The sequence below is a fragment of the Nocardia sp. NPDC058480 genome (assembly GCF_042720495.1).
In the GTDB taxonomy this organism is placed as follows: domain Bacteria; phylum Actinomycetota; class Actinomycetes; order Mycobacteriales; family Mycobacteriaceae; genus Nocardia.
The window spans coordinates 227,629-285,299 of record NZ_JBHXMN010000003.1 but is presented as its reverse complement, the minus strand read 5'-3'; the positions used below and the strand labels follow the sequence as shown (position 1 = coordinate 285,299).

45 protein-coding genes and 3 tRNA genes (1 of these 48 running past the window's edge) are annotated in these 57,671 nt (G+C 67.0%); 22 read left to right on the top strand and 26 right to left on the bottom strand.

Going from position 1 to position 57,671, the window contains the following annotated elements; genetic code table 11:
- The 5 genes in view from ACFWO8_RS10155 to rpmH are tightly spaced (at most 25 nt apart) and all read right to left on the bottom strand, a layout consistent with a single transcriptional unit that may run on beyond the window.
- A protein-coding gene (locus tag ACFWO8_RS10155; RefSeq protein WP_266294803.1) for a R3H domain-containing nucleic acid-binding protein crosses the window boundary here: on the bottom strand, nt 1-36 show its start. It extends 501 nt beyond the left edge of the window; only the first 36 of its 537 coding nucleotides appear in the window; it begins with the start codon at nt 34-36; the stop codon falls past the left edge of the window.
- Between the two features lie 25 nt (nt 37-61).
- Nucleotides 62-1,141: a membrane protein insertase YidC gene (gene yidC, locus ACFWO8_RS10150; protein WP_378947224.1), complete on the bottom strand. Its 1,080-nt coding sequence runs from the start codon at nt 1,139-1,141 to the stop codon at nt 62-64.
- A 4-nt stretch (nt 1,142-1,145) separates the two neighbouring features.
- The gene (gene yidD / locus ACFWO8_RS10145; protein WP_378947221.1) at nt 1,146-1,445 is read right to left on the bottom strand and encodes a membrane protein insertion efficiency factor YidD; all 300 of its coding nucleotides are present in this window, start codon (nt 1,443-1,445) and stop codon (nt 1,146-1,148) included.
- Entirely contained in the window at nt 1,442-1,861 is a 420-nt protein-coding gene (gene rnpA, locus ACFWO8_RS10140) for a ribonuclease P protein component (RefSeq protein ID WP_378947218.1), read from the bottom strand. The genes yidD and rnpA overlap by 4 nt, the downstream gene beginning before the upstream one ends.
- A gap of 22 nt (nt 1,862-1,883) precedes the next feature.
- Nucleotides 1,884-2,027, bottom strand: a complete 144-nt coding sequence (gene rpmH / locus ACFWO8_RS10135; protein ID WP_082843828.1) for a 50S ribosomal protein L34 — start codon at nt 2,025-2,027, stop codon at nt 1,884-1,886.
- Nucleotides 2,028-2,700: 673 nt separating this feature from the next.
- Here rpmH and dnaA point away from each other — a divergent pair.
- From dnaA to ACFWO8_RS10085, 10 genes are all read left to right on the top strand, one after another.
- Nucleotides 2,701-5,022 carry a chromosomal replication initiator protein DnaA gene (gene dnaA, locus ACFWO8_RS10130; protein WP_378947214.1) on the top strand — a complete coding sequence of 774 codons (2,322 nt, stop codon included), beginning with the start codon at nt 2,701-2,703 and terminating at the stop codon, nt 5,020-5,022.
- A gap of 786 nt (nt 5,023-5,808) precedes the next feature.
- Complete coding sequence (dnaN, locus tag ACFWO8_RS10125) at nt 5,809-6,984, top strand: DNA polymerase III subunit beta (RefSeq protein WP_056822597.1); 1,176 nt, start codon at nt 5,809-5,811, stop codon at nt 6,982-6,984.
- 27 nt (nt 6,985-7,011) lie between these two features.
- Nucleotides 7,012-8,214: a DNA replication/repair protein RecF gene (gene recF, locus ACFWO8_RS10120; RefSeq protein ID WP_378947209.1), complete on the top strand. Its 1,203-nt coding sequence runs from the start codon at nt 7,012-7,014 to the stop codon at nt 8,212-8,214.
- 132 nt (nt 8,215-8,346) lie between these two features.
- Nucleotides 8,347-8,883, top strand: a complete 537-nt coding sequence (locus ACFWO8_RS10115; RefSeq protein ID WP_378947204.1) for a DUF721 family protein — start codon at nt 8,347-8,349, stop codon at nt 8,881-8,883.
- A gap of 418 nt (nt 8,884-9,301) precedes the next feature.
- Nucleotides 9,302-11,335, top strand: a complete 2,034-nt coding sequence (gene gyrB / locus ACFWO8_RS10110; protein WP_378947201.1) for a DNA topoisomerase (ATP-hydrolyzing) subunit B — start codon at nt 9,302-9,304, stop codon at nt 11,333-11,335.
- A 57-nt stretch (nt 11,336-11,392) separates the two neighbouring features.
- Nucleotides 11,393-13,900, top strand: a complete 2,508-nt coding sequence (gene gyrA / locus ACFWO8_RS10105; RefSeq protein ID WP_378947198.1) for a DNA gyrase subunit A — start codon at nt 11,393-11,395, stop codon at nt 13,898-13,900.
- A gap of 42 nt (nt 13,901-13,942) precedes the next feature.
- Nucleotides 13,943-14,920, top strand: a complete 978-nt coding sequence (locus ACFWO8_RS10100) for a DUF3566 domain-containing protein (RefSeq protein WP_378947195.1) — start codon at nt 13,943-13,945, stop codon at nt 14,918-14,920.
- A 133-nt stretch (nt 14,921-15,053) separates the two neighbouring features.
- Nucleotides 15,054-15,127: transfer RNA gene (locus tag ACFWO8_RS10095), tRNA-Ile, on the top strand.
- 169 nt (nt 15,128-15,296) lie between these two features.
- Nucleotides 15,297-15,369, top strand: a tRNA-Ala gene (locus ACFWO8_RS10090).
- 5 nt (nt 15,370-15,374) lie between these two features.
- The gene (locus ACFWO8_RS10085) at nt 15,375-16,274 is read left to right on the top strand and encodes an acyl-CoA dehydrogenase (RefSeq protein ID WP_378947192.1); all 900 of its coding nucleotides are present in this window, start codon (nt 15,375-15,377) and stop codon (nt 16,272-16,274) included.
- Here the strand turns inward: ACFWO8_RS10085 and ACFWO8_RS10080 are convergent, their stop codons facing one another.
- Entirely contained in the window at nt 16,275-17,858 is a 1,584-nt protein-coding gene (locus ACFWO8_RS10080; protein ID WP_378947189.1) for a serine hydrolase, read from the bottom strand.
- Between the two features lie 608 nt (nt 17,859-18,466).
- On the opposite strand from ACFWO8_RS10080, the gene ACFWO8_RS10075 reads away from it, so the two are divergent.
- Nucleotides 18,467-19,468, top strand: a complete 1,002-nt coding sequence (locus ACFWO8_RS10075) for an ATP-binding cassette domain-containing protein (RefSeq protein WP_378947186.1) — start codon at nt 18,467-18,469, stop codon at nt 19,466-19,468.
- Nucleotides 19,469-19,524: 56 nt separating this feature from the next.
- Entirely contained in the window at nt 19,525-20,319 is a 795-nt protein-coding gene (locus ACFWO8_RS10070; protein ID WP_378948184.1) for an ABC transporter permease, read from the top strand.
- Between the two features lie 13 nt (nt 20,320-20,332).
- Here ACFWO8_RS10070 and ACFWO8_RS10065 read toward each other — a convergent pair whose 3' ends face one another.
- Nucleotides 20,333-20,482 carry a hypothetical protein gene (locus tag ACFWO8_RS10065; protein WP_378947180.1) on the bottom strand — a complete coding sequence of 50 codons (150 nt, stop codon included), beginning with the start codon at nt 20,480-20,482 and terminating at the stop codon, nt 20,333-20,335.
- Between the two features lie 52 nt (nt 20,483-20,534).
- Between ACFWO8_RS10065 and ACFWO8_RS10060 the strand changes: the two genes are divergently transcribed.
- Nucleotides 20,535-21,068 (top strand): peptidylprolyl isomerase, encoded by a 534-nt coding sequence (locus tag ACFWO8_RS10060; protein WP_378947177.1) that lies wholly within the window; start codon nt 20,535-20,537, stop codon nt 21,066-21,068.
- A 103-nt stretch (nt 21,069-21,171) separates the two neighbouring features.
- Here ACFWO8_RS10060 and ACFWO8_RS10055 read toward each other — a convergent pair whose 3' ends face one another.
- Together ACFWO8_RS10055 and crgA are read right to left on the bottom strand one after the other, a co-directional pair.
- Nucleotides 21,172-21,615 (bottom strand): PH domain-containing protein, encoded by a 444-nt coding sequence (locus tag ACFWO8_RS10055; protein ID WP_378947174.1) that lies wholly within the window; start codon nt 21,613-21,615, stop codon nt 21,172-21,174.
- Nucleotides 21,616-21,701: 86 nt separating this feature from the next.
- Nucleotides 21,702-21,965: a cell division protein CrgA gene (gene crgA / locus ACFWO8_RS10050; RefSeq protein ID WP_378947171.1), complete on the bottom strand. Its 264-nt coding sequence runs from the start codon at nt 21,963-21,965 to the stop codon at nt 21,702-21,704.
- A 149-nt stretch (nt 21,966-22,114) separates the two neighbouring features.
- On the opposite strand from crgA, the gene ACFWO8_RS10045 reads away from it, so the two are divergent.
- From ACFWO8_RS10045 to ACFWO8_RS10035, 3 genes are all read left to right on the top strand, one after another.
- Nucleotides 22,115-22,777: an aminodeoxychorismate/anthranilate synthase component II gene (locus ACFWO8_RS10045; RefSeq protein ID WP_378947168.1), complete on the top strand. Its 663-nt coding sequence runs from the start codon at nt 22,115-22,117 to the stop codon at nt 22,775-22,777.
- Nucleotides 22,774-23,454 (top strand): RibD family protein, encoded by a 681-nt coding sequence (locus tag ACFWO8_RS10040; protein WP_378947165.1) that lies wholly within the window; start codon nt 22,774-22,776, stop codon nt 23,452-23,454. The genes ACFWO8_RS10045 and ACFWO8_RS10040 overlap by 4 nt, the downstream gene beginning before the upstream one ends.
- A 144-nt stretch (nt 23,455-23,598) precedes the next feature.
- Complete coding sequence (locus tag ACFWO8_RS10035) at nt 23,599-24,057, top strand: deaminase (RefSeq protein ID WP_378947160.1); 459 nt, start codon at nt 23,599-23,601, stop codon at nt 24,055-24,057.
- A gap of 1 nt (nt 24,058) precedes the next feature.
- On the opposite strand, the gene ACFWO8_RS10030 is transcribed toward ACFWO8_RS10035, so the two are convergent.
- From ACFWO8_RS10030 to ACFWO8_RS09995, 8 genes are all read right to left on the bottom strand, one after another.
- Nucleotides 24,059-24,478, bottom strand: a complete 420-nt coding sequence (locus ACFWO8_RS10030; protein ID WP_378947157.1) for a CBS domain-containing protein — start codon at nt 24,476-24,478, stop codon at nt 24,059-24,061.
- Nucleotides 24,479-24,579: 101 nt separating this feature from the next.
- Nucleotides 24,580-26,475, bottom strand: coding sequence for a Stk1 family PASTA domain-containing Ser/Thr kinase (pknB, locus tag ACFWO8_RS10025; protein WP_378947154.1), 1,896 nt, complete (start codon nt 26,473-26,475; stop codon nt 24,580-24,582).
- A complete protein-coding gene (locus ACFWO8_RS10020; RefSeq protein ID WP_378947151.1) occupies nt 26,472-27,992 on the bottom strand; it encodes a protein kinase in 1,521 nt (506 codons plus the stop codon). Before ACFWO8_RS10020 ends, pknB begins: the two co-directional genes overlap by 4 nt.
- 37 nt (nt 27,993-28,029) lie before the next feature.
- Entirely contained in the window at nt 28,030-29,502 is a 1,473-nt protein-coding gene (locus tag ACFWO8_RS10015) for a peptidoglycan D,D-transpeptidase FtsI family protein (protein WP_378947148.1), read from the bottom strand.
- Entirely contained in the window at nt 29,499-30,971 is a 1,473-nt protein-coding gene (locus ACFWO8_RS10010; RefSeq protein WP_378947143.1) for an FtsW/RodA/SpoVE family cell cycle protein, read from the bottom strand. The genes ACFWO8_RS10015 and ACFWO8_RS10010 overlap by 4 nt, the downstream gene beginning before the upstream one ends.
- On the bottom strand, nt 30,971-32,422 hold the full coding sequence (locus tag ACFWO8_RS10005; RefSeq protein WP_378947140.1) for a PP2C family protein-serine/threonine phosphatase: 1,452 nt from the start codon (nt 32,420-32,422) through the stop codon (nt 30,971-30,973). Before ACFWO8_RS10005 ends, ACFWO8_RS10010 begins: the two co-directional genes overlap by 1 nt.
- Complete coding sequence (locus ACFWO8_RS10000) at nt 32,419-32,895, bottom strand: FHA domain-containing protein (RefSeq protein ID WP_062992366.1); 477 nt, start codon at nt 32,893-32,895, stop codon at nt 32,419-32,421. Before ACFWO8_RS10000 ends, ACFWO8_RS10005 begins: the two co-directional genes overlap by 4 nt.
- Nucleotides 32,896-33,063: 168 nt before the next feature.
- Nucleotides 33,064-34,482 (bottom strand): FhaA domain-containing protein, encoded by a 1,419-nt coding sequence (locus tag ACFWO8_RS09995; protein WP_378947136.1) that lies wholly within the window; start codon nt 34,480-34,482, stop codon nt 33,064-33,066.
- A gap of 218 nt (nt 34,483-34,700) precedes the next feature.
- Between ACFWO8_RS09995 and ACFWO8_RS09990 the strand changes: the two genes are divergently transcribed.
- Nucleotides 34,701-34,783: transfer RNA gene (locus ACFWO8_RS09990), tRNA-Leu, on the top strand.
- Between the two features lie 178 nt (nt 34,784-34,961).
- Here the strand turns inward: ACFWO8_RS09990 and ACFWO8_RS09985 are convergent.
- The gene (locus tag ACFWO8_RS09985; RefSeq protein WP_378947130.1) at nt 34,962-35,600 is read right to left on the bottom strand and encodes a class I SAM-dependent methyltransferase; all 639 of its coding nucleotides are present in this window, start codon (nt 35,598-35,600) and stop codon (nt 34,962-34,964) included.
- Nucleotides 35,601-35,692: 92 nt separating this feature from the next.
- Here ACFWO8_RS09985 and ACFWO8_RS09980 point away from each other — a divergent pair, with 92 nt between their 5' ends.
- Nucleotides 35,693-37,114 (top strand): hypothetical protein, encoded by a 1,422-nt coding sequence (locus ACFWO8_RS09980; protein WP_378947127.1) that lies wholly within the window; start codon nt 35,693-35,695, stop codon nt 37,112-37,114.
- Nucleotides 37,115-37,915: 801 nt separating this feature from the next.
- Here the strand turns inward: ACFWO8_RS09980 and ACFWO8_RS09975 are convergent.
- Complete coding sequence (locus tag ACFWO8_RS09975) at nt 37,916-38,950, bottom strand: stage II sporulation protein M (RefSeq protein WP_378947124.1); 1,035 nt, start codon at nt 38,948-38,950, stop codon at nt 37,916-37,918.
- Between the two features lie 18 nt (nt 38,951-38,968).
- Here ACFWO8_RS09975 and ACFWO8_RS09970 point away from each other — a divergent pair, with 18 nt between their 5' ends.
- Nucleotides 38,969-39,715, top strand: coding sequence for an RDD family protein (locus ACFWO8_RS09970; protein ID WP_378947121.1), 747 nt, complete (start codon nt 38,969-38,971; stop codon nt 39,713-39,715).
- Between the two features lie 179 nt (nt 39,716-39,894).
- Here ACFWO8_RS09970 and ACFWO8_RS09965 read toward each other — a convergent pair whose 3' ends face one another.
- The 6 genes from ACFWO8_RS09965 to ACFWO8_RS09940 all read right to left on the bottom strand — a co-directional run bounded on the left by ACFWO8_RS09965 (nt 39,895) and on the right by ACFWO8_RS09940 (nt 46,729).
- A complete protein-coding gene (locus tag ACFWO8_RS09965) occupies nt 39,895-41,181 on the bottom strand; it encodes a DUF58 domain-containing protein (RefSeq protein ID WP_378947118.1) in 1,287 nt (428 codons plus the stop codon).
- 4 nt (nt 41,182-41,185) lie between these two features.
- On the bottom strand, nt 41,186-42,181 hold the full coding sequence (locus ACFWO8_RS09960) for an AAA family ATPase (RefSeq protein ID WP_378947115.1): 996 nt from the start codon (nt 42,179-42,181) through the stop codon (nt 41,186-41,188).
- Nucleotides 42,178-43,203, bottom strand: a complete 1,026-nt coding sequence (locus ACFWO8_RS09955) for a DUF4129 domain-containing protein (protein ID WP_378947112.1) — start codon at nt 43,201-43,203, stop codon at nt 42,178-42,180. Before ACFWO8_RS09955 ends, ACFWO8_RS09960 begins: the two co-directional genes overlap by 4 nt.
- Complete coding sequence (locus tag ACFWO8_RS09950) at nt 43,200-44,102, bottom strand: hypothetical protein (protein WP_378947109.1); 903 nt, start codon at nt 44,100-44,102, stop codon at nt 43,200-43,202. Before ACFWO8_RS09950 ends, ACFWO8_RS09955 begins: the two co-directional genes overlap by 4 nt.
- A gap of 272 nt (nt 44,103-44,374) precedes the next feature.
- A complete protein-coding gene (locus ACFWO8_RS09945; RefSeq protein ID WP_378947106.1) occupies nt 44,375-45,952 on the bottom strand; it encodes an adenylate/guanylate cyclase domain-containing protein in 1,578 nt (525 codons plus the stop codon).
- A 231-nt stretch (nt 45,953-46,183) separates the two neighbouring features.
- Entirely contained in the window at nt 46,184-46,729 is a 546-nt protein-coding gene (locus ACFWO8_RS09940; RefSeq protein ID WP_378947103.1) for a TetR/AcrR family transcriptional regulator, read from the bottom strand.
- 81 nt (nt 46,730-46,810) lie between these two features.
- On the opposite strand from ACFWO8_RS09940, the gene ACFWO8_RS09935 reads away from it, so the two are divergent.
- Nucleotides 46,811-48,322: an MFS transporter gene (locus ACFWO8_RS09935; protein ID WP_378947100.1), complete on the top strand. Its 1,512-nt coding sequence runs from the start codon at nt 46,811-46,813 to the stop codon at nt 48,320-48,322.
- 226 nt (nt 48,323-48,548) lie between these two features.
- Here the strand turns inward: ACFWO8_RS09935 and ACFWO8_RS09930 are convergent, their stop codons facing one another.
- The gene (locus ACFWO8_RS09930) at nt 48,549-50,381 is read right to left on the bottom strand and encodes a DUF4407 domain-containing protein (protein ID WP_378947097.1); all 1,833 of its coding nucleotides are present in this window, start codon (nt 50,379-50,381) and stop codon (nt 48,549-48,551) included.
- A gap of 919 nt (nt 50,382-51,300) precedes the next feature.
- Between ACFWO8_RS09930 and gltB the strand changes: the two genes are divergently transcribed.
- Entirely contained in the window at nt 51,301-55,968 is a 4,668-nt protein-coding gene (gltB, locus tag ACFWO8_RS09925) for a glutamate synthase large subunit (protein WP_378947094.1), read from the top strand.
- Entirely contained in the window at nt 55,961-57,433 is a 1,473-nt protein-coding gene (locus ACFWO8_RS09920) for a glutamate synthase subunit beta (RefSeq protein WP_378947091.1), read from the top strand. The genes gltB and ACFWO8_RS09920 overlap by 8 nt, the downstream gene beginning before the upstream one ends.
- Nucleotides 57,434-57,671: the final 238 nt, after the last annotated feature.

The window sequence follows — 57,671 nt, the reverse complement described above, 5'->3', positions numbered from 1 at the left end:
GGCGTCCCCTCCGTCGGTCTCGGTCTCAACAGTCATTGGATTCCCTCTATCCGATCGCGTCTCAGCGCTTACGCTTCTGGTTCGCACGGCCACGGTTACCCGGCCGCTGCTGCCCGCCGGGCCTGCGCTTGCCGCCGCCCTGCTTGGCTGACTGTTTGGGGGTGGTGCCGTTGGTCGCCGCGGTACCGTTCGCCGACGGCTCGTCATCGGCCGGGGCGTCCTGCTTCTTGCGGACGTCGACCGGCTTGGCACCGGGCTTTGGTGCGTTCTGCGACCGCAGCTCCATCTTCTTCTGCTTGCGCTCTTCGTCTTCCTTTTCCATCCGGCCGAACACCAGGTGCTGCTGTCCGTAGGTCCAGATGTTGTTGGCCACCCAGTAGAGCAGGATGCCGATCATCAGGAAGGGGCCACCGACCATCACGCCGAGCGGGAAGACCCACAGCGACAGCTTGTTCATGATGGCGGCCTGCGGGTTGGCGGCAGCTTCGGGCGTCTGCCGCTGTACCGATGCGCGAGCGTTGAAGTGGGTCGCGAGACCGGCGATGATCATCAGCGGAACCGCGATCATCGCGATGTTCAGCTTGGTCGGCGTACCGCCCCAATCGGCGAACGCCTGCATCTCGCTGGCGGGCGCGGTGATGAAGGATGCGATCGGCGCACCGAAGATGCGAGCGCTCAGGAACGACTGGACGTCGGTCGCGCTGAAGATGTAGTTCGGGGTGTGCGCGTTGTCGTAGGCAGACATGCCCAGCTGACCGAAGCCGTGGCCGGTGCGGTTGAACGAGCGCAGCACATGGAACAGACCGAGGAAGACAGGCACCTGCACCAGGACCGGCAGGCAGCCCATGAGCGGGTTGAAGCCGTGTTCCTTCTGCAGCTTCTGCATCTCCCGCGCCATGGTCTCGCGGTCGTTCTTGTACTTCTTCTGCAGCTCCTTGATCTGGGGCTGCAGCTCTTGCATCTGTTTGGTGGTGCGGACCTGCTTCACGAACGGCTTGTACAGCACCAGCCGGAGGGTGAAGACCAGGAACACCACGGCAAGGCTCCACGTGAGCCCGCTGTCGGCACCGAACACAAAGCCGAAGGCCTTGTGCCAGAACCACAGAATTGCGGATACCGGCCAATAGATGATGTCGAGCACGGCTCTAGGTACTCCCGTCGTTCGTATCGCCGATCAGCGCGGGCGATGACTGTGTGCAGGCTTTCGACCCGCGCTCTGGCACGGGATCCCACCCTCCAGGGTGCCAGGGCGCGCATTTCGCGAGCCGCACGACCGTGAGCGCCGATCCGACGACGAACCCGCGGGTACGCAAGGCAGTCACCGCGTACTCACTGCAGGTGGGGGTGAACCGGCAGATCGGCATCCGAGTGGGGGAGACATAGGTCCGGTAGAGCTCGATCAGCGAGATCAAGGCTTTCGCGGGGAGGCGGGTGAGGGTCCTCATCGCCGTTCACCGGCCGGGGTGCGACCGAGCGCGAGCTCCGGTGTCGCGCGCAAGCCGAGCTTGCGCAGACCGGCGCGCAGCTGGCGCAGCAACTCGGCGGAATCGGCGGTAGCGGCACCGGGCAGTGCCCGGATCACGACGTCGGTGCCGACCGGTAGTTCGTCGACCACCTGGGCGCACATATGACGCAGGCGGCGGGCCACCCGGTGGCGAACCACCGCGTTACCCACCGCCTTGCTGACAATCAGTCCGAACCGAGGACCGCCTACGCGGACCAGGGAATCGCCGTCGGCGACATCGTCGTACCCGTGCGTGAGCGCGTGTACGACGAGATCTCGCCTCCCGATTCGCTGACCGCGGCGCACCGTGCGGGAGAATTCGGCACGGTGGTGCAACCGATACGGCTCAGGCAACACCCGAGCGTCCGACTACGCGCGATCAGGCAGTCAGTTCGGTACGGCCCTTACGGCGACGCGCCGCAACGATGGCGCGACCCGCACGGGTACGCATCCGGAGACGGAAGCCGTGGACGCGAGCCCGACGACGGTTGTTCGGCTGGAACGTCCGCTTGCCCTTGGCCACGGTCAACACTCCTGTAGTAGGTGGGCACCATTCGGCGCCCGAAGTCTGTACAAATGATTTGTCTGCGCTGCGGACCGCGGTCTACGCACAGATTGCCTTGGCGATCGATGTGCAGCAGACAGCCGCCAACCGCGCCAAGGGGTGACTGTACGAGGGTACTTATCCCGAAGGGACGGGTCAAACTCGGCCCCCACGTACCTGTCACCGGCACAGCGTCAAGGCTACCGGACGCCCGAACGGACCAAGGGATCGGTGCTTGTTCGACGTGGGGGGAGCCCGACCAGGCACGACACGCCCGGGCCACAGTGACGCATGCGGCCACTTTTCGTGAGTTCTTCCACACCCCTGGCGTTGCGTGGCCCGGCCAGCTAACCTCTGTAGCCGGGGGATTGCTGAAGAACCGCAGGTCCAGCCCCATTCGCTGCCACACGCTGGCAGAATTCCTTTATCCCCAGGTTTGTCCACATCTGTGGATAATTATGTGGACAGACGGCCGCAGTGGCATATTCGTGGGGCCGTCGGTGCCCGCGCCGTAGTCCGCCGATCACCGGGCCACAGCGTTCGAACCGGCTTCGGTTGTACGCAGGATCACTGGATTACACCTGTTCACGGGTGCTTTCCGGCGTGCGCGAAGGCCGTGGGCCCCAACAAACCGGTCCGGGGAGGACGCTGTATGGACGACGAGCAAAACGTGCTGGCCACAGTGTGGCCGGAGGTGGTCGCCGAGCTCACCACCGGCTCTGCCGACGGCGCCATCCCCGCGGTGAGTCGTGCGCAGCAGGCCTGGTTGAAGCTGGTGAAGCCACTCACCGTCGCGCAGGGTTTCGCGTTGCTGTCGGTTCCGTCGTCGCTGGCACAGGAGGCGATCGAGCGCGATCTGCGCGAGCCGATCCTGCGATCGCTCGGCCGCAGGCTCGGCCCCCAAGTGGAAGGACTCGGCGTACGCATCGCCGCGCCGAGCCCGGCCGCGGGGGAGCGGGCAGGTAGTTCGCCTCGGCACGCCAGGATGACGAGCAGGCCGGAGCGTCCGCGCGAGCAGGTGCGCCCGCCCGCCGGTTATCCCGGCCCCGATTTCAGTGTTCCCGACTACGCCGCTCGCGGCGAGTACGGCAGGCCGCGTTACGGCGCGGGCGAGTACCCCGCCCAGGGCGGCGAGTACGGCAACGATTATCAGTCGTCCCCCGACTATCCGGCCAACGGTGAGTACCCGAACAGCTACGGCGGCCGGGAGTACCCCGGGCAGGCCGGCGAGTACGGCGAGCGCAACGACTACGCGGGGCACCGTGAGTACCCGGCCGAACCGGAGTACCAGCAGCAACAGCCCGAGTACCAGCAGCAGCCGGAGTACAAGCAGACACCGTCGGACTTCAGCCAGTCCGCGGAATACAACCAAGCTCCCTCGGAGTACGGCCAGCCCGAGTACCAGCAGGCACCCGCCGACTACGGCCAGCAGTCCGAATACCAGCAGGCACCCTCGGAGTACGGCCAGCAGCCGGAGTACAAGCAGACACCGGCCGACTACACCCAGACACCCGAATACCAGGGCGAGCGCAACGAGTTCCCCGGCACCGACTTCGAGCCGACCGCGGCGTACCCGGCACCCGACTATCCCGGTGCCGAGTTCGGCGGCCGCGGTGAGTTCCGTGGCGGGCGTCCGGACCAGCGGGTTCCCGAGACCGCACCGCCCGCGCGCCGTGAGCAGGCGGCCGCGCCGCGCCGCGACCACTCCGGGCAGGAGTCATTGTTCACTCCCGACCCGTCGCCGCAGCGTGCGCCGAACCGCGGCAGGCCGTCCGACGAGCCCGCCGCCGCCCGCTCCGAGGAGCCGAGCGCCGAGGGCCAGGACAAACCGTTCCCAGGTCAGCCCGGTGCCCAGCCGGTCGACGACGAACCGGTGGTGAGCAACCGCAACAACTGGCCGACCTATTTCAACAAGTCGCCAGAAGCGCCGCCGCAGTCCTCGTCGTCGGCCAGTCTCAATGCCAAGTACACGTTCGAGACCTTCGTCATCGGCGCGTCCAACCGGTTCGCGCACGCGGCCGCGGTCGCCATCGCGGAGGCGCCCGCACGCGCCTACAACCCGCTGTTCGTCTGGGGCGCTTCGGGATTGGGCAAGACCCATCTGCTGCACGCGGCGGGTCACTACGCGCAGCGACTGTTTCCCGGCATGCGGGTGAAGTACGTCTCCACCGAGGAATTCACCAACGACTTCATCAACAGCCTGCGCGACGACCGCAAGGTCGCGTTCAAGCGCCGCTACCGCGAGACCGACATCCTTCTGGTGGACGACATCCAGTTCATCGAGGGCAAGGAAGGCATCCAGGAGGAGTTCTTCCACACCTTCAACACCCTGCACAACGCGAACAAGCAGATCGTGGTGTCCTCGGATCGCCCGCCCAAGCAGCTGGCCACCCTGGAGGAACGGCTGCGGACCCGCTTCGAGTGGGGCCTGATCACCGATGTGCAGCCCCCTGAGCTGGAGACTCGCATCGCGATCCTGCGCAAGAAGGCGCGGATGGACCGGCTCGATGTGCCGCACGACGTGCTCGAGCTGATCGCGAGCCGGGTGGAGCGCAATATCCGTGAGCTCGAGGGCGCGCTGATCCGGGTGACGGCGTTCGCCTCGCTCAACGGTCAGCCGCTCGATCTCTCGCTGGCCGAGGTGGTGCTGCGCGATCTGATGCCGGATACCGCGGCACTGGAGATCAACGCGGCGACGATCATGGCTGTCACCGCCGAGTACTTCAACACCACGCTCGAGGAGCTGACCGGGCCCGGCAAGGCGCGTCCGCTGGCGCAGGCCCGCCAGATCGCGATGTACCTGTGCCGTGAGCTCACCGATCTGTCGCTGCCCAAGATCGGCCAGGCGTTCGGTCGCGACCACACCACGGTGATGTACGCGGAGAAAAAGGTGCGCAAGGAGATGACCGAGCGCCGGCGCGTCTACGACCAGGTCCAAGAACTCACAGCCCGAATTAAACAGCGCTCCCGCTGATTTCATCCCCAACCCCGAACACCGCCCTGAGCTGGGGCGGTGTTCTTTTTTGCCCTGTGGATTCCTCGAGGAATTCCTGTGGATTCCTCGAGGAATCCACACCTTTGTGCACCGGTCGGTGCACAGGGTGTTGGGGGCGGGTGTGCAGCGTTCATGCACAGGCAGTTGTCCACATCATCCACAAGACGCTCCACTAACACCTGTGCACTAGCGGTGACCTGCGACGTCACCGAATCCGGCCTGTGGATTCCTCGAGGAGTCCCTGTGGAGTCCTCGAGGAATCCACACCGTTGCCACCAGGCTGGCCCGACGTGTGAACAACCGGGTGAATCCGGTGGAACAACTCGAGGACAACTCGAGGATGGAATGGGGACAACTTCACTCCTCCACAGCCACCGCTGATTCATCCTCGAGTCACCCCAAGGCCATCCCCATGCCATCAAGCCCTCTGACCTGCGGATTCGGGCGAAATCCACAGATTCCACAGTGCCTACTACTACTTCAGTTCTCCTTCTAGAGAGAACTCTTTTAAAACAGGGTGTGTGGAAACTCGGTTGGGGAGGCTCGGCTTCGTCGGTTGTTCACTCACAGGCAGGCAAGGAGGAACGGGGTGGTTCGACGAGGCGGAATCGGCCGGGAGGGTCGATGCGGAGTTCGCGCACCGCACGGGTACCGTTTGGTTGTCGGTTGGTTGTGCGAGACTCATGGCGCGGCCGACACAGCAGTTCAACTCCGCTGACACACCCCCGCACACGGATTCGAAACTCGGAGAGGACAAATCGGGCGATGGAGCTTGCGAGCATGAAGTTTCGGGTCGCCCGAGAGGACTTCGCCGAATCGGTGGCCTGGGTGGCGCGCAGTCTCCCGTCCCGGCCTCCGGTGCCTGTGCTGGGCGGTGTACTGCTGGTGGCCGACGAGAACGGCCTGACGGTCTCCGGGTTCGACTACGAGGTCTCCGCGCAGATGCGCGTCGCGGCCGAGGTCGCCGGTCCCGGCCAGGTGCTGGTCTCGGGCCGCCTGCTCGCCGACATCACCAAGTCGCTGTCGAACAAGCCGGTCGATGTCTCCGTCGACGGCACCCGCGTGCTCATCGCCTGTGGCAGCGCGAAGTTCTCCCTGCCGACCATGCCGGTCGAGGACTATCCCCAGCTGCCCGAGGTACCGCAGCAGACCGGTGAACTCACCGTCGACGTGTTCGCCGAGGCCGTCGGCCAGGTCGCCGTCGCCGCGGGCCGCGACGACACCCTGCCGATGCTCACCGGCATCCGGGTCGAGATCGAGGGCAACGACGTGGTGCTCGCCGCCACCGACCGCTTCCGCCTCGCCGTGCGCCACCTGCAGTGGCAGCCGACCCGCTCCGATATCGAGACCGCGGTGCTCATCCCCGCGCGCACGCTGTCCGAGGCCGCGAAGACCCTCGGTGCCGCCGAGGCACCCGTGCAGCTGTCGCTGGGCAGCGGTGGCGGCGCCGACGGCCTGCTCGGCATCGTCAATGGCGGCAGGCGCACCACCACCCGGCTGCTCGACGCGGAATTCCCCAAGTTCCGCCAGTTGCTCCCCAAGGAGCACACCTCCATCGCCACCTTGCCCGTGGCCGTGCTGTCCGAGGCGATCAAGCGTGTCGCCCTGGTCGCCGAGCGCGGTGCCCAGGTGCGGCTCGAGTTCTCCACCGACGGCGTGCTGCTGTCAGCGGGTGGGGACGACGCGGGCCGGGCCGAGGAATGGCTGGAAGCGGATTTCCGCGGTGAACCACTCACCATCGCGTTCAACCCCGGCTACCTGACCGAAGGCCTGGCCGCGCTGCACACCGACCGGGTCACCTTCGGGTTCACCACCCCCAGCCGTCCCGCCGTGCTGCTGCCTGCCTCCGACGAGGAGCCCAAGGTGCTCGAATCGGGCGCGTTCGCGGCGCTGGAGAGCCAGTACATCTACCTGTTGATGCCGGTCCGGCTGCCCGGCTGAGCCGGCAGCGGGGGCGGCTAGGCCTGCATGTTCATCCGTGAGCTGTCGGTCCGTGATTTCCGTTCGTGGGAACACGCCGACCTCGAGTTATCCCCAGGGCGCACGGTGCTGCTGGGGGCGAACGGCAACGGCAAGACCAATCTGCTCGAGGCAGTCGGCTATCTGGCGACGCTCGGCTCGCACCGGGTCTCCGCCGACGCGCCGTTGATCCGGATGGGCGCCACCCAGGCCAGGATCGGGGCCACCGTGGTGAACACCGGCCGGGAACTGCGCGTGGATGTGGAACTCAAGGCCGGCAGTGCCAATCGCGCGCAGATCAATCGCTCGCCGGTGCGCCGCTCACGCGAAATCCTGGGGATTCTGCACACCGTGCTGTTCGCGCCGGAAGATCTGGCGCTGGTGCGTGGGGATCCGGGGGAGCGGCGCCGGTTCCTCGACGAGTTGTCCACAGCCCGGTTGCCCAGGCTGGCCGGTGTGCGCGCCGACTACGACAAGGTGTTGCGGCAACGCTCGGCCCTGTTGAAAACCGCTGGGCGCCAGTCTCGTTCGCGTGCCGATCTGGGCACCCTCGACGTGTGGGACGGGCACCTCGCCGACCACGCGGCGGTGCTGCTCGCCGAGCGGCTGCGCCTGGTCCACGACCTGTATCCCCATCTGTCCCAGGGATATCGGTCGATCGCCCCCGAATCACGCCCTGCCGCAATCACTTACCGCTCCGGGTATCTCCCACCGGAACTCCTCGATCCGGCCAGGGTGCCCGAGGCAACTGATGCACAACTGCTGCACGAGATCATGCTGCGCGAGCTGGCCGCCGCGAGGAACCGGGAACTCGATCGCGGGGTCTGTCTGGTCGGTCCACATCGCGACGATCTGGAGTTGCTGCTCGGCAGCGCGCCCGCGAAGGGATACGCCAGTCACGGTGAGTCCTGGTCGTTCGCCCTGGCGCTGCGGTTGGCCTCGTTCGAGCTGTTGCGCACTGAGGGCTCCGAACCGGTGCTGCTGCTCGACGACGTGTTCGCCGAACTCGACCGCCGCCGCCGCGCCGCCCTCGCGGCGGTGGCCGCGAATGCTGAGCAGGTGTTGATCACGGCCGCGGTGGCCGAGGACGTGCCGTCGGAACTGGCCGCCGAACCGTTGCGTGTGCAAACGACCGGTGAGGCCGACCGGCGTATCTCACAGATCGTCCCCGAAGTCGTCGAACACGCCGAAGATATGCACAGATCGCGATAGTTATCCCCAGCCCCTGTGGAAAACCGGCAACATGCTGGACATATGCCGGATCGGTGCTCGACGAGCCGGTCGGCGCCCCGGCGTAGACTCCATCCACACTCGGCCACCCTCGACACCGGAAGGCGGAAACCCGTGCCGGAAGAACCCGCACCGGAGCTGCGCGGCATCGATCTGGCCCGCCGCGCGCTGGAGGAGGCGCGTGCCGCGGCCAAGGCGAGTGGCAAGTCCGTCGGGCAGGGCAGGGCATCGCCGGTGCGCAAGTTGCGGGCCGGTGGCAGGCGCCGCAGCGGCTGGTCCGGCTCGGGCCCCGATGCTCGTGATCCCCAGCTCCTCGGCGCGCTCAGCGGCTCGCTCGCGAAGAATCGTGGCTGGTCAGGCAAGGTAGCCGAGGGCACGGTGTTCGGCAGTTGGCCGCGCGTGGTCGGTGAGGACATCGCGTCCCACGCCACCCCGGTGACCCTCGAAGGCGGTGTGCTCAAGATCGCCGCGGAGTCCACCGCGTGGGCCACCCAGCTGCGTATGTTGCAGAGTCAGATCCTGGCCAAGATCAATGCCGCGGTCGGTCATGGCGTGGTCACCTCGCTGCGCATCACCGGCCCCGCCGCGCCGAGCTGGCGCAAGGGCGATCGCCACATCAAGGGCCGTGGCCCGCGCGATACCTACGGGTAGCCGCGCGGTGACCAGGGCGAGATCCGTTGCGCCCGCGCTGCTCTCAGACCTGAAGTTGTGGACATGTGCACAGGGCCTGTGGATAACTTTCGAATGGGTAACTTCCCGCCGAACCTCACAAATCTCACGCATCCCGACTGCTGGTCCGAGGACATACTCTATTTGCGCCTAAGACCGGCAAAATACTCGGGGAGGCGGAACCGCCTCGCGGTTTGCCGATTTCTTGCATTCACGGCGACCTCAGGGGTGTCGTAGGTGCACTGTAAGTTGGGCTTACCAGTAGGATGGTGACGTAACCAGCGGCGAACCCTCGGCGCGTGCTGTGCAGTCCGTGATTTCTGATGGCTCCTCTGGAGCCGTGCGCGTGCTGCCCGGATCGCTGCGCCAGGGATCAGCAAGTAAGGAGAGCTACCGAGAAGTGGCTGCCAACGACTCCAACGCATCGGGCAACAATTCAGGCTACGGTGCCTCTTCCATCACGGTCCTCGAAGGCCTCGAGGCGGTGCGCAAGCGCCCTGGCATGTACATCGGGTCCACCGGTGAACGCGGTCTGCATCACCTCATCTGGGAGGTTGTGGACAACTCGGTCGATGAGGCGATGGCCGGTTACGCCAGCAAGGTCGAGGTGACCCTGCTCGCCGACGGCGGCGTCGAGGTGATCGACGACGGTCGTGGCATCCCGGTCGGGATGCACGCCCAGGGCGTGCCGACGATCGAGGTCGTCATGACCCAGCTGCACGCGGGTGGCAAGTTCGACTCCGACTCCTACGCGGTGTCGGGTGGTCTGCACGGTGTCGGTATCTCGGTGGTGAACGCGCTCTCGACCAAGGTCGAGGTCGAGATCGACGTCGACGGTTACCACTGGAACCAGACCTACAAGGACGCCAAGCCCGGCAAGCTCATGCAGGGCGAGGCGACCAAGGCGACCGGCACCACGGTGCGGTTCTGGGCTGATCCGGACATCTTCGAGACCACCACCTACAACTTCGAGACCGTGGCGCGGCGCCTGCAGGAGATGGCCTTCCTGAACAAGGGCCTCACCATCAAGCTCACCGACGAGCGGGTCGCCGTCGGCGACGTCACCGACGAAGTGGTGAGTGAGACCGCCGAGGCGCCCAAGGATGCCGAGGTGGTCGCCGCGGAAGCGGTCGAACACAAGGTGAAGACCCGCACCTACCACTACCCGGGCGGTCTGGTGGACTTCGTCCGCCACATCAACCGCACCAAGTCGGCCATCCACAACTCGGTCGTCGGCTACACGGTCAAGGGCACCGGCCACGAGCTCGAGGTCGCGATGCAGTGGAACTCGGGCTACTCCGAGTCGGTCCACACCTTCGCCAACACGATCAACACCCACGAGGGCGGCACCCACGAAGAGGGCTTCCGCGCGGCGCTCACCACGGTGGTCAACAAGTACGCCAAGGAGAAGAAGCTCCTCAAGGAGAAGGACGGCAACCTCACCGGTGACGACATTCGCGAGGGCCTGGCCGCCATCGTGAGCGTCAAGGTCGGCGAGCCGCAGTTCGAGGGCCAGACCAAGACCAAGCTGGGCAACACCGAGGTCAAGTCGTTCGTGCAGCGTGCCTGCAACGAGCACCTGCAGCACTGGTTCGAGGCCAACCCGGCCGACGCGAAGACCATCGTGCAGAAGGCGGTGTCCTCGGCGCAGGCCCGGATGGCCGCCCGTAAGGCGCGCGAGCTGGTGCGTCGCAAGTCGGCGACCGACCTGGGCGGACTGCCGGGCAAGCTGGCCGACTGCCGGTCGAAGGATCCGGGCAAGTGCGAGATCTACATCGTCGAGGGCGACTCCGCCGGTGGCTCGGCGAAGTCGGGTCGCGACTCGATGTACCAGGCGATCCTCCCGCTGCGCGGCAAGATCATCAACGTCGAGAAGGCCCGCATCGACCGTGTCCTCAAGAACAACGAGGTCCAGTCGATCATCACCGCGTTCGGCACCGGTATCCACGACGAGTTCGATATCGCCAAGCTGCGCTACAACAAGATCATCCTGATGGCCGACGCCGACGTGGACGGTCAGCACATCGCGACGCTGCTGCTCACGCTGCTGTTCCGCTTCATGCGTCCGCTGGTCGAGCACGGTCACGTGTTCTTGGCCCAGCCGCCGCTGTACAAGCTCAAGTGGATGCGTACGGAGCCGGAGTTCGCCTACTCCGACCGCGAGCGCGACGCGCTGATCGAGGCCGGCCTCGCCGCGGGCAAGAAGATCAACAAGGAAGACGGCGTCCAGCGCTACAAGGGTCTGGGCGAGATGAACGCCAAGGAGCTGTGGGAAACCACGATGGACCCCGCGGTTCGGGTGCTTCGTCAGGTGACGCTCGACGACGCGGCCGCGGCCGACGAGCTGTTCTCCGTGCTGATGGGCGAGGACGTGGAGGCACGTCGCAGCTTCATCACCCGCAATGCCAAGGACGTCCGTTTCCTCGATGTGTAAGCGGCGCTGCGCCCTGGGGCGCGCCCGTTCGCATGTCAGCCCCTCGAAGGAGATTTGATGACTGAGACCACGCTGCCGCCGACCGGCGGTGCGGGCGACCGGATCGAACCGGTCGACATCCAGACCGAAATGCAGAACAGCTACATCGATTACGCGATGAGCGTGATCGTTGGCCGCGCGCTGCCCGATGTGCGCGACGGCCTCAAGCCGGTGCACCGTCGCGTGCTCTACGCGATGTACGACAACGGCTACCGTCCCGATCGCGGCTATGTTAAGTCCGCTCGCCCGGTCGCCGAGACCATGGGTAACTACCACCCGCACGGCGACTCGTCGATCTACGACACCCTCGTGCGCATGGCCCAGCCGTGGTCGCTGCGCTACCCACTGGTCGACGGCCAGGGCAACTTCGGTTCCCGCGGCAACGACGGCGCGGCCGCCATGCGGTACACCGAGTGCCGCCTGACGCCGCTCGCGATGGAGATGCTGCGCGATATCGACCAGGAGACGGTCGATTTCGTCCCGAACTACGACGGTCGCTCGCAGGAGCCGACCGTGCTGCCCGCGCGCGTGCCCGCGCTGCTGATGAACGGCTCCAACGGCATCGCGGTCGGCATGGCGACCAACATCCCGCCGCACAACCTCAATGAGCTGGCCGAGGCCATCTACTGGGCGCTGGAGAACTACGAGGCCGACGAGGAATCCACCCTCGCCGCCTGCATGGAACGGGTCAAGGGCCCCGACTTCCCGACGCATGGCTTGATCGTCGGCGGCCAGGGTATCCACGACGCCTACACCACCGGTCGCGGTTCCATCCGTATGCGCGGTGTGGTGGAGATCGAGGAAGACGCGCGTGGTCGCACCACGATCGTCATCACCGAACTGCCGTACCAGGTCAACACCGACAACTTCGTCAACTCCATCGCCGAGCAGGTGAAGGACGCGAAGATCGCGGGTATCTCCGATATCCACGACGAGTCCTCCGACCGTGTCGGCATGCGCATCGTGGTCACGGTCAAGCGTGACGCCGTGGCGAAGGTGGTGCTGAACAACCTCTACAAGCACACCCAGCTGCAGACCAGCTTCGGCGCGAACATGCTCTCGATCGTCGATGGTGTGCCGCGCACGCTGCGCCTGGACCAGATGATCCGGTACTACACCAACCACCAGTTGGAAGTCATCGTCCGGCGCACCCGTTACCTGCTGCGCAAGGCCGAGGAACGGGCTCACATCCTGCGCGGCCTGGTCAAAGCGCTCGACGTGCTCGACGAGGTCATCGCGTTGATCCGCCGCTCGGCCAACACCGACACCGCGCGCACCGGGCTGATGCAGTTGCTCGACATCGACGAGATCCAGTCGACCGCGATCCTGGACATGCAGCTGCGCCGCCTCTCGGCGCTGGAGCGGCAGAAGATCATCGACGATCTGACCAAGATCGAGCTCGAGATCGCCGACTACAAGGACATTCTGGAAAAGCCGGAACGTCAGCGCGCGATCGTGCGTGACGAGCTGGCCGAGATCGTCGAGAAGTACGGCGATGACCGCCGGACCAGGATCATCGCCGCCGACGGTGACGTCAACGACGAGGATCTGATCGCCCGCGAGGACGTGGTCGTGACGATCACCGAGACCGGCTACGCCAAGCGCACCAAGACCGACCTCTACCGCTCGCAGAAGCGCGGCGGCAAGGGCGTGATGGGCGCCGGCCTCAAGCAGGACGACATCGTCAAGCACTTCTTCGTGTCGTCCACGCACGACTGGCTGCTGTTCTTCACCAACAAGGGCCGCGTCTACCGGGCCAAGGCCTACGAGCTGCCCGAGGCCAACCGGACCGCGCGTGGTCAGCATGTGGCCAACCTGCTCGCGTTCCAGCCGGATGAGAAGATCGCCCAGATCATCCAGCTCAAGACCTACGAGGACGCCCCGTACCTGGTGCTCGCGACACGCGCGGGCCTGGTGAAGAAGTCCAAACTCACCGATTTCGACTCCAACCGCTCCGGCGGCATCGTCGCGGTGAACCTGCGCGACGACGACGAATTGGTCGGTGCGGTGCTGTGTTCGTCCGAGGATGACCTGCTCCTGGTCTCGGCGCACGGTCAGTCGATCCGCTTCGCCGCGACCGATGAGGCGCTGCGTCCGATGGGTCGCGCCACCTCCGGCGTGCAGGGCATGCGCTTCAACACCGACGACGAGCTGCTCTCGCTCAATGTGGTCCGGTTGGAGACATATCTGCTGGTCGCGACGGCCGGCGGGTATGCGAAGCGGACCGCGATCGAGGAGTACACCGCACAGGGCCGTGGCGGAAAAGGCGTATTGACAATCCAATACGATCCGAAGCGTGGCAGCCTGGTGGGTGCGCTCATCGTCGACGACGAGGACGAGTTGTACGCGATCACTTCCAGTGGTGGCGTCATCCGCACCGCAGCCAAGCAGGTTCGTAAGGCCGGACGCCAGACCAAGGGCGTCCGATTGATGAACCTCGCGGATGGCGATACCTTGCTAGCGATCGCGCGCAACGCCGACGAGCCCGATCCCGATCAGCTCCTCGGCGACGCGGCTTCGGAGTAACACACCAAATAGCGGCGGCAACGAACGGATCTGAGGATTCCATTGACCACACCGAATCAGTCGAACGACGATCGGAACCAGACCAACGGCGTCACCGAGCGGATCGCCACGTCTCCGATCCCGCCGCGGCCGATCCCACGCCAGGGCGATCCGGCCGAGGGCGCGGCGCCGGAATCCGGTGCGGCCGGGACCGATTCGCTCGACGGTAAGGGCAGCAAATCGTCGCCCTACCAGGACGGGTGGGCTCAGCTGCCGCAGCGCGAACCGCAGTCGAACCTGTACCGGCCCGGCGAATCGCCGAGCCAGGGGCGGCCCTCATCGGGGGCGGCCTCGGGCGGGCTCAAGGGCAGTGGTGCGTCCAACGCCCGCACCACGGCGGACCTGGCGGCCAAGGCGGCCCGCAAGGAAGCGGCGATGGTGAAGTCCGTCGGTATCGACGGGCCGACCCGCAGCATCGCGCGTCCGGAACTGGTCAAGGACATGCCCGACCTATCCGACGTGCGCCACCCGGCACCCGAGGCGCCGGTGGTGCCCCCCGGTCTACCGATGGCGCCGCAGCCCCAGTACCAACAGCACAGCATGGGGCCGAGTGCACGGGCCGCCGCGGCGGGCACGGTCTCGCCCGCGGCTCCGGTGGCCATCGCGGCCGCCGCGTCGGGTGAGCCACTTCGCGCGACGGTGCAGATCCGCCGGATCGACCCGTGGTCGACCCTGAAGATCACGCTGGTGATCAGCGTCGCGCTGTTCTTCGTGTGGATGGTGGCCGTCGGCCTGCTCTACATCGTGCTGGCCGGCATGGGCGTCTGGGACAACCTGGACAACTCGCTGGGCGAGATGCTGAACCAGGAGGGCAGCTCGTCGAGCCTGATCGACGCGGGCACGGTGTTCGGCTACGCGGGTGTGATCGGCCTGATCAACGTGGTGCTGTTCACCGCGCTGGCCACGGTCGGCGTGTTCATCTACAACCAGTGCTGCGATCTGGTCGGTGGCATCCAGATAACCCTGGCCGATCCCGACTAGAAGTAGGTTTTCTCCGACGGCCGGTCAGCTCAGAAAACTGGGTCTGACCGGCCGTTTTGGTTATCGGTAGCCAGGTAAGGTAACCTCGTTTCTCGTTGCGGTTCACTGCTCAGGCGGGGATCGAAATGAGTTCGGGCCTATAGCTCAGGCGGTTAGAGCGCTTCGCTGATAACGAAGAGGTCGGAGGTTCAAGTCCTCCTAGGCCCACTCCCGAACAGCACAGTAGGGTGGGAATCATGAAGATTGTCCTCATGGTCGGTGTTGTGATCGCCGTTCTCATCGGTGTCAGCAAATTCCGCAAGCGCGACGACGCAGACCTCTGGCGCGACGTCACCACTCGCTGATTTCGGGTTGCCAACTGGTCAGCGACCAGTAAGGGGCCTTAGCTCAATTGGCAGAGCACTGCCTTTGCAAGGCAGGGGTTAGGGGTTCGATTCCCCTAGGCTCCACATCTGTGAATTCCTCGGTATTCGATTTTCTCCTCACCACCACACCCGCCGACTCTGTTTCGGCTGATTTCGCCGCGGTGTGGGCACGCCACCGTGCACGGTCCCACGATTTCGCGAGTTCCATCGACCGGGCGGCGATCGCCGGATTCGACAGTGCGGGCACAGGTCTCGCGTTTCTCGGTGGATATCAGGAAGCGCTGCACGCGCTGGTGCCCTCGCTCGATCCCGCCGCGCTCTCCTCGATGTGTGCCACCGAAGCCGCTGGTGCGCGGCCGTCGACGATGACCACGACGGTGAGTGCCGACGGTGTCGTCAGCGGGACGAAATCCTTCGCCACGCTCGGGACCTTCGCCGATCGATTCCTGGTGATCGCCCGATCCGGTACCCAGCCTGATGGCAGGCCGATCCTGCGCGCCGTGCTGGTGCCCGCCGGTGTGTCCGCCGCGATCACGCCGCTGCCCGCGCTGCCCTTCGCACCCGAGATCCCGCACGCGGGAGTCACCTTCGACGCCGCGCCGGGCGAACTGCTGCCCGGTGACGGCTACACGGACTATCTGAAGCCGTTCCGGACGGTTGAGGACCTGCACGTGGTGGCCGCTGTGCTCGGTCAACTCGTCCGGGTTGCCCGGCTAGCCCAGTGGCCCGCGGAGCCCGTAGAACAGCTGCTGGCGCTGTTTGCGGCGGTACGTGGGGTCGGTGCCGAGGACCCGAGCTCTCCGGGTGTGCACATCGCGCTCGGCGGCCTCTTCGATCGGCTCACCGGTCTGCGCGCGGAACTGGAGCCGCTGTGGGCGCCGGTTGACCCGGAGGTCAGGAAGCGCTGGGAGCGTGACGTGCCGCTGCTCGGGGTGGCAGGCAAGGTCAGGGCGGCGCGGCTGGCGACCGCGTGGCGCGCGTTCGCCTGATCAATTACTTCTGGTGAAGGTGCCCAGGCCGTTCTCGTCGAAGTAGTCGATGGTCAGCGTGCCGTCGGCGAACCGCGCCGAGGAGACGCTGCCGGGCGGGGCGTTCTCACCGCTCGGATCGAAGGCGAAGGTGTCACCTTCCCAGTGCCGCAGTGGGTACTCCCGCCGTGCGGGGCCGATGGTGAGGATCAGGCCCGATTCGGTCGCCGAGATCGTCGCGGGGCCCCAGTAGTCGCTGTCATAGGTACCCGCGTAGGTCGGTAGTGCTTGCGCGGGAGCCGGATTCGCCGGGGCCGGCCGGCCGGAAAGGTCGCCTTCGGGCTCGTTGACGCCGGTGAACGCCTCGCGGTACAGCCCGCGCCAGTCCTCGCGCAGTTCGCCGAACTGCACCAGATCGCCGAACTCGGCGGTGAGGGTCTCCGGGATGCCGAGCGGCGCCGCGTTCGTCAGCGCGACGATGGCCACGTCGGCGGACGGGATCACCAGGAAGTTGGTCGCGGCGCCGAGGGTGAAGGCGCCGGAATGGCTGTTGGCGGTGCGACCGGCCGAGGAGATCGACACATTGAAGCCGTACCCGTAGCTGCCCGCCCGCGCGGCGGGCGTCGATGGCGGTGCCGAGACGATCTGTGGCGTGACGGCGGGTAGCAGCGCTTCGGGCGGGGCGATGGTCGTCGCGCCCGCTGTGCCGTCGCCGAGCAGCATCGTCAGCCAGCGGGCCATGTCGTTCACCGACGAGCTCGCGCCGCCGGCGGGGGACTGGGGGTCTGGGTCGCGCACGTAGCGGGCGACCCAGTCGCCATCGATGTTCACGTGCCCGACCGCACGATTCGGGCGGGCGTGGAAGTCGTCGAAGCGCGAGCTGGTGTCGCGCATGCCGAGGGGCGTGTAGAGGGCATCGGCCGACAGCTGGGCCCAGTCCTTCCCGGCCGCCGCGGCCACGGATTCGGCTGCGGCCGTGAATCCGAAGTTGGTGTAGTGGTAGGTGATCCGGAACGGGTCGAGGGGTTCGAGGCGCAGCTTGTCGAGGATCGCGGCCTGGTCGTAGCCGAGGTCTTCGAGCCGGTCGCCCGCGTGGTCGGGCAGGCCGCTGCGATGCGCGAGCAGGTCGCCGACGGTGAGCTGGGCCGTGGTGGCGGGATCGGCCAGCGCGAACGACGGGAGGTGGGTGACGACGGGGGTCGTCCACTCGACCGTGTCCGCGCCGACCTGGTTGGCCACGACGGTCGCGGCCAGCGACTTCGACACCGAGGCCAGTTGGAAGACGGTATCGGCGTCGACCTTGTCCGGCGCACCGGCCGCACGAACACCGAACCCCTTCGCGTACACGGTCTTTCCGCCGTGGACGACGGCGACAGCCATGCCGGGGATGCGACTGGAGTCCATCAGCGAGCCCGCCAGTTCGTCGAGCCGTCCGATGGCTTTGTCGACCGCGTCGGCGGGCAGCGCGACACCGGCGACTTGATTCGGGGGGAGTTCGGCGGTCGGCGTCGCGGTGGGGTGCTCGTCGTCGGTGGATCCGGTGCAACCAACCAGGAGCGTCAGCGATAAGACGACCCCGGCGATCGCACCGCGACCAGGCATCATGGGGCGACGATAACCCTGGTTGCCGGGTGATCGCCGGAACGTGGCCGGACTGTGACGCTCGGCGTACCGGTGCGCATCGGCTGATCTGCCGAGCTGCGACCTTGCCGGAAAATGGGGAGCGGGCCTCGGCGAAGGGGGGGAGTTAGCCGAGGCCCGCGTAGGGTCGGCCCGGGGGGGAGGGGCCGACCTGAATGATCCTACGCGATACGCGCGGAATTCGTGTACGCGCACCGGGCGAGTTCGCGAGATTTTTCGGGTGTCGGCGCGGGTGTCGGCGGTGGGCTGGGGTGTGATGATCGCCGTGTCCGTGCGCCGGGTACCTTCCAAGTGTCTTACGGAGACCGGAATCGGCTGGTACGCAATGCTTTACGCGAGAAATAGGGTGAACCTGTTCTCGTCTCGCGGGTGGCGGCGGCACAACGAAAAGGTGCTCTTGTTCGTGTCTCGAGAGAGAAAATCAGTCCGATTCGCCGCGTGTCGCCGCGTCTCGGCATGTCGAACAATTGTGTACATCTGACGCCGGGCCCCGTCGAAATTTCATGTGCGACTTGTCGGTGGGTAGGGCAATACTGGGGCAAAGCTTCGCCAACCACGACTCCAGGAGAATCATGCCCGACGCAATCGTCGCCGAGGGGCTGGTCAAACGGTATGGGAAACTCGTCGCCCTGGACGGACTCGACCTCTCCGTTCCGGAAGGTACCGTCACCGCACTTCTCGGCCCCAACGGCGCGGGAAAGACCACCACCGTCCGCGTTTTCACCACCTTGCTGATCCCCGACGAGGGCACCGCCACTGTCGCGGGCGTCGACGTGCTCAAAGATCCACAGGCCATTCGCTCGCGCATCGGGGCGTCCGGCCAGTACTCCGCGGTCGACGAGTACCTCACCGGCTTCGAGAATCTCGAAATGGTCGGCAGGCTCTACCACCTCGGCACCCAGCGCAGTAAGGAGCGGGCCCGCGAACTGCTCGACCGGTTCCGGCTCAGCGATGCCGCCGACCGGCCGGTGAAGGGCTACTCGGGCGGTATGCGCAGGCGCCTGGACCTGGCAGGCGCGCTGGTGGCCAATCCGCCGGTGCTGTTCCTCGACGAGCCGACCACCGGTCTCGACCCGCGTGCCCGGCTCGACCTGTGGGACGTCATCGAGGAACTGGTCGCAGGCGGCACCACGCTGCTGCTCACCACCCAGTACATGGACGAGGCCGACCGCCTCGCCGATGCGATCGCGGTGATCGACCACGGCAAGGTGATCGCGCGCGGCACGGCCGACGAACTCAAGGCCCTCGTCGGTGGCGACCGGATCGAACTCACTGTCGGCCACATCGATCAACTGGCCGTCGCGCAGCAGGTGCTGAGCGGGCTCGCCGATGGCGAGATCCATCTCGAACCCGGCCTGCGCAAGCTCACCGTGCCGGTGGCCGACGGGTCACAGGACCTGGTCACCGCCATCGGGCGGCTCACCGAGCACAAGGTGCAGATCAACGACGTCTCACTGCGTAGACCCTCGCTCGACGATGTCTTCCTGACGCTCACCGGGCACGAGGCCGAAGAACTCGTCAACGGTGATCGCGAGTCGGCGACCGTGGGCGCCGCGGAAGGAAAGAACCGATGACCGTCACGCTCGATAAAGCCGAGGTGGCCCATCCAGGCTTCGGCGAACGCCTGTCGATGGTGGTGAGCGACAGCATCACCATCGCCAAACGCAATGTCATCAAGATCAAGCGCGTGCCCGACGTGCTGATCTTCACCACGATGTCGCCGATCATGTTCGTGCTGATGTTCGCCTATGTCTTCGGCTCGGCGATCAAGGTCCCCGGCATGGAAGGCGGCTACCGCGAATTCCTGATCGCGGGCATCTTCGTCCAGACCGTGGTGTTCGGCGCCTCGTTCACCGGCGCAGGCTTGGCCGAGGACATGCAGAAGGGCATCATCGACCGATTCCGGACACTGCCGATGGCGTCATCGGCAGTGTTGGTCGGTCGCACCATCAGCGATGTGGTGATCAACATCGTCAGCCTGGTGGTGATGTCGCTGACCGGCCTGGTGGTCGGCTGGCGGATCCGTGGGTCGTTCCTCGACGCGGTGCTGGCCTACGCGTTGATGCTGCTCTTCGCGTACGCGCTGTCGTGGATGATGGCCGTGGTCGGTCTGCTGGTGCGGGCACCGGAAGTGTTCAACAACGCCAGCTTCATGGTGATCTTCCCGCTGACCTTCCTGTCCAACGCGTTCGTGCCGATCAACGATCTGCCGACGCCGTTGCGAATATTCGCCGAGTGGAATCCGATGTCCGCGGTCACCCAGGCGGTCCGTGAACTGTTCGGCAACACCAGTCCGCTGGCCCCGCCCTCGGACGCGTGGACGATGCAGCATCCGGTAACCACGTCACTGGTGTGGGTCGTGGTGATCCTGATCGTCTTCGTGCCGCTGGCTCAGATCCAGTACAAGAAGTCGGTCAGCCGCTGAGGTACAGCCGGAACTAGTGCGCCGAGCCGTTGCGGGAATAACCGAGACGCGGCGGCTCGGCGGCCGGTTCTGGCAATTGTGGACGCTTGGCGCGGGCCAGGTAGGCCAGGGCGCCCGCCCCGGCGAGCGCGATCGACGCAATGAGCGGATTACGAAGCTTCATTCGACCACTGTGGCACAAACAGATTCGGCTTGCCGCGTGGCACCATAACTGCGTGACCTCACCCAACCAGACGGCCGTGGCGACTCTGCACACCAACCATGGCGACATCAGGATCGCGCTTTTTGGTAACCACGCCCCGAAGACGGTGCGCAACTTCGTCGGTCTCGCCGACGGCAGCGCGCCGTACTCCACCGTCAACGCCGGCGGTACGGACAGTGGCCCGTTCTACGACGGCGCCGTCTTCCACCGGATCATCCCGGGGTTCATGATCCAGGGCGGCGATCCGACAGGCACCGGCCGTGGTGGGCCGGGCTTCGAGTTCGCCGATGAGTTCCACCCGGATCTGCGCTTCGACCGCGGCTATCTGCTCGCGATGGCCAATGCGGGCGCGGGCACCGAGACCAATGGTTCACAGTTCTTCATCACCGTCGGCGCCCAGCCGCATCTCAACCGCAAGCACTCGATCTTCGGCGAGGTAGTCGACCCCGATTCGCGCAAGGTGGTCGACGCGATCGCCTCGGTGAAGACCGATCGCAATGACCGCCCCGACGAGCCGGTAATCATGTCGGCCGTGACTATTGACTGATCACAGCCATAAAAGAACTCCCCGCCGCGGATCATCGCGGCGGGGAGTTCTTTGCTTCACGTGAAACAACGTCAGTCCGAAGTCACGTTCTCGGCGCCAGCCGCTATGTCACAGCGGCGAAGCCGTTGACGACGAGGGCGTCGTAGACGTCGTGGGGGTTGGTGCCGAGGTCCCAGCGGCCGAAGATCAGCAAACGCTCGGTGTCTTCATGGCGGACGTCTACCTCGAGCATCGCGGTTTTGCGGCCGATGCGGCGGTAGGACACCATCCGAATCCGGTCGATCCGGTCCAGTGGGTATTCCTTCGGACCGGTGAGCGTGCCGACGACCAGGCGCGGCGCGGAGCCGGGAATCATGGTGAGCCGGGGGCGCTGCCGGAGACCGAGGGCCGACGTTGCCAGCACGGCAGCCGCGGCGAAGCCGACGAGCAGCCTGCTCGGCCCGTCATTGGCGAGGATTGCGGTCACGACCAGCAGGATTCCGCCGCCGGTAACGGCGAGCAGGCCTGCGACAGGGGTCGACCACGAGACGGGTTGTGCGTCGTTCACGCGGTTGTTCGCCCCCCTCTATCCTCGAGTTGTGCACAGGGTTATCCACAGGTGTGCATGAATAACACCGGTGTAATCCGCCGCGATCAGCGCCAACGCATGGTCATGATCAGGCCGACGACCATCAGGCCGAACCCGATCAGGAAGTTCCAGGCGCCCAGATCGAGCATGAACTCGATGTGGTCCTGCGCCAGGTAGTAGACGATCAGCCACACCAGGCCGGCGAGCATGAAGCCCAGCATGATCGCGACGTACCAGACCGGCGACGGCCCCGCTTTGACCTTCACCGGCGTGCGGCTGGCAGGGCTCGGGGTGTAATCGGCCTTCTTGCGGACCTTGGACTTGGGCATGACGTCCTCGAATTCGGAGTAAAGGTAACTCCTAGGCTATCCCACCAGGCCGTGTCATCGGCGGCTGGCGCTGCCCTTCGTCGCACCCTCCACTCAGTCCAGCGGCGCCAGGCGCGCCGAGAACGTGGGTCGCCACGTACCCTCGACGCATGCGTGTATTGGTCGTCGACAACTACGACAGCTTCGTGTTCAACCTGGTGCAGTACCTCGGCCAGCTTGGTGCCGACGTCGTGGTCTGGCGCAATGACGACCCTCGCCTAGACGATCTGGACACCCTGCTCACCGTCGGCGATGTGGGCGGCGCGTTCGACGGTGTGCTGGTGAGCCCCGGCCCCGGCAGCCCGGACCGCGCGGGCGCGAGCATCCCGCTCGTGCATGCGGCCGCCAGGCACAATATGCCGCTGCTCGGCGTGTGCCTCGGGCATCAGGCGATCGGCGAGGCGTTCGGCGGCACCGTCGATCGGGCACCCGAACTGCTGCACGGCAAGACCAGCGAGGTGTTCCATCTCGGGTCGGGCGTGTTGGCCGGTCTGCCAGACCCCTTCACCGCCACCCGCTATCACTCGCTGACGGTGCTCCCCGAGACCGTCCCCGAGGAGCTGGTCGTCGTCGGCCACACCGAGAGCGGCATCGTGATGGCGATGCGCCACCGCACCCTGCCCATCCACGGCGTGCAATTCCACCCCGAGTCCGTGCTCACCCAGGGCGGCCACCGGATGCTCGCCAACTGGCTCGAGGTCTGCGGCGAACGTCCGTCGGAGGCACTCATCTCCGCGCTCGAGGCGGAGGTCGCCGCGCTGGTGACCAGATGAAGGTTCTGCTTTCGGTGGCGGCCAGTCTCGACGGCTACATCGATGACGCGAGTACGCAGCGACTCCTGCTGTCCAATACCGCCGACTTCGATCGGGTCGATCAGATCCGCGCCGAATCCGACGCCATCCTGATCGGTGCGCAAACGCTGCGCGCCGACAATCCCCGATTGCTGGTGAACAGCGCCGAGCGCCGGGCCGCGCGGGTGTCGGCGGGCAAGCCGGAGTATCCGGTGAAGGTGACCGTCACCGATTCCGGTGATCTCGATCCGCACCTGCGCTTCTGGCACACCGGCGGCGACAAACTCGTCTACACCTCCGATGCCGGCGCCGCGAAGCTGGGCAACCGGCTCGACGGACTGGCCGAGGTGATCAGCCTCGGCGCGCGACCAGCGCTCCCCGCCCTCGTCGCCGACCTCGCCACCCGAGATATCCACAGGCTCATGGTCGAAGGCGGCACCGGCATGCACACCGGCTTCCTGGCTGCCGACCTCGTCGACGAGATCCGCCTGGCGATCGCCCCGATCCTGGTCGGCGATCCGGCGGCTCCACGCTTTGTCGGACCGGCCGAGTTCCCCGGTGGCGCTGGTCGCAGGCTGCACCTGGCGGGTGTGGAACAACTTGGGGATGTGGCTGTGCTGAACTACCTGGTCAGCCCCGATCCCCAACCCCGCAACTAACTGGTACCGCGAACAAAATTACTGCACTGACCTGGGAAAATCCCACTGTCCACAGTTCGCGGACAACTTTGCTCCACACCTGAACATGACCGATTCCACATCACGCGAGGGTTGTGGATAACTCGCCGACCACAGGGAAACCACATGAGCCACGACGACACCGACCATCGGTTCATGCACAGGGCGATCGAGCTCGCCAGGAACTGTCCCCCCAGCGAGACGGCCTATTCGGTGGGCGCGGTCATCGTCGCCGACGGTGTGGAGATCGCGACCGGTTTCTCCCGCGAAACCGACGAGAAAGTCCATGCCGAAGAGGCCGCGCTGAACAAGCTCGACCCCGACGACCCCCGCCTGACCAGGGCAACGATCTACAGCACCCTCGAACCGTGCTCCACCCGCGCCACCGCGAGCCGGCTGCCGTGCACCGATCGCATTCTGGCCGCGGGCATTCCCACGGTGGTCATCGCCTGGCGTGAGCCGAGCCTGTTCGTCGCCGCCTGCGAGGGTGTGGACAAACTCCGCACCCATGGCGTGCGCGTGGAAGAACTCACCGACCTCGCCGCAGCCGCGATGTCGATGAACAATCACCTGGATTTGAGCTAGCTCACGGCCGCCCGTAGATGGCGGTCACGAATTCGCCGAGCTGATTGTCGTCGAGGTGCCGCGCCAGATCGGCCTCGCTGATCATCCCGACCAGCCGCTTGTTCTCGATCACCGGCATCCGCTTCACCCGGTGCGACTCCATCTGGTCGAGCACGTCTTCCACATCGGCGTCCGCGCTGACCCACCTCGGCGTCGACTCGCAGAGTTCCGCGGCCGTCGTCATGTCAGGAGACAGACCGACCGCGACGCACTTCACCACGATGTCGCGGTCGGTGATGATGCCGCACATGCGCTCGTCGTCATCGGCGACGACGATCGATCCGACGCCGAGATCGGCCATCGCCGTCGCCGCGGTCGCTACGGAGTCACCGCGGGTGATCCACTGCGCACCCGGCTTCATGATGTCCCTGGCTGTCGTCATTGGGGGCTACCTCCTCGTTCAGCAACGCTGGGTGGGATGAAAGCAGCCTCATTCTGCGCCCGCGTGGCCGCGCCAGACGGGTTCGCCATCCAATCGAGACCTCAACGCGGAATCGGCGACGCTCCGACGTGCAAAACGATATTGCCGTTGAACGTCACCGACGAACCGGCCGCCGGACTCTGCCCGACGACCTTGCCCGAGGCATTGCCATCGAGGGTGATCACCGTGGTCTGGCTGAGCTGCCCGGTCCAGCCCTCGGCGCGCAACTTCTCCTGGGCCTGCACCGGCGTGAGTCCGGTCAGATCGGGGACGATGATCCGGTCACCGGAGGAGACATGGACCGTGATGGCCGAGCCCTTCTCCGCGTTGCTGCCGCCCGCCGGGTTGGTGGCGAGCACCTGACCTTTGGGCAGCGAGGATTTCATTTCCTTGATGTCGACCGTGAAACCGGCGGAGTCGACCAGATTCGGCTGTGCGACGGAGATGTCCTGGCCGACCACGCTCGGCACGCGGACCTCTTCCGGCCCACCGCCCATGGTGAGGACAATCGGCCGGTCGATGTCGACCCGCACGCCCGCGCTCGGGTCCTGCGCGATCACCTTGTCGGTGTCGGCCGTACTCGACGGCTTGCGCGCCACATTCGGATCGAGTTGCAGCCCGAGCGAATTCAGCTGCCGCTCGGCGTCGGCCTGACTCATGCCGATCAGTCGCGGCAACTGCACCTGCGTCGGTCCGGTCGAGATCTGCAACGTCACGGTGCTGCCCTCGTCGATGCGCGAACCGCCGAGCGGCTGGGTCGCGATCACATTGCCCGGGGCCACCTTGCCGTCCGGCTTCTCCTGCACGGCCACGAAGAAACCGGCCTGCTGCAGTGCGCTCTGCGCCTGCTGGGCGGTCTTGCCCGACAGGTCGGGAACGGCCACCTGATCGGCCTTGCTACCCGGCCCGACCAACACCCAGAACAGCCCGAACGCCACGGCCAACGCGGCAGCGACACCGAGCGCGATCAGCCCGGCACGGTTGCGCTCCTCGCCGACGGGCCCGACCACGGGGTGCTCGGAGGTGTCGTCGCGGCGGTCGTGAAAGGTCCGCGGGCCTGGTTCGTCGTCGTAATCGGTGCGGTCTTCGTCGTTCATCACCATCGGCGCGCTCGGCTTCTGCCCGCCGAGCACCCGGATCAGGTCGGCCCGCATCTCCGCGGCCGTCTGGTACCGGTTGGCCGGGTTCTTGGTCATCGCCTTGAGGATCACCGAGTCGAGTTCGCGCGGCACGCCGGGGTTGACCGACGACGGTAGTGGCGGATCCTCTTTGACGTGCTGGTAGGCGACCGCGATCGGCGAGTCACCGGTGAACGGCGGCTGCGCGGTGAGGATCTCGAACAGCACACAGCCGACCGAATACACATCCGAACGCGCGTCGACGGTCTCGCCGCGCGCCTGCTCGGGCGAAAGGTATTGGGCGGTGCCGATCACCGCGGCGGTCTGGGTCATCGGGTTGGCGCTGTCGGCGATCGCCCGCGCGATGCCGAAGTCCATCACCTTCACCGCACCGGCGCGGTTGATCATGATGTTGGCCGGCTTCATGTCGCGGTGCACGATGCCGGCCTTGTGGCTGAAATCGAGCGCGGCGCACACGTCGGCGACGACTTCCATCGCCTTGCGCGGCGCGAGCGGGCCCTTGCCGCGCACGATGTCGCGCAGGGTGTCGCCTTCGACGTACTCCATGACGATGTAGGGCAGCGGCCCGCCGTCGACGGTGGCTTCGCCGGTGTCGTACACGGCCACGATGGCCGGGTGGTTCAGCGCGGCCGCATTCTGGGCTTCGCGCTTGAACCGCAGGTAGAACGTGGGATCGCGGGCCAGATCGGCCCGCAGCACCTTGATCGCCACGTCGCGGGACAGCCGCACGTCGCGGGCGCGGTGCACCTCGGACATGCCGCCGAACCCGATGATCTCGCCCAGCTCATACCGCGAGGAGAGATTCTTCGGGGTTGTCATCGTTGTCCTATGTTCGGGCCTACGGCCGTGTCGCTATCGGGGAACGGCAGGTCGAAGGTGGGCAGCCGGGGGCGGCCCACGGTGGTGGTTCCCCCGGCGGGCGCCGTGGTGGTCGGCTCCGGTTTGGTCGTCTTGGTCGTGGTGGTCGGCTTGGGTTTGGTCGTGGTGGTCGGCGGCACCGTGGTGGTCGGCGGCACGGTCGTTGTGGTCGGTTCCTCGGTGGTGGTCGTCGGGCGCGGCGGTTGCGTGGTGGTCGGTTCCTCGGTGGTGACGACCGGCGGCGGCACGGGCCTGGTGGTGGTCACCGGCGGCGGCAGCGGCTTGGTGGTCTGCACGGTGGTGGTCGTGGTCGGCGACTGCCGGTTCGGTTCACCGCCGAACAGCAACCACAGCACACCGCCACCGAGCAGCAGCGCGCCGACACCGAGCGCGATCAGCCACTTCTGGTTGTTCTTCGCGTTGCTCGCCGGAACCGGCGCGGGCGCGGCGGCCTGGGTGGCCGGACCGCTGTAGCCACCGGTCTGCGGACCGACCGGGCCGCCCGGCTGATGGCCGAAGCGCATGGTGGCGCCGTCGTAGTCCGCCGCGGCCGCGGCGGCGGGGATCGCCACGGTCGGGCCGGGCGGAAGTACCCGGGTGGCACCGGTCATCGACGGACCGGTCGCGCCACCGGGGACCGGCGGCATGTGACCGGCGCGCACCGCGGCGACGGCATCGGCGAACTCGCCGCCGCTGCGGTAGCGCTGCAGCGGATCCTTGGCCATGGTGATGGCGATCAGTTCGTGCACGTTCGCGGGCAGGTCGTCGGGCATCGGCGGCGGCGCGTCGCGCACGTGCTTCATCGCGACCGTGATCGCGCCCTCACCGGTGAACGGACGGACCCCGGCCAGGGCTTCGTAGCCGACGATGCCGAGCGCGTACACGTCCGAGGCCGCCGTGGCATCCTCGCCGACGGCCTGTTCTGGCGCGATGTACTGGGCAGTGCCCATCACCATGCCGGTCTTGGTCACCGGCGAGGCGTCCACCGCCTTGGCGATGCCGAAGTCGGTGATCTTCACCTGACCGGTCGGCGTGACCAGGATGTTGCCCGGCTTCACGTCACGGTGCACCACGCCTGCCGCGTGCGCGACCTCCAGTGCGCGCCCGGTCTGCTCGAGCATGTCCAGACCCTGGATGACGGAGAGCCGGCCCATCCGATTGAGCACCGCGTTGAGCGGTTCGCCCTGCACGAGCTCCATCACCAGGTAGGCGGTCTCGCCGCCGGACGGGTCGGCGGTCTCGCCGTAGTCGTAGATACCCGCGATCCCGGGGGCGTTGAGCTGCGCGGTGGTGCGCGCTTCGACGCGGAACCGGGCACGGAAGGTCGGGTCGGCGGAGAACTCGGTCTTGAGGACCTTGACGGCCACTCGGCGATCGAGCCGAGTGTCCATCGCCTCCCACACCTGACCCATACCGCCCGTGGCGATGAGCCGCTGCAGGCGGTAGCGGTCGGCGATCATGGCGCCGTTGTTCAGCATCGGGGCCCCCGTGTTGTCACTCGCACACTCATTTCGTTCAGCCCCCTGCCAGGCCCGCGTCGAGCACAGACCTGGCGATCGGTGCCGCCACTGATCCTCCAGTGGCAGCCAACTGCCTGTCGCCGCCGTTTTCGACGATCACCGCGATGGCGATCTTCGGGTTCTGCGCGGGCGCGAAGGCCATATACCAAGCATGTGGCGGGGTGTTACGGGGATTACTGCCGTGTTCGGCGGTTCCGGTCTTGGACGCGATCTGGTACCGCGATCGTCCACCGCCCGCGGTATTGGCCTCCGAGGCGACCATCAGATCCGTCAGGGTCGACGCTACCTGGGGACTCACTGCCTGCCCGACGCTGACCGGTTTGGTCTTGCTGAGCTCCGACAGATCAGGCGCTTGGGTCTGATCGACCAGATACGGCTGCATCCTGGTGCCGCCGTTGGCGATGGTCGCGGCGATCACCGCGACATTGAGCGGCGTCAGCGACACATCGCGCTGACCGATGCTCGACTGGCCGAGCGCGGCGTTGTCCGGGATCGGGCCGACGGTCGATTCGGCGACCGGGATCGGTACACCGGGCGGATCCTCGACACCGATGCCGAACGCGGCGGCCTCGTCCTTGAGCTTGGCCGCGCCGACCTTCACGCCGAGTTCGACGAACGCGGTGTTGCACGAACGCCGGAACGCTTCGTAGAGGCTGGCCGTCGGCTGGTCACCGCAGGTACTGCCGTTGTAGTTCTCCAGCGTGGTGCTGGTCCCGGGCAGGGTGATGTTGGGTGCCGCGGTGAACTGGTCGTTCGGCCCGGCGACACCGTTGGACAGCGCGGCCGCGGTGACGATGGTCTTGAACGTCGATCCCGGCGGATAGGTCTGCGAGACAGCGCGATTGAGCATCGGCTGACTCGGATCGGTGCTCAACCGCTCCCAGGCCGCCCGCCCCGCCGCGCCGTCGTGGCCCGACAGCTCGTTGGGGTCGTAGCTCGGCGTGGACACCATGGTCAAGATCTTGCCGGTGCTCGGCTCGATCGCCACGACAGCACCGGTGTAGCCCTTCGACGTCATCTGCTCGTAGGCGACCTGCTGCATCACCGGATTCAGAGTGGTGAGTACGTTCGCGCCGCGCGGATCACGCCCGGAGAACATGTCGATGAGGCGCCGACCGAACAGGCTGGAGTCATTGCCCGACAGCAGCGGATCCTCGGCCAGCTCGAGCCCGGTCTTGCCGTACTGCATCGAGTAGAAGCCGGTGACCGGCGCGTAAGCCGGTGGGTCGGAGGGGTACTGACGCAGGTACTTGTACCGGTCGTCGGTCGAGACGGAGCCGGCGAGCACGGTACCGCCCGCGGAGATCTGACCGCGCTGGCGCGAGTACTCGTCGAGCAGCACCCGCGAGTTGCGCGGATCGCTGCGCAGGTCGTCGGCCTTGACCACCTGCAGGTAGGTCGCGTTCACGAGCAACGCCACCACCATCACCATGACGGCGACGGCGACGCGACGCAGAGGTGTGTTCATTCGCTCACCCTGCTTTCCGGCCTGCGGACCAGTTCCGTGGCCGCGTCGGCGATCGGGGCCGGCGCGCGCTTACGGGCCGGTGCCGGTGCGCGGGCCGCATCGGAGATCTTGATCAGCAGCGCGAGCAGCGCGTAGTTCGCCAGCAGCGACGAACCGCCATAGGAGATGAACGGCGTGGTCAGACCGGTGAGTGGAATCAGCTTGGTGACACCGCCGACAACCACGAACACCTGGATCGCGATGGTGAACGACAGGCCCGCCGCGAGCAACTTGCCGAAGCTGTCACGCACGGCCAGCGCGGTGCGCAGCCCGCGGACGATGAAGATCAGGAACAGCATCAGCACCGCGGTGAGCCCGATCAGGCCGAGTTCCTCGCCGATGGTGGTGACGATGAAGTCGGTCTTGGCGAAGGGCACCTGCTGGGGTCGGCCGCTGCCGAGGCCGGTGCCGGCGAGGCCGCCGGTGGCGAAGCCGAACATCGACTGCGAGATCTGGTAACCGGTGTTGTGGTAGTCGTCGAACGGGTGCAGCCAGGTGTCGACGCGCACACGCACATGCCCGAACAGCTGGTAGGCGAACACGAATCCGAGCGCGAGCAGCCCGCCGCCGATGACCAGCCAGCCCACCCGTTCGGTGGCGATATAGATCATCACCAGCACCGTGCCGAAGATGAGCAGCGAAGTGCCGAGATCCTTTTCGAGCACGAGCACGCCGATGCAGACGACCCACACGATCAGGACCGGGCCCATATCGCGCGGTCGCGGGAACTCCATCCCGAGGAAGTGCTTGCCCGCCGCGGTGAACAGGTCACGCTTGGCCACCAGCACGCCGGCGAAGAACACGATCAGCAGGATCTTCGCGAATTCACCTGGCTGCACACTGAATCCGGGCAGCCGGATCCAGATCTTGGCGCCGTTGACTTCGGAGAACTGGCTGGGCAACAGTGCGGGAATCGCCAGCGCGACCAGGCCGACCAGGCCTAGGGTGTAGGTGTAGCGCGCCAGCGTGCGGTAATCCCGCAAGACGATGAGCAGGCTGATGAACACCACGATGCCGAGGCCGGTCCACATGATCTGCTGGTTGGCGTCGGGGGAGGGGACCGGCGTCGAGTCGTATGCCGCTTTCTGCGCGTCCGCGAGATCGAGCCGGTGGATCAGCACCAGCCCCAATCCGTTGAGCAGCGCCACAATCGGTAGCAGGAGCGGGTCGGCGAACGGCGCGAACCGGCGCACCGCGAGATGGGCGATCCCGAACAGCGCGAGGAACGCCACCCCGTACTTGGCGATGTCGGTGGTGATCGACTGTTCCTGGCTTGCCTCGACGATGAACAACGACACCGTCGTGATGCCCGCCGCACCCGCCAGCAGCAGCAACTCCTGGTTGCGTCGCGTCGACGGCGGCGGCGCCGGCGCGAATCCACCAGGGGGACTGGGGAACGCCCCAGCCGACGGCGGTGGCGGTGCGGACATCAGTCCGTCACCCGGCAGTTCTCCCCTGAGATCTGCGGGGTTGTCGGGGGGACGGTCGTGGTGGTCGGTGCCGGGGTGGTCGGGGTCGGCGTCGCGGGCTGATCGGGGCCGGGAGTCGGTGCCCCGCCGGGGATCACCGGGGACTGCTCAGGCGGCAGTACGCCGGGCTGGGGCACCGTTTCCTTCTTCGGGCACGGCGGCAGGAGCTCGTTCTGCGCCAGCACCTTCATGCTGCCGCGCGCCTTGTCCAGCGAATCCGGCGGCAGGCCCTTCTGCACCTGGTCGCGGCCGGTCTGCTTCAGGTCACTGACCATCAGCGTCTTGCAGCCACTCGGCGCGGACTTACCCACCTCGACGAGCGTGAGCTCGCTCTTGCTGTTCACACAGCCCTGCAGCTCCACGTCGTGGATCGAGTAGCCGAGGATCGAACCGGGCAGGCCGCGCATCACGACCACCTTGTCGTTGTCGGCGCCCACGTAGTAGTTGCTGCGAATCATCTTGTAGCCAACCACGAGTCCGATGGCGACCGCGGCGATCAGGGCCAGCGACAACAGCAGCCAGCGCAGCTTGTGCGACTTCGTTTCCGGCGGCGGCGGTACGGCGGCGGCCCTGCGCGGTTGCGCGCGCGGCGGGCGCATGGCGGCGGCGCGCCCTGCCGCGGTGTTCGGCGGCGGGGAGTCTTCCTCCTCCTCGGTGGAGGCGGCGCCCGCGAGGATCGGGTGGCTCTGGCCGTAGTCGAGGTCGATCACATCGGCGACGACGACGGTCACATTGTCGGGACCACCGCTGCGCAACGCCAGCTCGATGAGCCGGTCGGCGCACTCGTCGGTATTGCCCTCGCGCATGGTGTTGCCGATGGTCTCATCGCTCACCACGTCCGAAAGTCCGTCGGAGCACAGCAGATAACGATCACCGGCGCGGGCTTCGCGCATGATCAGCGTCGGCTCGATCTCGTTGCCGGTGAGGGCACGCATGATCAGCGAGCGCTGCGGATGGGTGTGCGCCTGCTCCGGGGTGATCCGGCCTTCGTCGACCAGCGATTGCACGAACGTGTCATCGCGGGTGATCTGGGTCAGTTCGCCGTCGCGCAGCAGGTAGGCCCGCGAGTCGCCGATGTGGACCATGCCGAGCTTGCGGCCCGCGAACAGGATGGCGGTGAGCGTGGTGCCCATGCCGTCGAGTTCGGGTTCGGCCTCGACGTGGTCGGCGATGGCGGCATTGCCGGAATGCGTGGCGTGGTCGAGCTTTCCGAGGATGTCGTCGCCGGGCTCGTCGTCGTCGAGATGCGCCAACGCGGCGATCATCAACTGGGAGGCCACTTCTCCGGCGGCGTGCCCACCCATGCCGTCGGCCAGCGCTAATAGGCGTGCGCCCGCGTAGACCGAATCTTCGTTGTTGCCCCGGACGAGTCCGCGGTCGCTTCGCGCTGTGTAGCGCAGAACAAGTGTCACGATCGCAGCTCGATCACTGTTTTGCCGACTCGCACCGGAGTGCCGAGCGGAACACGGACGGCGGTGGTGACTTTCGCGCGGTCGAGATATGTGCCATTGGTGGAACCGAGGTCTTCCACGTACCAGTCGTCACCACGCTGAGACAGTCGCGCGTGCCTGGTCGAGGCGTAGTCGTCGGTGAGTACCAGCGTGGAATCGTCGGCGCGTCCGATGAGGACCGGTTGCGTGCCGAGGGTGATTCGAGTGCCGGCGAGTGAACCATGAGTCACCACTAGATACTTGGCGCCCTTCTGGCTTCGGCTGAAGGAGGGCAGTCCGATGGACCCACGATTTCCGCGGGTTGCCCTCGGCTGTATCCGTATGCCGGATGCCGCGTAGATATCGCTGCGCAAGGTCCGCAGAACGGCCCAGACGAACAACCAGAGCAGCAGCAGGAACCCCGCGCGGGTCAATTGCAGGATCAATCCCTGCACGGCGTTCCACCTCCTGTTCGCCCGGGTACGTCGGTACGGCAGGTGCGGGGCGAACCACCCCCACCAGCGTGCTGGCTTGCGGGCCCCGAGGTCGGGACCGTGCGTGTAATGGCAGCATCATAGAGCCGACAGCGTCGACTCGTGACGTGCACCGCGCAGCTTACGGGATCAGACGATCCGGATCAGGATCTCGGAATGTCCGGCCCGGATGACGTCGCCATCGGCGAGCTGCCAATCCTGCACGGGGGAACCGTTGACGAGCGTTCCGTTGGTGGAACCCAGGTCGGAGAGCATGGCCGTCTGGCCGTCCCAGCGCACCTCGATATGGCGACGCGACACACCTGTGTCGGGCAGCCGGAAGTGGGCATCCTGGCCGCGGCCGAGGATGTTGGAACCCTCGCGCAGCGCGTAGGTGCGGCCGCTGCCGTCGTCGAGCTGGAGGGTGGCCGAGTAGCTCGACTGGGCGGCGGCGTAGCCCGCGCCCTGCTGCTGGCCGTAGCCCTGCTGGCCGTAACCGGCGGCGGGCTGGGCGTAGCCGCCCTGCTCCTCCTGGCCGTAGGCGGGCTCGGCGTAACCGGGCTGCGCGCCGTAAGCCTGCTGGCCGTAGCCCTGCTGCTGTGGTTCGGCGTAGCCCTGCTGGCCGTAGCCGCCCTGCTGGTCGTAGCCGGGCTCGGCGTAGCCCTGTTGGCCGTAACCGGCCTGCTGGCCGTAGCCCTGCTGCTGTGGTTCGGCGTAGCCCTGCTGGCCGTAGCCGCCCTGCTGGTCGTAGCCAGGTTCGGCGTAACCGGGCTGCGCGCCGTAGCCGCCCTGCTGGCTGTAGGCCTGCTGGCCGTAGCCGCCCTGCTGGTCGTAGCCGGGCTCGCCGTACGCGGGCTGGGCGCCGTAGCCGCCCTGCTGGCCGTAGCCCTGCTGTGCGGGCGCGGCGGGGTCGTAGCCGCTCTGGTATTCGCCACCCTGCTGGCCGTAGGCGTCGCCGTATCCGGGCTGCGCCTCGGGCGCGCCGTAGCCGCCACCGCGGCCGTAATCATCGGCCGGGTAGGAAGCCCCTGGCGCGCCTGCGGGCGGCGGTGCGTACCCGCGGTTGCGTGGATCGGACTCCGCGGGCTCTCGGCCGGGCTCGTAGCCTGAGTTATGCGTCATGGGGCCAGCTCCTGGTTGCGGGTGTGCGGGTCGTTGTGGCGGTCCGGGGCGAGGTGGGGCCGTCCCACGGCCGGCGTCGGGGTCGACGCGGCCGCTCGCTCTGAACATTCCGGTGTGCAGCGTAGGTGATGCCTCGAACGCTACGTGCACTTCGCCGTAGGTCTGCCAGCCCTGCTCGCGGATGTAATCCTGCAGATGTTTGGCGAACGCTTTGGTCGTCAGGTCGTGATCGGCGTCGAGCTTGCCGTGATCGGTTTCGTTGATCGTGATCACGTAACTGTTCGGTGCGAGTCGGTGCCCGCCCTCCAGATCCTGGATCTGATCTGCGGCTTCTCGCTGCAGCGCTGCCTCCACCTCCTGGGGGACCACGCTGCCGCCGAACACCCGAGCGAACACGTCACCGACAGCGCCCTGCAAGCGACGTTCGAATCTCGACACGATGCCCATCACAGCCCTCCCTTCGGTGCGAGTGTCCGCCCTCCCGGCACGCTCGCTACGGCGTGTCCGGACGCGACCACGTTCCTTGCATGATATCCACGATCCTCTACCTGGGTAACTCCCGGCGGCGCCCCCCGGTTCCCGCGCTGGCTTCAACGGCATCACCGCAGGTCAGAGAATCGATTTTATTTTCGCCCGCGGGGCATGTTAGATTTTTCCAGTCGCTCGGGCGAGTGGCGGAATGGCAGACGCGCTGGCTTCAGGTGCCAGTGTCCGTAAGGACGTGGGGGTTCAAGTCCCCCTTCGCCCACACAGACTAAGGCTCGATCCTTCTGGATCGGGCCTTCAGTCATTTCCGGGGGTCAGGGGCGGGCATGGCGATGGTCAGGCCCGCGTCGGTTCTTGCCTGTACTAATAGGCCCTTTGTCGCCGTGCCGACTTGGTTGTCGAGCTCGTCGTTGAAGGCACGGTGAGGTCAAGAGTTCTGGTCAGACCTTGCGGGCGATCAGCAGATGGTGCGGGATCGGCGGATTCGCCAAGGTGCGCTGCTCCACGGTCAGTCCCGCGGTGGTCAGTGCCGCCACCACATCGGCAACCGGACGCAAAGTGAATCCATAAGGCGTGAAGGGCATGGTGGCCATGGCTTCGGGATCGCCGATCCCGATCACCGCGGTGCCGCCGGGGCGCAGCACGCGAGCGAGTTCGGCGCAGGCGGCGGGGAGGTCGTCGAGGAAGTAGATGGTGTTGACGGTGATCGCCGCGTGCACACTCGCGTCGGGCAGCGGGAGCGCGGTGAGGGTGCCGTCGGCGAGCGCGAGGCGGCCCTCGGCGACCTCCATGGCGAAACGGCCACGGGCGCGGGCGAGCATGTCGGGCGACGGCTCGACGCCGTACACCACGCCTTCGGCACCGACGCGGGCCAGCAACAACTCCAGGCCGACCCCGCCACCGAAGCCGATATCGGCGACCGTTGCCCCGGCGGTCGGCGCCGCGGCGGCGACGGCCGCTGCGATGGCACGCTTGTTCCCGCGATTGAGCACGAACGCCACGCCCTTGCCGAGCACACCGTGCGGATTGCCGAGCTGCCCGGCGATTGTCGTGAGCAGGCGATCTTTGACCCCGGTCATGCCGCCATCGTAGGCGGCGTTTTCTCGTCGCTGGTGCCGCAGGGTGAGCCGAATACTTTTCCTCCGACCGGAATTCGGGTTCGATACAGACCGTGCCGCCTGCAACCCGCCGCTTCATTGCCCGCGCCGCCGTCCTGGCCCTCGTCTCGTCGGGTGCCTGGTCGATTCCCGCGTCGGCCGACCCGCCGCCGGTGACCGGCCCGCTCGTGGCCAACCCTTTCCTCGGTCCGCTCGGGACAGCGACCATGCACGGGGATGCGGGGTCATCGGATGTGACTCCGCTGGCCGGGCCTGCCGCCGGGGCCGGTGTCACGGTGTATCCGCTCGGGGCGGCGTGCCCGACGCTGCTCGAAGGCGCGGATGGCTTGGTGGTGGGGTTGTGCACCGCCATCGCGGGGCAGACGCCGACGGTGTTTCTGTTCGACTCGGGAGCGTCGGGGCCGGTCGGTGGCGCGCTTGCTTCGTTGCCGCTGACCAAGGGGAGCTTGCTCGGCGGGGTGTATGCCTATCTCGACAACGAGGATCGGCTGGTGGTTGTCGACGGTGGGCGACGGCTGCTGCGGGTCACTCATGTTCGCGGTGACGACGGTGCGTGGCGGTTGACCGCCACCGTGCAGGCGGATCTGAGCAGCTCGATTCCCCAGGGCGACAACGTGACCGGACTCGTTCCCGATTGGGCAGGCAACGTCTGGTTCGCGACGGGACATGGGGTGGTCGGGTTCGTCGAACCGCAAGGGCGGGTGGGGACGGTAGCGCTGCCATCCGGGGAACTGGTGGCCAACAGCATTTCGTCGGCGCCCAATGGCGGTGTGGCCGTGGCGAGTACGCATGCGCTGTACGAGCTGTATGCGAAAGCCGGTGAGCCCGAGATTCGTTGGCGATCTGCCTACGATCGCGGTAGCGCGCGGAAACCGGGTCAGCTCAGCTGGGGCACCGGCTCGACGCCGACGTACTTCGGGCCGGTGCGCGGCGACGAGTATCTCGCCATCGTCGACAATGCCGACGATCAGGTGCGGCTCATCGTGGCGCGCTCCGGTTCGGGTGAGCAGGTCTGCTCGGTTCCGGTTCCTGTCGGCGGCAGCGAGAATTCGCCGATCGCGGTCGGTTCGTCGATCTTCGTCGCGAGCACCTACGGCTATCCGTATCCCACCGTTCCCGAGGGCGCAGGCCCGGCCGTTCCGGCGAGCGCGCCGTTTCGCGGCGGCCTGAGCCGGGTCGATCTCACTGCCGAGGGTTGTGTCCCGGTGTGGGACAGCCGGGTACGCAGCGCGGCCGTCCCGCGACTGTCGCTCGCCGACGACGGCATCCACACTCTGCGCCGTGTCGGACCCGACGTGACAACCCCCCTCGACGGATTCGACTATGTCGTTATCGACCCGGCGACGGGCGCCGTACGCGCCTCGACTCCGCTGCCGGGCACGGTCGCCGAGGACCCGCTGCAGATGGCCGCGCTCATCACCCGTGACGGCGCGCTGTGGCAGGGAACCATCTCGGGGGTCGTCCGGGTCGGCTGAGGCCGCCTCGCCCGCGCAAACCCGACCCCGCGCCTGTTTCGGCTGCCTGACGACTTATCGCAGCGTTGGCGATATCGACGCGCCGTCTGGCCGTTCACCGGGTCTCGCATGCCTGCACAGGCCCGATCACCGCAGGTGAGGCGAAGGTCACACTGCCCGTGCAACCTTGTATTCCGGATGTTCTTCTGCCGATTTCTGTCCGTTCGGCGGACCTTTCGCAACCAGTCGTCCGTCCAGTTAGAGCCGATGAATTCGGTGTTTCACGGCGATTGCTGGGCGTGCGTCTTGTTTGCAGAGTAGTTAACAAACTTGAAGTCTCTTTTCCTGTTTCAAGTAGTCGGCAACCGTAATTCCGTTGCCGAAACCCCAGGTGACAGCTATGGGGAGGGGTCGGTGTGATCCGGGGCAACCTTGCCCGAAATTCGCGCGCGGGTGCCATCGAGGATGCGTGACTCGTTATCGAAGGTTTGCTCGGGGTGAATTCTCGGTGCCGCCGACAGCGCGATGAAGGTGGCGCCGGAAGTTTGCTGAGGGGGTGAAAAACAGTGCGTCCACAGGCCTTTGCACGTTCGCAATTCCTACCCCGGACCTGCGCGTTGGGGGTTGCATGGGCATAACGATTGTGTACAGTTGACGGTAACGCTGGCCGCAGTTCGAGCCCGACTCGCTGCGGCCAGCGGAACTCAAATGGGGGAGTTCTTCACCGTCTCTTAACCTTCCGTAGCTGCCGATTGTCCGGTGCTGTCCCGGCGCGGTGTGCTCGGAGTTGTCGGCCGCACAGATGTACGTGCAGATGCGAGCTCACGCCCGGTCGAGAACCTTCGCCGGCGCCATCAGCCACCGGTCGGCCGGATCCGCCGACATCACCGGTATCGCTGCCTCGGCATCCTGTTCCTCGGCCACCCGCCTGCCGATCCCGAAGACGTAGTACAGGAACAGCGCCTCGGCCGTGAACCCCAGCGCGATCCGCACGGGCGCGGGCAGCGGGCTCGGGGTCACGAAACCCTCCAGCAGCCCACACACCAGCAGCACGCACACCAGCCCGAGCGCCACCGTCGCGGTCGCGCGCCCCTGCCTGGCCATCGCGGCCGCCCTGCTGCGCCGTCCCGGGTCGACCAGCGTCCACCCGAGCTTCAACCCCACCCCGCCCGCGACGAACAGCGCGGTGAGCTCCAGCGTGCCGTGCGGCAGGATGAAGCCGAAGAACGAATCCAGCCGGCCCGCCTCGGCCATCAATCCACCGGTTATCCCCAGATTCAGCGCATTCATGAACAGTGCGTACACAGCCGGGAGGATCAGTACACCGGTGAACAACGCGATCGCCGACACCAGCGAATTGTGTGTCCACACCTTCGCGGCGAAGGCCTCGTTGGGGTGCTCCGAGTAGTACGTCTCGAACGAACCCCCAGGTCCGGTGACATCTGACAGGTCGCCCTCGGGTATCCCCAGCGCATCGCGAGCCGCGGCCGAACGATCGACAAGCACGCCGATCACACCCGCGACGGCGAGAAAGATCGCAGTTGTCCCCAACCACCACGGCCAGGCTCTATACACAGCTGATGGAAAGTGGCGGGTGAAGAACCGGCCCACTTCGCGCCACGGCTGCGACCGCGCCGCGAGTACCCGCCCGCGTGCGCGCGCCAGCAGCGCGCTGAGCCGGTCGACGAGCTCCGGATCCGGGTGGTGCGCCTGCAATCTCGCCAGCTGCTGCGAGGTGGACCGATACAACCGCACCAGCTCATCGGCCTCCGCGCCGGAAAGCTTGCGCTGGCGAACCAGCTGATCCAGCCGATACCACGACCGTTGATTCGCCCAGCTGTAGGCATCGGTGTCCATATCGGGAATGCTAGCCACATGGCTGAATTCACCACCGGCGAAGCGGTAGCGCTCGAACTGCCGATCGCGCGCATACCCAGCCGTGCGGGCGCTTTTCTGCTCGACCTGATGCTCCAGCTCGCCCTCGCCGCGACCCTGCAGTACATCTTGATGCTCGTGCTGCTGGCCACTGACGCCGACTCCGCCTGGTTCTCGGTGACGGCGGTCGTCACGCTGGTGACCGTGCTGATCGCCTACCCGGTGTGCAGCGAAACCGTCTCGCGCGGGCGATCACTGGGCAAGCTGGCGTTCGGATTGCGTGTGGTGCGGGCCGACGCCGGGCCGATCGACTTCCGGCACGCGCTCACCCGCGGCCTCGCGGGGGCGATTGTGGATTTCTGGATGCTCGGTGCGTTCGGCGCGGTCGCCGTTGTCACGTCGCTGTGTTCGCGCGATGGCAAGCGAGTGGGCGACGTGCTGGCCGGAACGGTAGTTGTGCACACCCGCCAGGCCATGCCGATGCCGTCGCTGGCCGTCGCGCCGCCGTGGTTGACAGGCTGGTCGGCGCAGCTGGATCCGAGTGCGATCTCCGACGAACTGGCCGGCGCGGCGCGACGGTATCTGATCCGGCTGCCGACACTCACGCCGCCCACACAGCACTATTTGGGCACTCAGCTTGTCGAGGCGATGTGTGCGGCGCTGCGCTGCCCGGTGCCTGTCGGCTACCCGCCGTATCACGTGCTCGGCGCGATTCTCGCTCGGCGACAGCAGCTTTCGCTGAGGTAAATGCACAGGCTGTGGATGAATCAGCTGTGCACGAATCAGGCTGCGCGCGAACCTACCTGTGCACAACCCAGCCTGTGGATGAATCTGTTGGCGAGTCGGTGGATGACCTGTGAGTACTGGTGGAAACTGCGGTTATCCACAACCACGTGCGGTTGTGCACAATTCGCGATGTCCACAGATCACAGCGAGCCGGACTGCTTGAGTTCGAGGTATTCGTCGGCCAGCGCCTCGGGCAGGTGATCGGGGGCCGCGGCCACCACAGCCACCCCGCGCCGCCGCAGTGATTCCTGCACGAAGGCGCGTTCGGCCAGCACGGTTTCGGCGGCGGCAGCGGTGTAGACCGCCGCACGATCGCCCGCCGCCGCGGCGATATCGGGATCGGTGACGGAGACGATCAGCACCCGATGACGCCGCGTGAGCGTCGGCAGTGCGGGCACCAGGTGCTCGGTGACGGTCGGCCCGTCGAGACTGGTGAACCACACGATCAACGCCCGCCTGCGAACCCGCGAGATCACGGTGCGAACCAGCCCGTCAGTGTCGGTGTCCACCAGCTGTGGAGTAACCCCCGCAAGGGTGTGCATAAGTTTCAGCGGCAGCTGATTGCCGCTCGCACCACTTACTTCCGCGCGCACTCGGCGGTCGTAGGCCAGCAGATCGACCGTATCGCCCGCGGCCGCGGCCAGCCCGCCGAGCAGCAGCGCCGCTTCGATCGCACTGTCGAGCCGGGTGCTATCGCCGACCCGGCCCGCACTGGCCCGCCCGGTATCGAGGACCATCAGCAGCTGCCGGTTGCGTTCGGGCCGCCAGGTCCGGACCAGTACGTCATTGGCGCGCGCGGTGGCCCGCCAGTCGATGCTGCGCACGTCATCGCCCGCCACGTACTCGCGGAACGAATCGAACTCGGTGCCCTGCCCGCGCGTATTGGCGACATTGCGGCCCTCGAGATGATGCAGCCGCTTCACCTTCGAACGCAGCAGTCGCTCACTGCGAAACGCGGGCAGCGCGCGCACCCTGGCGGGCACATCGACCCGGCTCTGCCGTCCCGCCAGACCCAGCGGCCCGAGCAGCCGTACCGTCACCGGTCCTGCGACCCGATCGCCGCGATAGGTGGGAGTCAGGCTGGTGCGCAAGCGAATTCGGGTGTGCGGAGCCAGATCAAGGTGCTGTTCGCGGATTTCGGCACGCGCGCTGTCGGGCCAGGCGTCCCACAGCATGCCGCGCACGGTGGCCGTGCCGGTATTGGTGACCACCAGTTCCACCTCGGTGCCGCGACCGAGCCGCACCACCGTCAACGGATCGCGGGTCAGCGACAGCGAATCCGCCCGCGCGGTGAGCGCGAGATCGGTGAGCAGCAGCGCCACCAGCACCGCGCACGCGCCGAGTACCCCGATCCCGGTCGGCACCACGAACATCACCACCGCCGCCGCGAGCGTGGCGAGTAGCGCGAATCGGCCTGTGACCACCACGTCGCTAGACCGGAACCGGCACCGAGACCAGCAGCGACGAGAGCACACCCTCGGTGCTCACCCCGTCCAGCTCGGCCTCCGGACGCAACTGCAAACGATGCCGAAGTACGGCCATCGCCACCGTTTTCACGTCATCGGGCGTCACGTAGGCGCGGCCGTTGAGCCACGCGAAGGCGCGGGCGGCGGCCAGCAGCGCGGTCGCGCCACGGGTGGACGCGCCGTGCGCGACGGCGGGGGAGGAGCGGGTGGCACGGCACAGATCGACGATGTAGGCCAGCACCTCCGGGCTCACCGCCACCTCGCCCACCGCGGCGCGCGCGGCCGCGAGGTGCTCGGGCCCGGCGACCGGCCGCAATCCGGCGGCACCGAGATCACGCGGGTCGAAGCCGCTCGCATGCCGTTGCAGGATGCGGAACTCGTCGTCGCGCTCGGGCAGCCGGATGTCGACCTTGAACAAGAACCGGTCGAGCTGGGCTTCGGGCAGCGGATAGGTACCCTCCTGCTCGATCGGGTTCTGGGTGGCAACCACCACGAACGGATCGGGCAGCGGACGCGGCTGACCGTCCACCGAAACCTGGCGCTCCTCCATCGATTCCAGCAGCGAGGACTGAGTTTTCGGTGGGGTGCGGTTGATCTCGTCGGCCAGCAGCAGGTTGGTGAAGACCGGGCCCTTGCGGAAGGTGAACTCGGCTGAATGTGGGTCGTAGATCTGGGATCCGGTGACATCGCCCGGCATCAGGTCCGGGGTGAACTGCACGCGCGCGTGTTCGAGTGCCAGCGAGGTGGCCAGGGCGCGTACCAGCAGCGTCTTCGCCACGCCAGGAACACCTTCCAGCAGTACGTGGCCGCGGCACAGCAGTGCCAGCACCAGGTACAGCACGGCCTGGTCGTTGCCGACCACCGCCTTGCCGATCTCGGTGCGCAGTGCGGCCAGTGCGGCCGCGGCTTCCTGTGCGCTCGGGGTCTCGAGCAGCACAGCGTCCTTGGAGATATTTGTCATCCGAGCTCCGTCTCGATCCATTCGAGGTGTGCGGCAATGTCATTGAGGGTCGTCTCATCCGGTACGTCACCGAACAGGACTGTGCCGATCTGTCGCGCGGGGACGCCGAGGCGGCTCGACACGGCGTCGACGAGTTGATCGTTGGTGAGCTCGCCGCCCAGCCGTGGCTTGATCCGGCGCAGCGTCGCCGCGCGCAAGATGTGCGCCACATGGGCCACGTCGCCGGAGCGTCGGTACAGGCCCGCCTGCCCCGCGAGCAGCTCGTTCGCGGCGACCTCGACCGGGCGCGGCTCGCCGACCAGCGCGCCACGCCTGCGCGCCCGCCACCAGATCAGCGCGGCGAAGGCGAGCAGGAATTGCAGGCCGCCGAACGCCAGCCAGCCGGGCAGGCGGGTGAAGATCGAGTCCTTGCCGCTGCCGAAATCGAGGTCGCTGTCGTCGCGCGGCCGGTCGGGTGGATCCGGCGGGTCGGGCAGGTCTGGGGTGTCGGGCGCGTTGGGGGCGCCGCATGACTGCATGGTGGCGTAGAGCAGCAGCGCGATGGCGAGTCCGGCGGCGAGGGCCGCCCAGAAGCGTGGGCTGCGCAAGATCCCGGGCAGCGGGGGAAGTTTCCTGCGCTGCTTGGGTTCTCGTTCGACGACCTCGATCTCGAGCGGGTCGAGCACGGGCGGTGGTGCTGATTGGGAGTACCGGTCGGCGTATTCGAGCCGGCGGTACTCGTCCTCGGTGGCCGCGCGTCCGCCGTAGACGACTTCGTCGAAACTCCGTGCCGCCGGGTGCAATTCGGTGGACTGCTCCAGCGGGAGTGCGGTGGTGGCATCGTCGGCGGTCTCCTGCGCGGTGCGCGAGCGACGCACCGGCAAGCTGCCGTCCTGCTCGAGTCCGCGCAGGACGGCGCGGAAGCGTTCGCGCAGTGCACGGTCGTAGTCGCGTCGACCGGCGGCATTCTCGGCGGCCGCACGGTGCTCGGCGGCGGCACCGAGGCGAGGCCGGGGTGGAACGTCATCGGGGGAGTCGGTCACCGGCGATCACCGGGGATGCTGATGTCCATACCTTCCCGGACGCACCGCCTGCTGATGTAGCAGAGCGCGCGGCTGGTCGCCTCCACGATCTCGCTCACCGTCACCACCAGCAGAAATCCGCCGACGAGCAGCGTGATGACGGCCCAGCGGTGGGTGCCGGAGAAGTCGGAGAGGAAGAACGGAATACCGAACGCGGGCACCGCGAGCACGGCGAAGATGCACCGCTGGGTGAGCCACAGACCCGCGGTCGACCAGACGGCACCGTGCATGAGTTCCTTCGAACGGGCAACGCCCACACCGAAACCCGCGTGTTCGGCGATGATCGCCGGTTCGGTGACGAACCGGCGCGACCGCACATGCGAGAGCCAGATCAGCGCGAGCGGATAGGTGATCACCAGAATGCTGCCGAGCAGCAGCACCCCGATGCCGGTGAGCGTGAACATGATCTGTGCCAGCACCAGCGGCATCGCGCGCCGGGCCGCGGCCCGCAACCCGTCGAGCACGCCGTACCTCACCCCGTGGAAATCGGCGAGCGCGATGGCGACGGTCGCACCGCGCAGGACCAGGCGCACCAGCCACACCGCCGCCGCGGTCGCCAGGACCGCCGCCCACGCGGTACCCGCGTCGGAGCCGTCGGTGAGATGGGAGACCAAGCCCGTGAGCCCGAGCACGCCGAGCACCGCGAGCACCAGCGCACTGCCGCCGAGCACCGCGAAGGCCCGGAGATGGGCCTGGATCAGGGCGAACGGCTCATCGAGCAATTCGCGGAAACGCAAGGGGCGGATCGGCACCGTAGGCGGCATTGGCGGCACCGGCGCAGGCACCGGCGCCGGATCGACTCCCGCCCCGACGGCGCCAACCGTTTCGACGGCGGGACGCACGCCGACGAGTGTAGTCATTCCCACCCGAACCGCCCGGTCGATGCGTCGTGCGCGTGGGACTCAGCCCCCGCCACCCGGACCGCGTAGGCCTGAATCTCGCGACCTGGGTGTACTGCCTGGGTCGGGTAGCGCTGTTGTGTCGCGACCTGGGCACACAGCCTGGGCCGGGTAACCCTGATGTGTCCTTACCCGGAGGGGCCCGCCCCGATCTGGACTGAGTGGAGGGTGCGACGAAGGAGTGCCCGGAGGGAGGGAAGATCGGGGGCCCGAAGGGCCCCGACTCGAGCGCGTCAGCGCTCCAATAAATCAGACAACCTCGGCAGCGCAACATGCGTCGGCTCCAATCGCCCACGCAGCGTGACCTTCTCGCCCAGAACCCAGTGCGCGGATTCGGAGTCGGCAGCCGCGGCAAGCGTCGTCGCCGAGGTGAGCAAGCGTTCGTCGTGCTGCTTGGACAGTTCACACAGCCGAGCCGCCTCGTTGACCGCATCGCCGATCACCGTGAATTCGTACCGATTGTGCGTGCCCACATTGCCCGCGACCACTCGCCCCGCCGCCACGCCGATACCCGCGTCGAGATCGGACGCATCGCGTAGTCGACGCTGGATCGCCCGGCCGCACGACAGCGCCGAACCCGCCAGGTCGTCGAGGGGGGCCGGGGTGCCGAACACGGCCAGCGCCGCGTCGCCCTCGAACTTGTTGAGCAGCCCACCGTGCCGTTCCACCTCGTCGACGACGATGTCGAAGAACCGGTTGAGGATGCCGACGATCTCGGGCGCGGGCCGGGTTGCCGCCATCGTGGTCGAGCCGATGATGTCGATGAACAGGGCAGCGGCCTCGGTTTCGGTGCCGCCGAGCACCGGCTGGGAGGCGATCGCCGCCATCGCGACATCGTGGCCGACGTGTTTGCCGAACAGGTCCTCGATCATCGCCCGTTCGCGCAGGCCGTGCACCATCCGGTTGAAACCGCTCTGCAGTTCGCCCAGCTCGGTGCCGTCGTAGAGGGTGATCTCGGCGTCGAGGTCGCCCTGCTCGACGCGGCGCAGTGCCTGGCGGACACCCTTGATCGGAGCCACCGTCGCCGCGACGACCTGGGCCATCAGAATCAACCCGAACACCAGCGCCGAGCCGCCGAGGCTGAGCACGCACACCGCGAGCCTGGCCTTGCTCACCGCGGGGTCGGCCAGCGCCCAGATCGCGACCGTCATGGTCAGCGCCACCGGCACCCCGACGCCGACCAGCCACGACAGCATCGTCCGGCCGAACACACCGATGCCGCGGCGGCGTTGCGGGTCGGCGGCCAGCACGCGCGCGGTGACCGGGCGCAGCGCGAATTCGATGATCAGATAGCTGTTGGCGCACACCACGATCGCCGCGGCGCCGATCGCGAGGATGACCTTGGGAATCAGCGCGGGCTCGAGCACGCCGTAGGTGACGGTGAGCACGGTCAACGTCAACGTCCACAGCACGGCCTGTTGCAGCACCATCCAGCGTGGCGCGGACACGGTTACTCGCTGTTCGGCCGGATTCGGCACGTGGTCTGGATCGGTGGCCCAGCCCATGGACCGCAGGCCCGCCACCGTGCCCCACACGGCGCCGCCCGCGAGCGCGAGCGCGACGCACAGTGGCGTGAAGACGCTGTTGACCAGCAGCAATTCGCGGGTGAACACGGTCGGTCCCGGCAGGACGAAGCCGGCGAGCGCCACCACCATCGTGATGCCGATCAGGTTCGCGATGAGCAGCGGAATGGTGAGCAGCAACTGCACTCGAACGCGGCGGATCGTCGATTTCTCGTCGACCGGTCCGAGCAGCGGCGAGCCCCAGGGCGCTGATCTTGCCGCGCCCGCCGGTCCCTCGCGGTTGATCACACCCGAACTGTAAACCGGTAGATCTAGATCGGCCACAGAGTCGCGTAGGTCACTGTGCGACTCGGGTCGCTATGCCAACTGGTAGTGGCCATTTTTGTGACCCTCCACCGGTTGCCGGTCGTCGTATTGTCCACAGGTGTGTTCGGTGAACAGCCGTCCACTGGGTGTCGCCGGCGAGCAGGTGGGTGTCGTCGATCTCGGACCGGCGGCGGAGGCGCACTGAAATCGGCGTCAGTGCTCGAGCAGCCGGTCGACGACGGCGCGGTAGCGCGCGGGCTCGATCTGCGACAGGCCGAGCAGGGCGCGCAGGTAGACCCCGTCGCCGACCAGGCGGATGGTGTCGGCGCGGACGGGGTCGTCCACCTCTGTCTCCAGGTCGTCGGACCAGGCCGTCATCGTCGCGTCGAGCGCGCGCTGCACCTCGTCGGGTTCGCTGCCCGCCGAGGCGTCGATCGTGCGCATGGTCGCCAGCAGCGAGCGGTAGAGGGCCAGCTCGACGGCATCGTCGGGCACGGTGGGGTCGGGCGTCTGCAGGTACCACTCGGCGACCGGCGTCCCGCTCGCCCTGGCTTCGCCGAGCTGGGTGCCGACGCGCTCGCTCAGCCGGTGGACCAGTCCGACGAGCAGGGCGTCCTTGCTCTTGAAGTGATAGAGCAGCCCGCCCTTGGAGACGCCCGCCGCCGCGGCGACGTTGTCGAGGGTCATCTGGGCCGCGCCACGTTCGAGCAGCAGGGTTTCCAGGGCGTCGAGGATGCGATCGCGGGTGCCGGGGCTCACGGCGATCACTGTACCGTCTGGACGGTTTCTCTGTTACTGTACCGGCTGGACGGTTTATCAAACCCGAAAGTCGAGAGACCGATGAACACCCCCACCGCACTCAGCCCGGCGCGCGCCACCCCGCGTGAATGGGCGGGCCTCGGCGTACTCGCCCTGGCCCTCTTACTGCTGGCCGTCGACGCGACCGTGCTCGACCTGGCCGTGCCCGCGATCAGCGCCGACCTCGCCCCGAGCACCCCGCAGCTGCTCTGGATCATCGACGTGTACTCGTTCGTGCTCGCCGGCCTGCTGGTGGTGATGGGCAATCTCGGCGACCGGATCGGCAGGCGCAGGCTGCTGCTGATCGGTGCCGTCGGCTTCGGCATCGCCTCGGCGCTGGCCGCCTGGGCGGTTTCGCCGGAGATGCTGATCGCGGCGCGCGTCTTGCAGGGCGTGGCCGGTGCCACGCTGATGCCCGCCACGTTGGGGCTGATCCGTTCGATGTTCCAGGACGCGCGTCAGCGCACGGTGGCGATCGGCGTATGGAGTGCGATGGCCGGTGGTGGCGCCGCGGCCGGTCCGCTGGTCGGCGGCTGGCTGCTCGAACACTTCTGGTGGGGATCGGTTTTCCTGGTGAACCTGCCGGTGATGCTGGTGCTGCTGGCACTGGCCCCGCTGCTCATCCCCGAATCACGTGACCCGAACCCCGGCCGGTTCGACGCGCTCAGCGCGCTGCTGTCCATGCTGGCGCTGGTTCCGGTGGTCTACGCGGTGAAGGAAACCGCCGCGCACGGTCCGGCGGTGGGCGCGCTGCTGGTCGGCCTGGCCGGTGTGGTCTCGGCCGTGCTGTTCGTGCGCAGGCAGCGTCGGCTGACCGATCCGATGCTCGACCTGCGGCTGTTCGAGTTGCCGAGGTTCCGGGTCGCGGTGTTCACCAACCTGCTCGCCGTGTTCGCCCTGGCAGGCGTGCTGTTCTTCGGCTCGCAGTATCTACAGCTGGTTCTCGGGCGCACGCCCTTGCAAGCGGGTCTGTTGATGTTGCCCGGACTCGCCGCGAGCGTGCTCGGCTCGCTGGCGGCGGCCTGGCTCGTGCGGCGCTGGCGCGCGACAGTGGTGCTGGCCGGTGCGCTGGTTGTCACGGCGATGGGCTCGGCGGTCTTCCTCGCGGTCGACGCGGTGAGCGGTGCCGAGGCGTTCGTGCTCGGTTTCGCCGGCATCGGCCTCGGTGCGGGCGTGGCCATGACCGTGGCCGCCGACCTGGTCGTCGGATCGGCGCCGCAGGAGCGTGCCGGTGCGGCCGCGGCGATCTCGGAGACCGCCTACGAGACCGGTCTCGCACTCGGTGTCGCCCTGCTCGGGAGCACCGTGATGGCGATCTTCCGGCGTGGCCTTGACCTGTCCTTGCTGCCCGATGACGCGGTGGCCGCCGCATCGGGTTCGCTCAGTGGCGCGGTCGAGGTGGCCGGTGAGCTGCCCGCCGCGGTGGCGCAGGAGTTCCTGTCGTCGGCGAATCAGGCGTTTGTCAGTGGTATTCATCTGACGGTGGTTGGGATCGTCGCGGTGTTGTTGTTCGCGGCCTACAGCGCGGTGCGTACGCGCCACTGTGTTCGGTAAGGACACATCGGGTTCAGTGGTTCGGGGGTGGTTTACAGGGCTGTATTTTTGGAGCGCTGGCGCGCTCGAGCGGGGCCCCTGAGGCCCCGATCTTCCCTCCCTCCGGGCACTCCTTCGTCGCACCCTCCGGTCAGTCCAGATCGGGGCGGGCCCCTTTGGGTAGGGACACATCAGGGGTACCCGGTCGGGGTGGTCTACGCCGTGGTTGGGCGGCGACGGGTTGTACTCAGCGGGCGGGTGGCAGTTGGCGACGGTTGCCGGGGAGTTCGTTGGCGGTGCCGCCGGGGAGTTCGCCGTGGCTGTCTGCCTCGGGCAGGCCGTTGCCCTGTCCGGCGGGCAGGGCGGTGTAGCTCGGTGCCGATTGGTACTGACGCGGGTCCGGGTGGAAGCGGCTCGCGGGTGCGTCGACCACGTTCGAGGCGATCTGCTGGGCGTAGGGCTGGTAGGGCTGGTAGGGCTGCTGGTACTGCTGTTGCGGGTAGGCGCCGGGCGGCAGGAAACCCTGCGGGGGCTGACCGGGCAGCTGGTATCCGGTGGGGACCTGCTGCTGCGCCGCGGAGTCCTGCGTGTCGACGGTGACCTTGCGTGTGCGTCGCAGGGTGAACGTCACCTCTTCGACCTCTTCGAACGCCTGTCGCGCGGTACGCATCGGGTGAGTGGCCGAGTCGAACGCATTGGCGACGAAAGCGGGTACCAGCGGCCGGATCCAGCGGGCGGCGGTGTCGGTGAACGGCACCGTCCCGATGATCGGCAATGCCAATCCGCCACCGCCGGTCGGTGCCTTGGCGGGCGGCTGCTGTGCTGGCACCTGGTGTGCGGGGACGAGCGCCCCGGCGGTACCGGCGGGCAGCGCGTGCTGGACATAACCGGCGGGCAGCTGCGATGTCACGTTCGGCTCCAGAGACACGGAGTCGTCCTTTCGATGCGGCTCGGCGAACCCGAGCTCGAAACCGCCGATCGCGGCGATGATCCTGGTGCGCTGACGTTCTCGATCGATCACGGTATCGGCTTCGATGGCCAGTTGCGCGGCAGTGAGCTCGTGTTCGGCGCGCAATGCTGCCGTCTCGGTGCGTACCTCGGCGCGTTTCACCGCGATGGCGGTGTCGGCCGCACGCTGGGCCCGATCGGCCACTTCCGCGGCGTCGACACTGCGGTCCAGCGAGGTTTCCCCGCGCCACCAGCGCAAGAGCAGCGGCAGCAGGGCCACCACGATCCCCGCGAGCAGAATGAGCAGTCGCAGGGCCGCGGCGCCCGCGTGTGCGGCGGTGTAGCTGTTCATGGCCAGCCAGCGGGCGCCGAGACCACGGTCGCCCTCGGCGATCGCGCTGGTTCTGGCGGCGGCGAGCGTGGCGGACTCGGTACGAACCCGCTGGTCGAGGCCCTCGATGCGGCCCTGCGCAGTGGCGAGCTGTTTGCGGGCATCGTCGAGCATGTCGTTGGCGGTCTGGGTTTCCGGACCGCGACCCGGTACCCCGGTGATCCTGGTCCGCGGGCATTCCGGGGTGGGGTTGTACTCGCACCGGGCGATCACCAGCGCGCGGTCGATATCGGCCTGCGACTTGGCGATGCTCAGGTCGAGCGCACCACGGTCGGCGTTGGCCAGGTCGAACGAGGTGCGGGCGGCGACCACGGCCGGCGCGATCTCGGCGTCGGCCTGGGCACGCACATCCAGTTCCCGGTCGACGGTCCCGCCGAGCAGCACGGTGGCGGCGAGTTCGGCGACGAAGACCCCCGCCAGCACCCCGACCCCGATCCGGGCCGCGACGCCGAACCGATCAACGTCGGCACCGGGACGAGTGGTCGCCAGCGCCCGGCCGAGCGCACCCGCGGCGACCGTGATGACCAGCGCGAACAGCACCGCGCCGACAACGCCGACGGCGGCGGCCAGCAGCGCGGACAACGCGACGAGACCGGCGACCACCGCGAACAGCGACACCGCGGCACCGGTGACGAGATAGCGGCTCTGCTCATGGCTGAAAGCCAGGTCAGCACCCGTTTCCGAGTCCCGGCGCCGGGGCGAGGCGAGGCCTCCGCCGAGCCAGGTGAGTAAGCCGGTCATGAATTCTCCCCGGGTCGTGCGCTCCACTGGGCATGGCGACATTGGTAGGCAAGGCGAAACTGGCATGGATTCGTTGTGTCAGCGTGACAGGCCGGAGACCGACACACCGAGTGGCGAGGCGGTGCTTGTGGTCAGCCTCACAATCAGGCGGCTCCGCCCATCGCGATGACCGAGATATTTCCGCGCCGACCTCGGCGTGTCGCACGCGGCGAGCCGGGCTCCGCCGCCGTCCGTGCCCGATTTGTGTCGAATGACACTGCCAGAAGTTAGCCAGTGGTGTGCTGTGGCGCACATTCCGCGATACAGACCGTACGGTCGGCTGACTGGCGTGCTTGTGGGGGCCCGTGTCGGGAATATCTCACAGTCCCCACCCCTGGTTAGCGGAGGTGGGAGGTTTGACCAGGTCATCAGCAGGGAAATCTGCTGCGGTGCAGGTAAGTTCAGCTTTCGGCCCCGGGCCGGTAGCTGATTCGAGTCTGCTCGTCGACAGCGTTCACGCAGGTAGTGGGATCGATCCGGTCCCCAGTCTGCTTTACACTGGACGACGCGCGCGACGATGCAAGCAGCCGTTACAAACCCCAGGCTAGACGGGTTACTTAGCACAACCTTAGTTGGTTGGGTCTGCGGTCTGACTTATCGTTTGCTCTTACGCCGAACGCACCCCGTTCGGCACAGCCACCTGTTCTAGGTCCGGTGAAACCGGGCCAAGAGTAGCGGGTGAAACCCCGCGCAGAGGTAAGGGATAAGTAAGCATCCCGTTATCTCTGAGCACCCCAACTACGTCAAACGCCGCAAACCATCACCGTCGCTGGTTTCGGATCGTACGGACGCAGTCTTGACGGAGGCGAAACGACGAAGGGCCCACGCTCAGCTCGCTGAGTGGCCGACATCGACAGCCGACTTTCTTGAAGGCAGAGGCATGACGCAACTTCCTGGCCACAGGTCACCCGGAGCCACCGGGCTCTACGATCCGGCATTCGAACACGACGCCTGCGGCGTCGCGTTCGTCGCCGACATGCACGGACGACGCAGTCGAGACATCGTCGACAAGGCCATTACGGCCCTCCTGAACCTGGAGCACCGCGGTGCTGCGGGTGCCGAGCCGAACTCCGGCGACGGCGCGGGCGTCCTGATCCAGCTCCCGGACAAGTTCTTCCGCGCGATCATCGCCGAAAGTGCAGCCCCCTTCGAGTTGCCGCCGGAAGGCTCCTACGCCTCCGGTATCGCCTTCCTGCCGCAGGCCCGCCGCGAAGCCGCGCGTGCCGCCTACGGTGTCGAGAAGATCGTCACCGAAGAGGGCCTGGCCGTGCTCGGCTGGCGCGAGGTGCCGATCGACGAGTCCTCGCTGGGCGCGCTGGCCCGTGACGCCATGCCGACCTTCCGGCAGATCTTCATCGGCTCGCCGAAGAACTCCGCCGAGCAGCTCTCGGGCATGGACCTGGAGCGTCGCGCCTACGTGATCCGCAAGCGGATCGAGCACGAGCTCGGCAAGGCAGGCCCCGGTGAGGGCACCGTCGGCAAGGAATCGGTGTACTTCCCGAGCCTGTCCGGCCAGACCTTCATCTACAAGGGCATGTTCACCACGCCCCAGCTGCGTGCGTTCTACCTGGACCTGCAGGACGAGCGCGTCGAGTCGGCCATCGGCATCGTGCACTCGCGCTTCTCCACCAACACCTTCCCCTCGTGGCCGCTGGCGCACCCGTTCCGCCGGGTCGCCCACAACGGTGAGATCAACACCGTCACCGGTAACGAGAACTGGATGCGCGCCCGTGAGGCGTTGCTGCGTAGCGACGTGTTCGGCAAGGACGAAGCAGGCAAGAACCGTCTGCAGAAGATCTTCCCCGTCTGCACCCCCGGCGCCTCCGACACCGCGCGCTTCGACGAGGTGCTCGAACTGCTGCACCTCGGCGGTCGCGAACTGCACCACGCCATCATGATGATGATTCCCGAGGCGTGGGAACGCAACGAGAACATGGATCCCGAGCGGCGCGCGTTCTACGAGTACCACTCGATGCTGATGGAGCCGTGGGACGGCCCGGCAGCGGTGTGCTTCTCCGACGGCACCAAGATCGGCGCCGTGCTCGACCGCAACGGTCTGCGCCCGGGTCGTATCTGGGTCACCGAAGACGGTCTCGTCGTGCTGGCCTCCGAGGTCGGCGTGCTCGACATCGATCCGTCCACCGTGGTCCAGAAGATCCGCCTGCAGCCGGGCAAGATGTTCCTGGTCGACACCGAAAAGGGCCGCATCGTCACCGACGAAGAGGTCAAGTCGGAACTGGCCTCGGCGCAGCCGTACCAGCAGTGGCTCGACGAGGGCGTCAGCCGCCTGGCCGACCTGCCCGACCGCCCGCACGTGCACATGTCGCACGACCGCGTGCTGATCCGTCAGCAGATCTTCGGCTACACCACCGAGGATCTGAACCTGCTGATCACGCCGATGGCCAAGACCGGCGGCGAGGCACTGGGCTCGATGGGTACCGACACGCCGATCGCGGTGCTGTCGAACCGGTCGCGTCTGCTGTTCGACTACTTCTCGCAGCTGTTCGCGCAGGTCACCAACCCGCCGCTCGACGCCATCCGCGAGAAGGTCGTCACCAGCCTCAAGCGCAACATCGGCCCCGAGGCCGATCTGCTGCACCCTGGCCCCGACTCCTGCCGTCAGATCGCGCTCGAGCAGCCCATCCTGGACAACGACGAGCTGGGCAAGCTCGTCCACATCAACGACGACGGCAGCCAGCCGGGCCTGCGCTCGGTGGTCGTGCGTGGTCTGTACCCGGTCGCCGAAGGCGGCGAGGGTCTGCGCAAGGCCCTGAAAGCCATCAACACCCAGGTCTCGGCCGCCATCGACGGCGGCGCGCGCACCATCGTGCTGTCCGACCGTGAGTCGAACGAGAAGCTGGCGCCGATCCCGTCGCTGCTGCTCACCTCGTCTGTGCACCACCACCTGGTGCGCGAGCGGACCCGCACCATGGTCGGCCTGGTCGTGGAGGCCGGTGACGCCCGCGAGGTGCACCACATGGCTCTGCTGATCGGTTTCGGCGCCGCCGCGATCAACCCGTACATGGCCTTCGAGACCATCGAAGACATGCTCGAGCGCGGTTCGCTGCAGATGCCGGGCAGCACCGGTGACCACGCCGCCGACTTCCGCAAGGCCGTCGCGAACTACTGCACCGCGGGTAGCAACGGCGTGCTCAAGGTGATGTCGAAGATGGGCATCTCCACCCTCGCCTCCTACAACGGCGCCCAGCTGTACCAGGTCATCGGCCTGGCCCAGGACCTGGTCGACGAGTACTTCACCGGTCTGCGCTCCCCGCTGGGCGGCATCGGTCTCGACGAGATCGCCGAAGAGGTGGCCATCCGCCACCGCGTCGCGTTCCTGGAGAACCGCAACGAGCGCGCGCACCGCGAGCTCGAGGTCGGTGGCGAGTACCAGTGGCGTCGTGAGGGCGAATACCACCTGTTCAACCCGGACACGGTGTTCAAGCTCCAGCACGCGACCCGCACCGGCCAGTACTCGATCTTCAAGGAGTACACCAAGCTGGTCGACGATCAGTCCGAGCGCTTGGCCGCGCTGCGTGGCCTGTTCAAGTTCAAGTCGAACCAGCGCGCGTCGATCTCCATCGACGAGGTCGAGTCCGCCGCCGAGATCGTGAAGCGTTTCTCGACCGGTGCGATGAGCTACGGCTCCATCTCCGCCGAGGCGCACGAGACCCTCGCCATCGCGATGAACCGCATCGGCGCCCGCTCGAACTCCGGTGAGGGCGGCGAGAGCCCCGCTCGCTTCGAGGTCGAGGAGAACGGCGACTGGCGTCGTTCGGCGATCAAGCAGGTCGCGTCGGGTCGCTTCGGCGTCACCGCGCACTACCTGACCAACGCCACCGACATCCAGATCAAGATGGCCCAGGGTGCCAAGCCGGGCGAGGGCGGCCAGCTGCCCGCGCACAAGGTGTACCCGTGGGTCGCCGAGGTGCGTCACTCCACGCCGGGCGTCGGCCTGATCTCGCCGCCGCCGCACCACGACATCTACTCGATCGAGGATCTGGCTCAGCTGATCCACGATCTGAAGAACGCGAACCCGCAGGCTCGGATTCACGTGAAACTTGTCGCGGAGCCGGGTGTCGGCACCGTCGCCGCGGGTGTGTCCAAGGCACACGCCGACGTCGTGCTCATCTCCGGCCACGACGGCGGTACCGGTGCGTCGCCGCTGACCTCGCTCAAGCACGCGGGTGGACCCTGGGAGCTCGGCCTGGCCGAGACCCAGCAGACCCTGCTGCTCAACGGCCTGCGTGACCGCATCGTCGTCCAGGTCGACGGTCAGATGAAGACCGGCCGCGACGTGATGATCGCCGCCCTGCTCGGCGCCGAGGAGTTCGGTTTCGCGACCGCGCCCCTGGTCGTCTCGGGTTGCGTCATGATGCGCGTGTGTCACCTCGACACCTGTCCGGTCGGCATCGCCACCCAGAACCCGGTGCTGCGCGAGCGCTTCACCGGCAAGCCGGAATTCGTCGAGAACTTCATGATGTTCATCGCCGAGGAGGTGCGTGAGCTGCTCGCCGAGCTGGGCTTCCGCACTCTCGACGAGGCCATCGGCCGGGTCGACCTGCTCGACACCGCCAAGGCCAAGCAGCATTACAAGGCCGCCAAGCTGGACCTGTCGCCGATCCTGGACATGCCGGAGACGGCGTTCATGAAGCAGGACACCCGGTGCACCGGCACTCAGGACCACGGTCTGGACAAGGCTCTGGACAACGAGCTGATCGCGCAGAGCGCCCCGGCGCTCGAGCGTGGCCAGGCGGTCAAGATCGAAACCAAGATCACCAACGTGAACCGCACGGTCGGCACCATGCTCGGCCACGAGGTGACCAAGCTCTATGGTGGCGCGGGCCTGCCCGACGACACCATCGACATCACCTTCACCGGTTCGGCGGGCAACAGCTTCGGCGCGTTCGTCCCGGCCGGCATCACGCTGCGGGTCTTCGGTGACGCCAACGACTACGTCGGCAAGGGTCTGTCGGGTGGCCACATCGTGGTCCGTCCGTCGGCCAGCGCACCGGAGAGCTTTGTCGCAGAAGACAACATCATCGCGGGCAACGTGATCATGTTCGGCGCCACCAGCGGTCGCATCCTGATCAACGGTGTCGCGGGCGAGCGCTTCGGCGTGCGTAACTCCGGCGCCACCGCGGTCGTCGAGGGCGTGGGCGACCACGCGCTCGAGTACATGACCGGTGGCCGCGTGGTCATCCTCGGTGACACCGGCCGCAACCTCGGTGCCGGAATGTCGGGTGGTGTCGCCTACTTCTACGACCCGGAGGGCAAGCTGCCCGGACGGGTCAACCCGGATCAGGTCGATGCGATCGAGCAGCTCTCCGGTGACGACTTCACCTGGCTGCGCGACATCATCACCACCCATCGTGACGAAACGGGATCGGCTGTGGCCGAACGCATCCTGAGCGACTGGTCCCAGCAGGTGAACCACTTCGTGAAGGTCATGCCCCGCGAATACAAGAAGGTTCTACTCGCGATCTCCGAGGCCGAAAAGGCCGGCAAGGATGTCGATACCGCGATCATGGAGGCGGCACGTGGCTGACCCACAGGGATTTTTGAAGCACACCTCGAGGGAAACCCCGGCCCGTCGTCCGGTCGACCTGCGTCTGCTCGACTGGAAAGAGGTCTACGAGGAGAAGAAGTTCTCCCAGGACACCTTGAAGAACCAGGCCAGCCGCTGCATGGACTGCGGAATTCCCTTCTGCCACCAGGGTTGTCCGCTCGGGAATCTGATTCCCGAATGGAACGACCTGGTCTACAAGGGTGCGTGGCGCGAAGGCATCGATCGCCTGCACGCCACCAACAACTTCCCGGAGTTCACCGGTCGGCTGTGCCCGGCTCCGTGTGAGGCATCCTGCGTGCTCGGCATCAACCAGGAGCCGGTCACGATCAAGCAGGTCGAGGTCGAGCTCATCGAGAACGCCTTCGACGAGGGCTGGGTCACCCCGGTGTACCCGACCCGTCTCACCGGCAAGAAGATCGCCGTCGTCGGCTCCGGCCCGGCCGGTCTCGCCGCCGCCCAGCAGCTCACTCGCGCCGGTCACACCGTGACCGTGTTCGAGCGTGACGACCGCATCGGCGGCCTGATGCGCTACGGCATCCCGGAATTCAAGATGGAGAAGTCGGTCATCGACCGTCGTCTGGCCCAGATGGAAGCCGAAGGCACCATCTTCAAGGCGGGCGTCAACGTCGGTGTCGACATCACCGCCGAGCAGCTGCGTGAGCGTTTCGACGCGATCGTGCTGGCCGGTGGCGCCACCATCGCCCGCGATCTGCCGATCCCCGGGCGCGAGCTCGACGGCATCCACCAGGCGATGGAGTTCCTGCCGCTGTCCAACCGGGTGCAGCTCGGTGACGACATCGCCGACGCCGACGGCCTGCCGCCGATCCACGCCAAGGGCAAGAAGGTCATCATCATCGGCGGTGGCGACACCGGCGCCGACTGCCTCGGCACCTCGCACCGCCACGGCGCCGAGTCGGTGCACCAGTTCGAGATCATGCCGCGTCCTCCCGAGGAGCGCGCGGGCTCGACCCCGTGGCCGACCTACCCCCTCATGTACCGGGTCGCCTCGGCACACGAAGAGGGCGGCGAACGCCTGTTCTCGGTGAACACCGAGCGGTTCATCGGCAAGGACGGCAAGGTCACCGGCCTCGAAGCCCATGAGGTGAAGATGGCCAATGGCCGCTTCGAAAAGGTCGAGGGCACCGACTTCACCCTCGAAGCCGACCTGGTCCTGCTGGCCATGGGCTTCGTCGGCCCCCAGAAGCCGGGCCTGCTCACCGATCTCGGTGTCGGCTACGACGGTCGCGGCAATGTCCAGCGCGACAAGAGCTGGGCCACCAACATCCCCGGCGTCTACGTCGCCGGCGACATGGGCCGTGGTCAGTCCCTCATCGTCTGGGCCATCGCCGAAGGCCGCGCCGCCGCGTCGGCCGTCGACAAGTACCTCGAGGGCGAAACCGCGCTCCCCGCGCCGATCCCCCCGACAGCTGTCGGCCAGCGCTGATCGCTGAAACACAAGGCGCCCGCGGACTTTCGAGTCCGCGGGCGTTCTTTTTTGTCATTCCCCCCACACCAGAGCCGCACTCGGGCGTATCCGGCCGAGTTGCCGGATACCTGCGGGTTTGCGGGACATGTGCGTAGGGGGGTGAACGGAGAAGGGGTGCAAGGGGTTCGGTGCGTGGGCAAACGACGTGGCTGATCTTCCCTGCAGCGCATAGACTTTCCGTGTCGAGGTGTACGGG

What these genes read in the sequence shown, in the direction of transcription:
- ACFWO8_RS09950 (WP_378947109.1), bottom strand. Translation starts at nt 44,102, where the DNA reads ATGACTACACTCGTCGGCGTGCGTCCCGCCGTCGAAACGGTTGGCGCC.
- ACFWO8_RS09930 (WP_378947097.1), bottom strand. Translation starts at nt 50,381, where the DNA reads ATGACCGGCTTACTCACCTGGCTCGGCGGAGGCCTCGCCTCGCCCCGG.
- ACFWO8_RS10020 (WP_378947151.1), bottom strand. Translation starts at nt 27,992, where the DNA reads ATGCTGAACAACGGCGCCATGATCGCCGACCGCTACCGCCTGCAGCGG.
- ACFWO8_RS10010 (WP_378947143.1), bottom strand. Translation starts at nt 30,971, where the DNA reads ATGTCCGCACCGCCACCGCCGTCGGCTGGGGCGTTCCCCAGTCCCCCT.
- ACFWO8_RS09935 (WP_378947100.1), top strand. Translation starts at nt 46,811, where the DNA reads ATGAACACCCCCACCGCACTCAGCCCGGCGCGCGCCACCCCGCGTGAA.
- ACFWO8_RS10040 (WP_378947165.1), top strand. Translation starts at nt 22,774, where the DNA reads ATGAAGGTTCTGCTTTCGGTGGCGGCCAGTCTCGACGGCTACATCGAT.
- ACFWO8_RS09995 (WP_378947136.1), bottom strand. Translation starts at nt 34,482, where the DNA reads ATGGGCATCGTGTCGAGATTCGAACGTCGCTTGCAGGGCGCTGTCGGT.
- pknB (WP_378947154.1), bottom strand. Translation starts at nt 26,475, where the DNA reads ATGACAACCCCGAAGAATCTCTCCTCGCGGTATGAGCTGGGCGAGATC.
- ACFWO8_RS10030 (WP_378947157.1), bottom strand. Translation starts at nt 24,478, where the DNA reads ATGACGACAGCCAGGGACATCATGAAGCCGGGTGCGCAGTGGATCACC.
- ACFWO8_RS09985 (WP_378947130.1), bottom strand. Translation starts at nt 35,600, where the DNA reads ATGACCGGGGTCAAAGATCGCCTGCTCACGACAATCGCCGGGCAGCTC.
- ACFWO8_RS10075 (WP_378947186.1), top strand. Translation starts at nt 18,467, where the DNA reads ATGCCCGACGCAATCGTCGCCGAGGGGCTGGTCAAACGGTATGGGAAA.
- yidD (WP_378947221.1), bottom strand. Translation starts at nt 1,445, where the DNA reads ATGAGGACCCTCACCCGCCTCCCCGCGAAAGCCTTGATCTCGCTGATC.
- ACFWO8_RS09970 (WP_378947121.1), top strand. Translation starts at nt 38,969, where the DNA reads ATGGCTGAATTCACCACCGGCGAAGCGGTAGCGCTCGAACTGCCGATC.
- gltB (WP_378947094.1), top strand. Translation starts at nt 51,301, where the DNA reads ATGACGCAACTTCCTGGCCACAGGTCACCCGGAGCCACCGGGCTCTAC.
- recF (WP_378947209.1), top strand. Translation starts at nt 7,012, where the DNA reads ATGTTCATCCGTGAGCTGTCGGTCCGTGATTTCCGTTCGTGGGAACAC.
- ACFWO8_RS10080 (WP_378947189.1), bottom strand. Translation starts at nt 17,858, where the DNA reads ATGATGCCTGGTCGCGGTGCGATCGCCGGGGTCGTCTTATCGCTGACG.
- ACFWO8_RS09960 (WP_378947115.1), bottom strand. Translation starts at nt 42,181, where the DNA reads ATGACAAATATCTCCAAGGACGCTGTGCTGCTCGAGACCCCGAGCGCA.
- dnaA (WP_378947214.1), top strand. Translation starts at nt 2,701, where the DNA reads ATGGACGACGAGCAAAACGTGCTGGCCACAGTGTGGCCGGAGGTGGTC.
- ACFWO8_RS09975 (WP_378947124.1), bottom strand. Translation starts at nt 38,950, where the DNA reads ATGGACACCGATGCCTACAGCTGGGCGAATCAACGGTCGTGGTATCGG.
- ACFWO8_RS10070 (WP_378948184.1), top strand. Translation starts at nt 19,525, where the DNA reads ATGGTGGTGAGCGACAGCATCACCATCGCCAAACGCAATGTCATCAAG.
- crgA (WP_378947171.1), bottom strand. Translation starts at nt 21,965, where the DNA reads ATGCCCAAGTCCAAGGTCCGCAAGAAGGCCGATTACACCCCGAGCCCT.
- ACFWO8_RS10065 (WP_378947180.1), bottom strand. Translation starts at nt 20,482, where the DNA reads ATGAAGCTTCGTAATCCGCTCATTGCGTCGATCGCGCTCGCCGGGGCG.
- ACFWO8_RS10045 (WP_378947168.1), top strand. Translation starts at nt 22,115, where the DNA reads ATGCGTGTATTGGTCGTCGACAACTACGACAGCTTCGTGTTCAACCTG.
- gyrA (WP_378947198.1), top strand. Translation starts at nt 11,393, where the DNA reads ATGACTGAGACCACGCTGCCGCCGACCGGCGGTGCGGGCGACCGGATC.
- dnaN (WP_056822597.1), top strand. Translation starts at nt 5,809, where the DNA reads ATGGAGCTTGCGAGCATGAAGTTTCGGGTCGCCCGAGAGGACTTCGCC.
- ACFWO8_RS10035 (WP_378947160.1), top strand. Translation starts at nt 23,599, where the DNA reads ATGAGCCACGACGACACCGACCATCGGTTCATGCACAGGGCGATCGAG.
- ACFWO8_RS10015 (WP_378947148.1), bottom strand. Translation starts at nt 29,502, where the DNA reads ATGAACACACCTCTGCGTCGCGTCGCCGTCGCCGTCATGGTGATGGTG.